General features: G+C 61.3%; 24 protein-coding genes (1 of these 24 running past the window's edge). 15 read left to right on the top strand and 9 right to left on the bottom strand.

Going from position 1 to position 57671, the window contains the following annotated elements; all coding sequences use genetic code 11:
- The 3 genes from pvdO to AK821_RS11855 form a co-directional block, all read left to right on the top strand.
- Nucleotides 1-550: the 3' portion of a dihydropyoverdine dehydrogenase gene (pvdO, locus tag AK821_RS11865; protein WP_064389809.1), read on the top strand. 362 nt of this gene lie to the left of the window's left edge; 550 of the gene's 912 nt are visible here — the last part of the coding sequence; its start codon lies off the left edge, out of view; its stop codon occupies nt 548-550.
- A gap of 162 nt (nt 551-712) precedes the next feature.
- Nucleotides 713-2374 carry a cyclic peptide export ABC transporter gene (locus AK821_RS11860; protein ID WP_064389808.1) on the top strand — a complete coding sequence of 554 codons (1662 nt, stop codon included), beginning with the start codon at nt 713-715 and terminating at the stop codon, nt 2372-2374.
- Between the two features lie 54 nt (nt 2375-2428).
- The gene (locus tag AK821_RS11855; RefSeq protein WP_442965588.1) at nt 2429-6673 is read left to right on the top strand and encodes an amino acid adenylation domain-containing protein; all 4245 of its coding nucleotides are present in this window, start codon (nt 2429-2431) and stop codon (nt 6671-6673) included.
- Nucleotides 6674-6838: 165 nt separating this feature from the next.
- Here the strand turns inward: AK821_RS11855 and AK821_RS11850 are convergent, their stop codons facing one another.
- From AK821_RS11850 to AK821_RS11830, 5 genes are all read right to left on the bottom strand, one after another.
- Nucleotides 6839-9319 carry a TonB-dependent siderophore receptor gene (locus tag AK821_RS11850; protein WP_064389807.1) on the bottom strand — a complete coding sequence of 827 codons (2481 nt, stop codon included), beginning with the start codon at nt 9317-9319 and terminating at the stop codon, nt 6839-6841.
- Between the two features lie 337 nt (nt 9320-9656).
- On the bottom strand, nt 9657-12887 hold the full coding sequence (locus tag AK821_RS11845; protein ID WP_064389806.1) for a non-ribosomal peptide synthetase: 3231 nt from the start codon (nt 12885-12887) through the stop codon (nt 9657-9659).
- Nucleotides 12884-26410, bottom strand: coding sequence for a non-ribosomal peptide synthetase (locus AK821_RS11840; protein WP_064389805.1), 13527 nt, complete (start codon nt 26408-26410; stop codon nt 12884-12886). Before AK821_RS11840 ends, AK821_RS11845 begins: the two co-directional genes overlap by 4 nt.
- Nucleotides 26410-38730, bottom strand: a complete 12321-nt coding sequence (locus AK821_RS11835; protein ID WP_064389804.1) for a non-ribosomal peptide synthetase — start codon at nt 38728-38730, stop codon at nt 26410-26412. The genes AK821_RS11840 and AK821_RS11835 overlap by 1 nt, the downstream gene beginning before the upstream one ends.
- 244 nt (nt 38731-38974) lie before the next feature.
- Complete coding sequence (locus AK821_RS11830) at nt 38975-39712, bottom strand: thioesterase II family protein (protein ID WP_064389803.1); 738 nt, start codon at nt 39710-39712, stop codon at nt 38975-38977.
- A gap of 129 nt (nt 39713-39841) precedes the next feature.
- On the opposite strand from AK821_RS11830, the gene AK821_RS11825 reads away from it, so the two are divergent.
- Nucleotides 39842-40975 carry a cupin-like domain-containing protein gene (locus AK821_RS11825; protein ID WP_064389802.1) on the top strand — a complete coding sequence of 378 codons (1134 nt, stop codon included), beginning with the start codon at nt 39842-39844 and terminating at the stop codon, nt 40973-40975.
- 101 nt (nt 40976-41076) lie between these two features.
- Here AK821_RS11825 and AK821_RS11820 read toward each other — a convergent pair whose 3' ends face one another.
- Nucleotides 41077-42249 (bottom strand): MFS transporter, encoded by a 1173-nt coding sequence (locus AK821_RS11820; protein WP_064389801.1) that lies wholly within the window; start codon nt 42247-42249, stop codon nt 41077-41079.
- Nucleotides 42250-42579: 330 nt separating this feature from the next.
- Between AK821_RS11820 and AK821_RS11815 the strand changes: the two genes are divergently transcribed.
- The 6 genes from AK821_RS11815 to AK821_RS11790 all read left to right on the top strand — a co-directional run bounded on the left by AK821_RS11815 (nt 42580) and on the right by AK821_RS11790 (nt 49143).
- Nucleotides 42580-44127 carry a family 2 encapsulin nanocompartment cargo protein terpene cyclase gene (locus tag AK821_RS11815; protein ID WP_064389800.1) on the top strand — a complete coding sequence of 516 codons (1548 nt, stop codon included), beginning with the start codon at nt 42580-42582 and terminating at the stop codon, nt 44125-44127.
- A gap of 89 nt (nt 44128-44216) precedes the next feature.
- Nucleotides 44217-45017, top strand: coding sequence for a glucose 1-dehydrogenase (locus AK821_RS11810; RefSeq protein ID WP_064389799.1), 801 nt, complete (start codon nt 44217-44219; stop codon nt 45015-45017).
- Complete coding sequence (locus tag AK821_RS11805) at nt 45010-46836, top strand: glycoside hydrolase family 15 protein (protein ID WP_064389798.1); 1827 nt, start codon at nt 45010-45012, stop codon at nt 46834-46836. Before AK821_RS11810 ends, AK821_RS11805 begins: the two co-directional genes overlap by 8 nt.
- Before the next feature lie 360 nt (nt 46837-47196).
- A complete protein-coding gene (locus AK821_RS11800; protein ID WP_064389797.1) occupies nt 47197-47586 on the top strand; it encodes a hypothetical protein in 390 nt (129 codons plus the stop codon).
- A 12-nt stretch (nt 47587-47598) separates the two neighbouring features.
- Nucleotides 47599-48231 (top strand): BRCT domain-containing protein, encoded by a 633-nt coding sequence (locus AK821_RS11795; RefSeq protein WP_064389796.1) that lies wholly within the window; start codon nt 47599-47601, stop codon nt 48229-48231.
- 12 nt (nt 48232-48243) lie between these two features.
- Nucleotides 48244-49143 carry an alpha/beta fold hydrolase gene (locus tag AK821_RS11790; protein ID WP_064389795.1) on the top strand — a complete coding sequence of 300 codons (900 nt, stop codon included), beginning with the start codon at nt 48244-48246 and terminating at the stop codon, nt 49141-49143.
- Here AK821_RS11790 and AK821_RS11785 read toward each other — a convergent pair.
- On the bottom strand, nt 49112-50095 hold the full coding sequence (locus AK821_RS11785; protein ID WP_064389794.1) for a GlxA family transcriptional regulator: 984 nt from the start codon (nt 50093-50095) through the stop codon (nt 49112-49114). The two genes, AK821_RS11790 and AK821_RS11785, sit on opposite strands and share 32 nt — an antisense overlap.
- Nucleotides 50096-50184: 89 nt before the next feature.
- Between AK821_RS11785 and inhA the strand changes: the two genes are divergently transcribed.
- From inhA to AK821_RS11770, 3 genes are all read left to right on the top strand, one after another.
- Nucleotides 50185-50871: an isonitrile hydratase gene (gene inhA / locus AK821_RS11780; protein WP_064389793.1), complete on the top strand. Its 687-nt coding sequence runs from the start codon at nt 50185-50187 to the stop codon at nt 50869-50871.
- A 230-nt stretch (nt 50872-51101) separates the two neighbouring features.
- Nucleotides 51102-51893, top strand: a complete 792-nt coding sequence (locus AK821_RS11775) for a CPBP family intramembrane glutamic endopeptidase (protein ID WP_064389792.1) — start codon at nt 51102-51104, stop codon at nt 51891-51893.
- Nucleotides 51894-51995: 102 nt separating this feature from the next.
- The gene (locus AK821_RS11770) at nt 51996-53561 is read left to right on the top strand and encodes a methyl-accepting chemotaxis protein (protein WP_064389791.1); all 1566 of its coding nucleotides are present in this window, start codon (nt 51996-51998) and stop codon (nt 53559-53561) included.
- Here the strand turns inward: AK821_RS11770 and AK821_RS31395 are convergent.
- Nucleotides 53551-53928: a hypothetical protein gene (locus AK821_RS31395; RefSeq protein ID WP_442965587.1), complete on the bottom strand. Its 378-nt coding sequence runs from the start codon at nt 53926-53928 to the stop codon at nt 53551-53553. The two genes, AK821_RS11770 and AK821_RS31395, sit on opposite strands and share 11 nt — an antisense overlap.
- A gap of 115 nt (nt 53929-54043) precedes the next feature.
- Between AK821_RS31395 and AK821_RS11765 the strand changes: the two genes are divergently transcribed.
- Together AK821_RS11765 and AK821_RS11760 are read left to right on the top strand one after the other, a co-directional pair.
- Nucleotides 54044-54742, top strand: coding sequence for a hypothetical protein (locus AK821_RS11765; RefSeq protein ID WP_064389790.1), 699 nt, complete (start codon nt 54044-54046; stop codon nt 54740-54742).
- Nucleotides 54743-54821: 79 nt separating this feature from the next.
- The gene (locus AK821_RS11760) at nt 54822-56213 is read left to right on the top strand and encodes a surface-adhesin E family protein (RefSeq protein ID WP_064389789.1); all 1392 of its coding nucleotides are present in this window, start codon (nt 54822-54824) and stop codon (nt 56211-56213) included.
- Nucleotides 56214-56345: 132 nt separating this feature from the next.
- Here the strand turns inward: AK821_RS11760 and AK821_RS11755 are convergent, their stop codons facing one another.
- Nucleotides 56346-56711 (bottom strand): DUF6124 family protein, encoded by a 366-nt coding sequence (locus AK821_RS11755; RefSeq protein WP_064389788.1) that lies wholly within the window; start codon nt 56709-56711, stop codon nt 56346-56348.
- Nucleotides 56712-57671 lie beyond the last annotated feature (960 nt).

The following is a 57671-nucleotide window of genomic DNA, read 5'->3' as shown; positions in this document are numbered from 1 at the left end:
CAAGGCCGGTATTCCCGACTACGCGGGCAGCGATCCGAAAAAGCAGTACACCGACAAGCATCCGGCGGTGTGCATGGACTTTCCCGAGGCCGAGGCCTATGTAGCCTGGCTGTCGAAGAAAACCGGTAAATCGTATCGACTGGTCAGCGAATCGCTGCGTGAATACGCCGCCCGTGCCGGCAGCGCCGGACCTTTCCCGTTCCCCTTCGATGAAGGCAAGGAATACAGCATCGCCAAACACGCCAATACCTATGGCGCCGCCGACGGCTACAACTTCACCGCGCCGGCGGGCAAGTTTCCGGCGAACGCCTTCGGCGTCTACGACATGCACGGCAACATCTATGAATGGACCGCCGACTGCTACAACGAAAACTATGTCGGCGCGCCGAGTGACGGCAGTGCCTGGCTGACCGGTGACTGCAAGATCCGCCGCATCCGCGGCAACGACTGGGGTGAAGCACCGGTGTTCTCGCGCTCGGGTAATCGCAACGCCACCTACAGCGATACGCGCGGCGACTGGATCGGTTTTCGCGTCGCGCGCGATCTCTAAGGACAGCGGTAACGACAGCCGCCATGGCGGCGCGGGCCGCTCGCTCGTCGCTTCAGCCTCGATAAACCCGTGGTCGGCTAAATCGCCGCCCACGGGTTTCGTCTTTTAACCAGCCCAATCCTTGAAACGATGCCGTTAGCGGCACTAGAAGCGGAAACCTCCATGACCACAAAATCGCGCGGAGCCATCAGTGAAGTCCTCGGCCTGCTCAAGCCTTACCGGGTCGTCGTGGCGCTGTCGATCCTGCTCGGCATGCTTGGTGGCGTCAGCGTCACCGCACTGCTGGCGACCATCAACAAAGCCCTGAACGGCAGCGGCGTTCCGTCAGCGACAGTGCTGCTGACGTTTGCCGGCCTCTGCGCGTTTGCCTTGTTGACTTCGATTCTGTCGGACATCGGCACCAACCATGTTGGCCAGCACATCATCGCCGGCCTGCGCAAATCACTCGGCGAAAAAGTCCTGCTGGCACCTATCGAGCAGATCGAACGGTTTCGCAGTCATCGCCTGATTCCGGTGCTGACCCATGACGTCGACACCGTGAGTGATTTCGCGTTTTCCTTTGCGCCGCTGGCGATCGCTTTCACCGTCACCCTCGGTTGCCTGAGTTACCTAGCCTACCTGTCCCTGCCGATGTTTGCCCTGCTGTTGATCGCGATCGTGATCGGCACCGTCGTGCAATACATTGCCCGGGCCAAAGGCATCAAAGGTTTCGAAGCGGCGCGAGAAGCCGAGGACGAACTGCAAAAGCACTACAGCGCGATCGCCGCGGGTGCCAAGGAATTGCGTATTCATCGCCCGCGCCGCCAACGCATGTTCAGCCAGCGCATCGAGGGCACGGCGGATTACATCTGTAACACACACATCCGTTCGATCAACACGTTCGTGGTGGCGAAAACCTTTGGCTCGATGCTGTTTTTCGTGGTGATCGGTCTGGCCCTCGCGCTGCAATCGTTCTGGCTCGGTACCGACAAAGCCGTGCTCAGCGGTTTCGTGCTGGTGCTGCTGTACATGAAAGGCCCACTGGAATATCTGGTCACCACGTTGCCGGTGGTCAGTCGCGCGAACATTGCCTTCAAACGCATTGCCGAACTGGCCGAGCAGTTTTCCTCGCCGGAACCGCACTTGCTCCTGCGCGAGTCGACGCCCGCGAGCAAGACCGCAGTGCAACAGTTGCAAATGCACAACGTGCACTACGCCTTCCCGCCGGTTCAGGGCAGCGCAGCGTTTGAGCTGGGTCCGGTCAATCTGAACATCGCGCAGGGTGACATCGTGTTCATCGTCGGCGAGAACGGCGGCGGCAAAACCACCCTGATCAAATTGTTGCTGGGCCTGTATGCGCCGCAACGCGGGGAAGTCCTGCTCAATGGCCAGGTGGTCGATGCCCAGGCGCGCGATGACTATCGCCAACTGTTCACCACGATCTTCGCCGACTACTACCTGTTCGATGAACTGGTACAGGGCGACAAACAAGTGCCGGCCGACACCAGCCGCTATCTGGAACGCCTGGAGATTGCGCACAAGGTGAGCATCAATGACGGTGTTTTCAGTACCACCGATCTGTCCACCGGCCAGCGCAAACGCCTGGCGCTGATCAACGCCTGGCTGGAAGAGCGTCCGGTGCTGGTGTTCGACGAATGGGCTGCCGATCAGGACCCGGCCTTCCGGCGCATCTTCTACACCGAGCTGCTGCCGGAGCTGAAACAGATGGGCAAGACCATCATCGTGATCTCCCACGACGACCGCTACTTCGACGTCGCCGATCAACTGGTGAGGATGGAGGGAGGCCGAGTGGTCACCCACAAAAAGCCCCTCGAGACTGCTTGATCGATTGCACCTTTGCAGCCGGCCGGACGCCCGTCCTGCCGGCCTTCAATCCGAATGTCTATCGCCGTGGACCCGACTGTCGGCAACGCCGTCAGCGCTCACGGTGCTGCCAACCACGAGAGCCCGATGAACGACTTACTCGATGATGAGGTACTGGCGCTGCTGATGGCAGATGCCGGCGAGCAATCCCAAGGCATCATTGCCCGTCCCCACCCGGCCCCGGCCCCCCTCTCCTTCGCGCAACAGCGACTGTGGTTCGTACAACAGCTGACACCTGACAGTGCCGCCTACAACTTGCCACGCGCCGTGCGCCTCAGCGGTGCCTTGCAAGCACAGCATCTGGAAATGGCGCTGAATAAAGTCATCGAACGCCACGATGTCCTGCGCAGTGCGATCGTCGAGATCGACGGGGTAGCCATGCAGGTGGTCGATGCACACGCAACGCTGCAGTTGGGCTTCGATGATCTGCGTGGGCTGAGCGCTGAAGCGCGCGAACAGCAGATTGACCTGCGCACTGCCGAAGAGGCCGCCAAGCCCTTCGACCTGAAGCAGGCGCCGCTGATGCGCGCCACATTGCTGCAGGTGGCCGACACGGAACACTTGCTGCTGCTCAACATGCACCATATCGCCTCGGACGCCTGGTCCAACGCGATTCTGATGCAGGACCTGACCCGCGCCTACGCGCAAGCGGCAATGGGCATGAGCGCGCCACTGCCGCGCCCGGCCATCCAGTACGCCGACTATGCCGACTGGCAGCGTGGCGACTATCTGCACAGCCCGGCCTGCAAGACCAGCGCCGAATACTGGCAGAATTATCTGGGCCGGACGTTGCCGCCGCTGGATCTGCCGGTGGACTTTGCGCGCAACGACCAGCACAGCCATGCGGCCGGCAAACACGACTTCAGCCTGCCCGCCACCTTGGCGCAAGCACTCAATCGCTTCTGCCAGCAGCACGGTTTGACTCCCTTTGTGGTCGCGTTGGGTGCCTGGCAATTGCTCCTTAGCCGCTACAGTGGCCAGGACGATTTCACCGTCGGCGTGCCCAATGCCACACGCAACCGCAGTGAAATTCAGGATCTGGTCGGATTCTTTGTCAGCACCCAGGTCTATCGCGTGCGGATTGACCCGCAGTTGGCTTGCAAGGACTTTCTGCTACGTCTGCGCCGCGAATCGCTGGCCGCGCTCGACCATGCCGACTATCCGCTGGAGTTGAGCTTCGACGACCTGCAACTGCAAAGCAGTCAGCAGATCAATCCGTTGTTCCAGGTGCTGTTCAACTGGCGCACGGACGGCGGCGCCTCGGTGCCGCTGAATCTGGGCGAATTGACCCTGGACTTTGTCGATGCCGGCAGCGGCCAGGCGAAATTCGACCTGTCGCTGGACGTCAGTTATTCCCTGAACCGCATCGATGCCAACATCGAATTCAGCCGCGACCTGTACCGCCCCGCCACCATCGAGCGGTTGGCCGGGCATTGGCAGAATCTGTTGCGCGCCATCACCGCAAATCCCGATATTGCCCTGAGCGAACTGCCGCTGCTGAGCGACACCGAGTGCCGTCAGCAACGCGAACAATGGAACCCAGCCGTTGCGCCATTGCCGAGCGCAGGCGTGCATCAGCTCTTTGAACGCCAGGCACTGGCCACGCCGCATGCCCTCGCGCTGATTTGCGATGACGTGCGCCTGAGCTATGCCCAACTCAACTCGGCAGCCAATGGCCTGGCGCAGACCCTGCTCGGCTACGGCGTGGGCCCGGAAGTGCGGGTGGGCATCGCGGTCGAGCGTTCGGCGCGGATGATCGTCAGCCTGCTGGCGGTGCTCAAGGCCGGCGGCGTGTACGTGCCTCTCGACCCCGAATACCCGCAGGAACGCCTGACCTGGATGATCGAAGACAGCGGCTTGAGCGTGCTGCTCAGCCAGCGCTCTTTGCTCCAGCGCCTGCCTTCGGTCGACGCGGTGAGCGTACTGTGCGTCGATGAACTCGACCTCGCCGACAGCGCGCACTGTGACAATCCGCCCTGCCGTACCCATGGCCATAACCTGGCGTATGTGATGTTCACCTCAGGTTCCACCGGCCGACCAAAAGGTGTGGGGATTACCCAGGCGGCTTTGACCCGACACGCGCAAGTCGCCCTGCAATTCCTCGGCCTGACACCCGCCGATCGTTCGCTGCAATTTGCCACGTTCAACTTCGATGCCTTCGTCGAACAGCTCTACCCGGCGCTGATCTGCGGCGCGTCGGTGGTACTGCGCGGGCCGGACATCTGGGACAGCGAAACCTGGTACCGGCAGTTGCTCGACAAGCAATTCACGGTCAGCGACCTGACCACCACGTACTGGAACATGCTGGCGAGGGATTTTGCCGCTGCCGGTGTCCGTGACTACGGCCCGCTGCGCCAGGTGATCGTGGGCGGCGAAGCCATGCCACCGGAAGGCGTGGCGGCGTGGGGCAAGGCGGGACTTGGCCATGTGCGCCTGCTCAACACCTATGGCCCTACGGAAACCACGGTCAGTGCCACGGTGCTCGATTGCACGGATTACGTCACCGGGCAAATGCCACTGCCGAAAACCATGCCGATCGGCCGTCCCTTGGCTGGACGCGCCATTTATCTGCTGGACAGCGGTGGTCAACCAGTCCCGGTGGGCGTCGTCGGCGAGCTGGTGATTGCTGGCGATCTATTGGCCCGTGGCTATTTCCAGCGCCCGGAACTGACCGCCGAACGCTTCATGCCTGATCCGTTCAGCACGCAGGGCGGGCGCCTGTACCGCACAGGTGATCTGGCACGTTATCGCGCCGATGGCGTCATCGAATATGTCGGCCGACTCGATCATCAAGTGAAGATTCGCGGCTTCCGTATCGAACTCGGTGAAATCGAATCCTGCCTGCTGCAAATCCCGGCTGTTCGCGAAGCCCTGGTCCTTGCTCGCGAAGGATTGGCCGGGATGCAGTTGATCGGTTATGTCGTGCCGAGCGCCAGTGATTTGTCGAGTGAGCAGCACGATCAACTGCGCGCAGCCCTCAAGGCTGAACTGAAAAGCCGTCTGCCCGGCTACATGGTGCCGAGCCATCTGCTGGTGCTGGAAGCCATGCCCGTCAGCCCGACAGGCAAACTTGATCGCAAGGCGTTGCCGCTGCCTGACATCAGTCAATCGGAGACCCGCTTCAAGGCCCCGGAAACTGCATTGGAGCAAGCGCTGGCCGAACTCTGGCAGGAAACCCTGCACGTTGACCGGGTCGGCCTCGACGACAACTTCTTCGAACTGGGCGGGCATTCGATTCTGGCCATCCAGTTTATTGCCGCACTCAATGCGCGCCTGGGGATCAAACTCGCTTTGCAGCAAATGCTCGCCCACGCCACCGTCGAAACCCTTGCGCAATTCATTGCCACGCAACATCAGCAGCAAGCCCAGTGCGTGGTGGAGCTCTCGGCCTCGGCCACCAGCGCCCCGCCGCTGTTCTGCCTGCATCCCAGCGGCGGCATCGTGTTCTGCTACCAACCGTTGGCCAAACGCCTGAGCAAACACGCGCGCACTTTCGGCGTGATGCACACAGGCTTCGCCGATAAACACGCCCACGCCCAGACCTGGGCGCAGATGATCGCCGACTACACCCGGCAGATTATCGACAAGCAGGCGGACGGCCCGTATCGCTTGATGGGCTGGTCGCTCGGCGGCTCCATCGCCATGGACATTGCTGCGGAACTGGAGCGTCAGGGACGTAACGTAAGCTTCCTCGGTCTGGTCGATACCACCTTGCCGGACAGCCTGTTGCCGGCCGATCTGCCGCGCAAACCACTGGAAGAAGAAAATCCCGAGTACTTCAGCGCACAGAATGAGCTGGCGACGGCTGTGGAAATGTTCAGTCTGATGTTCGCTCATCTGCACGAAGCGGCGGCACGCTTCCTCGCCGAGAATCCGCAGACCGATCTGAAGGCTTTCTACCAGTGGGCCAGCCAACAGGCTGCCACCAGCGAACAGGAAATGGTGGCGACACTGGACGCCATCAAACAGGAAATCATGAATGCCCAGGCGTTCGAGATCCATGATCGGCTGGTGAAATCCTACGACGCCTTCACGCTGCCAACGCTAAAGGTCGAGGCCAGTTGCTGGTGGTCGCTGTCGCACAAGACTTTGGAACAGGTGTTGCACTCGGAACAGGTGCTGCGTGAACACACCGTCAGCGGACGACTGCAAGGCTCGGTGCATTCAACCCTGCCCCACCGCAGCATGATTTACGGTGAGTCGTTGCTGGAGTCCTTCGAATCGGTGTTCCTGACGTGCGAGGCGGCACTGAAAAACTGATTTTCATCCTGACAAACAAAAACGCAGAAGCGCTGGCTTCTGCGTTTTTTTTGCGTGACTTGACGCATAACCTGCGGGATTCAGCTGCAGACGGTATGCAAAAAAAAACGGCCCACGCCCTCTGTAGAGGAGCGTGGGCCGCTTCGGTGGAGGGCCTTCAGTGCATCAGAACTGAGGGGTCCACTTCACGGAGAACATCACGTTACGCGGATCACCGAAGTTGTTGTTGCCGTCGAGCTGGTTGTAACCGGCCGCAATGTACTTCTTGTCGAACAGGTTGTTGGCGTTCATCGCCAGGCCGACCTCAGGTGTCAGCTGGTAGCCGACGCGGGCGTTCCATACGGTGTAACCCGCAACATCGTAGGTGCCTTCGTAACCCAGCGTATGGCTCTGGGTCACGAAGCCCAGGCCGGTGCTGACGCGATTCCACTCACCCGGCAACTGGTAGTTGGCCCACATGCGCAGCATGTGTTTTGGCGTCCAGGTGCTGAACACGCGACCTTCGTTGCTAGGATCTTTGATGTACTTGGTGGTGTTGTAGGTGTAGCCGGCAAACAGTTGCAGGTCTTGCACCACTTCGCCGCTGATCTCGGCGTCGATACCCTGGCTGCGCACTTTGCCCGAAGCGGTCGAGCAGTACGAACCATCGCACTCGAAACCACCGGCAATGTCGTTGATCGCACGGTTTTCCTGGTCGTAGCGGAAGAGTGCCAACGAGGTGTTGACCCGGCCGTCCATCAACTCGCCCTTGAGACCGATTTCGTAGTTGCTGCCGATAACCGGTTTGAGCACGGTGCCGTTGACATCGCGGTTGGTCTGCGGCTGGAACACGTCGGTGTAGCTGGCATAAACCGCCCACTCGCGGCTCAGGTCATAGACGATACCAGCGTAAGGCGTGACTTCCCCGGTTTCAGTCGCGGTACTTGGGTCGTTCTTGGTGATGCCGCCGAAGGAAGATTGCGCCTTGGATTTGTAGCTGAAGTCATACCAGCTGACACGGGAGCCCAGCACCAGGGTCAGATCGTCGACCGGTTTGACACGCCAGGTGCCGTACACACCTTTCTGACGAACGTCATACTTGCTCAGCGTGCCACGACCGTTGGCAGCGATCAGGCTGTCATAGCTGATGTCGGTACGGTCCTTGTTCAGGTTGAAGATCGTGTCGCTGCTGTTGCTGAAAGTACGGGCGAGCTGGTCGTCCGTTTCGAGCTGGGAAAAGTTACCGCCCAACATCACTTCCTGCTGCATCGACAGGGCTTCGAACTTGCCATTCAGGTTCATGTCGATGCCGACCTTGGTGGAGTCGAAATCGGTCAGGAAGTTAGCGTACTGCACGCCGCTGCCATCCGCTTCCAGACCATCGCCGGCACTTTGCACGCGCTGGTTCTTCGCCTTGTTGCTCTCGGTCATGCGCACGGCACCGACCTTGAATGCCCAGTCTTCGTTGAAGCGATGTTCAAGATCGGCGTACAGCGTGGTGACGTCGATGTCCGAACTGTTCCAGCGCGCGCCGGTGTAGGTGGAGCGTGAGACGTCCGGCATCTTGCCGTCAGCATATCGCGGCAGACCACGGATCATCGGACGCGAATCACCGTCGGAACGGCTGACGGCCAGGCCCAGGGTGGTGTCTTCGCTCAGGTCGAAGTCCAGCGAGCCGTACAGCGACAGGGTGCGACTCCATTCAGAGTCGATGAAAGAATTGCTCTGGTCCTGATCGGCTACCAGACGACCACGGATGGTGCCGGCCTGGTTCAGCGGGCCGCCTGCGTCGACTTGCAGACCGTAGTGATCCCACGAGCCAGCCTTGCCGGTCACGCTTACAGTCGGTGCCGCCTGACCGCGCTTGCGCACCAGGTTGATTGCGCCACCCGGGCTGCCAGTGCCTTGCAGCAACCCGGAGGCACCGCGCAGGATTTCCAGGCGGTCGAAAAAGACCAGATCCTGGGTCGCCCAGTTACCCAGCGAATAGGTGTTACGCGGGATCGGCACGCCGTCGTACTGCCAGTCGTCGATCTGGAAACCGCGCGAGGAAATGATCAAACCCTTGCCGACCCCCTGCAGACCCACGACACCAGTGGTCTGGTTGAGCGCGTCCTTGAGGTCAACCAGGTCCTGGTCGTCCATTTGCTTGCGGGTCATCACCGTGACCGACTGCGGAATTTCCTTGAGGGTGTGGGTGCCCTTGCCGATGGTGACGGCGTTGGAGGTGTACGAGTTGCTACCTTCGGTGGTCGCACCGACCTGTTGCGCGCTGATGTTGGTCGCGCCCAGTTCCAGGCCCTGGGTGTTGCTGCCACGTACCAGCATCAGCGTGTTGCCTTCGATGCTGTAGCGCACCCCAGTGCCTCTGAGCAATTCGGCGATGGCCGCCTGCGGGCTCATCTTGCCACTGACCGCGTGGCTTCTGAGCCCGGTCATGTCGTCAGCGTTATAGATCACTTGCTGGTTGGTCTGTTGGCCGAAGGCTTGCAGCGCTTGCGGCAACGATTGCGCCGCAATGTTGATGCTGACGTCTTCCGCCATCACCTGGGCGCTGATTGGCAACACACAGACCAGCCCCAGACCGGTCAGCACCCGACGCGAACGAAGGCCGCGGGACATGACGAGTGCCTTGAACAGAGGTTTCAACTCATGAATTGCTGACATCGTGCTCTCTATTATTGGTAAAAGTGAAAGTCCATTGGGCCGACGGGCCCGCCGCTGCCTGCACTCGAGAACCGCACACTGTCGATGGCCCCTTGGGCAACATGACAGTGCGTGGCCGACCGGCCCCTCCCCGGGCACGATCATCTGGCGAAACAACGGCGAAATTTTTTCTGCTGAACAGATCCGGTGCGAGGCTGCCCTGCCAACCGACTTTGTCCACATACCTTAGTAAGACGCAGCACCTCCAGAAAACCGGAATGAGTTTATTTATCATTAGCGCAAAAATTTAAAAAAAAGGCCGACGCTGTTGGGCGACGGCCTTGTGTTTCTTGCTATTTCAGCTTGTCTGCGCAGCCTTGGCGGCTTGCAGCTGCCGCGCTTGTTCAGCCAGTCGAGCCTTTTCCTCGGGGCTCATTGCATCCATGCGCAGACGCACCTGAGCCATTTTTTCCAACTGCCCCGGCGTGCTTTCGACCGCCCGCAACGCCAGCGCCAACGACGCCACGGTCGGATGATCGAAGACCAGCCCGGGATGCACTTCGCATTGCAGCAACTTGCGAATACCGGCCACCAGTTTGATCACCAGCAACGAATGGCCACCGGCGGCAAAGAAGTCACGGTCTATGCCCAGACGCTCCAGCCCCAGCAGTTGCGCCATGCGCCCAGCGAGCAATTGCTCCAACGCATCGCGCGGCGCCTCACCTTCGTCATTGGCGGCAGTGCCGGCCAACTGTTGCAGCGCTTTACGATCAATCTTGCCATTGGCCAAACGCGGAAACCGTTCGATCAGTTGCAAATGCTGCGGCACCATCACGGCGGGCAAGCGCGTGCTCAACTCGGCACGAGCGCTGTCAAGCAGCCCCGCCGGAGCGCCTTGCTGCGCCACGATAAATGCCAACAGGCCTTGCTCGGCCGACGCCGCAGGCAGCACCAGCGCTTCGGCAACCGCTGGCAAGCGCAGCAGCTCGGCTTCGATTTCCGCCAGCTCGATACGGAACCCGCGCACCTTGACCTGCTGATCACGTCGACCCTGCAGCTGGATTGCACCATCGGCGCGGTAACAGGCCAGGTCGCCGCTGCGATACAAACGCTGCGCAGGATCGAACGGGCTCTGAATGAACGTCTGCGCATCGGCCTCGGCGTTCAAATAGCCACGGCATATTTGCGCCCCGCCCAGATACAACTCACCCAGCACACCCACCGGCGCCAGCCGCAGGTCAGCGTCCAGCACAAACACCTGGTTGTTGCCGAGCACCTGGCTCAACGCCGAACAATCGCCGCCCGAGCCGTCAAGGGTCAGCGGATGAATCATCACGCCGACCGTGGCTTCAGTCGGGCCGTAATGGTTGAACACCCGGCAATCACTGCGCAGCCGCACAATGCGCTCGATCAGCGTCGGCGCAATCGGCTCGCCGCCCAGCACCAGCGTGTGCGGCAAGGTTGCCTGCTCATTGTCGAGCAGCGCGGCAAGGTGCGAGGGGACGATTTTCAGGCCGTCGATCTGACGCTGCTGCAGGTACTCGGCGAACAACGCGCCGTCCTGCATTTGCGCATCGCTGGCGACATGCAGCGTTGCACCATTGAACAACGCACCGAACAACGTGGTGTTGCCCAGATCTGCCGCGACGGTGGAACTGAAGCCGATGTTTTTGCACTGCTCCAGGCCCAGCGCCTGACTGGCCTGCGCGACATAATTGAGCAAGTGCCGATGCTCGATCACCACGCCTTTTGGCACACCGGTAGAGCCGGAGGTAAACAGCACATAAGCGATATCGCTACCCTCGGTCGACAGCCGCGGCAATACCGCGTGCGACGTGCCGAGGTCGGCCAGGGTCAGCGCGGTGTGCGGCTGATCCTGCCAGGCCGTCACGTGCGCTGCATCGGTCAACAACAGCGCTGCGTTGGCCTGTTCCAGCATCAACGCCTGACGCGCCTGTGGCCATTGCACATCCAGCGGCAGATACGCCGCGCCGATGCGCCAGCTCGCCAACATCGCGATGACCAGGTCCGCCGAGCGAGGCAGCGCCAGCGCGACGATCGAGCCTTTGCCCACGCCTTTGTTGCTCAGGCCCTGAGCCACGGTTTCTGCACGATCCAGCAACTGGCCATAGCTCAATTGCTGCTCAGCATCGGTCAAGGCGATTGCGTCTGGCGTATACGTCGCCAAGTCAGCCATACGCTGTGGCAGGTAACGGGTGTCGACCAGCGCCCGCGGCGGCGGGTTGATCGCCAGCAGGCGCTGTTCGGCGGCGTGACTGAGCAGATTGAGTTGGCCAAGCGCTGTGTGCGGCGCCTCGACAATCGCGCTCAACAGTGCGCCGAACTGATCCCGTACGGCCTCGGCTGCCGCTGGCGAATAGCGCGAAGCGGCGTACTGCAGACCAGCGCCGGCAAGACGCTGGTTTTCGTCCAGCTGCACCTGCAACAACAACTCGAAAGTATCCGGTTGCACCTGTACGGCTTCAGCCCGGGTCCAGCGCAAACCGCTGCTGTTGGTGGCAACGCCGATCTGGCCAAGGCTGAAGCCGTAAGCCGGGCGCGCGGCGTCGGGCGCCAGTTCCGGCGTCCAGTATTCCTGCCAGGTACGATGTTCTTCGACACGCGCGGCCAACTGTCCCAGCCAGTCACTGAAGCGCGCGCTGCCAGGCAATTCCAGCGACAGCGGCAAGGTTTTCTCGAACACCCCAACGGCGTTGGCGAAATACTCGTAGTCGCCACGGCTGTCATGGCGCAGACCGACCAGCGCTTGATCGAGACCGCTCAAACGCCCGAGCAACAGCCACCACGCGCCTTGCAGCAACGTCGCCACAGGCTGACCGAGCTGCTCGGCCAGCGCTTGCAGAGCATCACGCTGCGCCGACTGCAGATTCAGCGCTACGCACGTATCGGCAGCACTCGCTTCGAGGCTGGCGCTGCGAGCGGCCAGCCAAGGCGTTGCGATGTCCGTCTGCACACCTTGCAGGTGTTGCTGCCAGTACGCTCGAGCGGTGGCGGCATCTTCATCGAGCACCACTTCGCTGCGCCATTCCAGATACTGGGCGAATTCCCCCGACTCCTCGTCTTCGGTTGGCTGAACCCCGGCGTACGCCTGTTGCACTTGTTGCAGCACAAGGTTCAACGATGGCGCGTCGGCGCTGTAGCGAGCAATGCCCAGCACCAGTTGCCATTGCTGTGACGCCAGTCGATAAAGCACCGCCTGGACACTGGCAGATTCGCCGACGACAAAGGCGCGTTCCAGCGATTCGCTGATTTGCGCCTGAACGTCCCCGGCGCGTTGCTCGGCAGCATGGATCGTCAGCGGGAAGCGTTCGATGCCGGTCGCCGCCTGACGCAAACCGTGGAAACCGGCAGCCTTGCCCAGCCGCGCCAACAGCATCGGCTGCTGTGTCAGCACGCTATCGAACGCGGCCTGCAAACGTTGCGGGTCGAGATCACCGTCAATGACAACGCTGAGCCAGCGCATGGCCTCGCCACAGGTGGCGGTGTTCGACAGGCGCTCAAGCAGCGCCTGTTGCTCAGGTGTCAGGGCGAAACCCGGATCCTGTACGTCCATCATGACTTCGCTCATGCTCCGCTTTCCTCAGTATTCATTGCCACCTGAGCGGCGGCTGTCGGGCGCTCCAGGCTGCCGTGGTCATACATGTCACCCATCGCCACGACAATCTTGCGCGGACCTTCGAACGGATCACGGGCATGCGCCACCAGCATGTTATCGAGCAGGATCGCGTCGCCCTTCTGCCAGTCGAACCGCACGGCGCACTCTTCATACAGCTCACCGATGCGTTGCATCACGTCGTCTTCGATCGGCGAACCGTCGCCGTAGTACACGTGACGCGGCATGCGTTCGGCGCCGAACATCGACAACAGGTCTTCACGCACATCCGGTTCCAGCCAGTAGATGTGGTGCAGTTGCACCTGATTGAAGAACGACTTGGCCCCGGTGATCGGGTGACGAATGATCGCCGGTCCCGGTGTGCGGGTTTGCAGTTCGTTGTTGTCGAGCCAGCGCCACTCGATACCGCCGGCGCGGCAGCGGGCTTCGACTTCGGCACGGTCTTCGGTCTTGAAGAAGTGCTGCCACGACACGTCGAGGTTGTCGGTGAAGGTGCGCACATACAGCAAGCCTTTGGACTCGAACTTGTCACGCAGGTCCGCCGGCAGTTTTTCGTACATCAAGCGGCAATCCACCACCGGCGTCGCACCACCGACCGGCGCCGCTTGCTCGCAATAGAACATCTGCTTGCGCGGCCAGCGATCCTGGTGCGAGCTCTCGTTGTGGAACAGGATCATCTTGCGTTCCGGGTACGGCGTGGAGCGATAAGTGTTCTTGCCGCCCTCCTTCTTCGGCAGATCGCCGTATTGACCGTACAGGCCTGGCTGGATCGCTTCGGCGAACGCCTCAAAGCCCTGAATGCCGTCGAGCTCGAAACCACGGAAGAGAATGCCGGCGTGGGTCGCCAGTTTTTCTTCGATCAGCGGGCGGTTGTGCTTGATCCACTCGATCAAATCCAGCTGCGGCTCGTTCGGTTCCATCAACAGCGGGAACGGCTGCGGCGCGGCGATCAGCGATTCGCGGATCGGCGCCGGGCGAACCTTGGCCACCGGCGCGGCGCCACGCTTGAGGAACTTGCCCAGTTTGTCGGCCTTGGGTCCGGGGGCAGCGGGTTTGGCGGCCACTGCTAAATTGTCGACTGGCATGCTGATAGCTCCCAATTGAATGTCCTGATCAGCGACGATCTGTTCCAACAGGGCTATCCAGGCCTGCACCAGGTACTGAATGCGCTCGTGTCCGAACAAGGTTGTGGCGAATTGCCAATTACCCAGCAATTGCCCTTCTTCTTCGTCAACGAACAATGCCATGTCGAATTTAGAATGGCTCTGCAGCGCCGCCAGCGGCTCGACGCTCAAACCGCCCATGGATTGGGTACGGCCCGGCAGGTTGTTCATCACGAACAACACCTGCACCAACGGGTTCATGCCCTTGTGGCGCGGCACGCCACAGGATTCGACGATCATGTCCAGCGGCAGGTCCTGATGCTCCAGCGCGCCGAGCAGGGTGTCCTGCGTGCGGGCGAGGAATGCCGAGAACGCCTTGTCGGCCGAGAAGCGTGAACGCAGCGGCAAGACGTTGACGAAGAAGCCGATCAGTTGTTCCAGCTGCGCCTGCTCGCGTCCAGCGACGTCGGCGCCGACCAACACGTCGTCGCCGCCGCTGAATTGATGCAACAACACCTGGAACGACGCCAGCAGCGTACTGTACAGCGTCACCCCGGCGTCATTGGCAACCTTGCGCAAGGCCTGACTCAAATCCTTCGGCAGATGGAACTGCACGGCATCACCGTCGTACGACGCCACCGGCCCTCGCGGGGTGTCCAGCGGCAGGTTGAGCTGCCCGCTGTAACCACTGAGCATCTCTCTCCAGTAATCCGCCTGCTGGCCAAGAATCCCTTGGCGTTCCAGCTCCTGTTGCCACAGGGCAAAGTCCGAGTACTGCACCTCCAGCGCCGGCAACGACGCGGCAGCACCGGCCTTGCTCAGCTCATAGAGCTGCACCAGTTCGTTGATCAATACGCCCATCGACCAACCGTCAGAAATGATGTGATGCATGGAGAACAGCAGCACATGCTCGGTCGGTGACAGATGCAGAATGCGCCCGCGCCACAATGGCGCCTGCTCCAGATCGATCGGCGTTCGCGCGTTATCCAGCGCAGCCTGCGCGACCTGTTCTTCCTGGGCACTGCGCGACAGACCGGACAAATCGAGCAACGGGAAGTCGACATCGACCGTCTCGGCAATCAGCGCAATCGGATCACCTTCGTCATCCTGCGAGTACGCGGTGCGCAGCACTTCATGACGGCGCACCACTTCGGCAAAACTGCTCATGAAGCGCTCGACCGACAGCTCACCGCGCAAGCGCAGGGCCAGCGGCATGCCGTAGGCCGAACTGCCGCCGGACAATTGCTCGGCGACCCACAAACGCCGTTGCACCAGCGACAGCGGTGCCGTCGATTTGCTGCCCCAGGCCTTCAGTGGAACGGCCTGACTGGCCGCCCCGCCAAGGGCCGGTGTCTGTTCTTCGGCCATCCAGGTGGCCAGATCCTTGAGGCGCGGATAGTTGAACAGGTCCCGCAGGCTCAACGTGCCGCCGGTCAAATGGCGCAAACGCGAAACTGCCTGAGTGGCCAGCAGCGAGTGCCCGCCCAGTTCGAAGAAATGATCCTCGCGGCTGACCTGATCGAGTTCCAGGACGTTTTGCCAGATGGCTGCGATCTGCTGTTCCAGTTCACCGACGGGGGCAACGAAGTCACCCGCCGCGACAAACGCGTCGATGCTCGGCAAGGCTTTGCGGTCGACCTTGCCATTCGGCGTCAGCGGCAGGCTGGCGAGGAACAGCACGTGCGCCGGAATCATGTAGTCCGGCAAGTGCACCTTGAGTCGCGTCTTCAGCGCTTCGCGCAGCACCGCTTGCGCGGCTGCATCGGCGCTGGCCACGGTCGCGTCATCGACCACCACATACGCCACCAGTTGATGGCTGGAGGCGATCGGTTGCGCCACCACCAGCGCCTGGCTGACGTTGTCGATCTGCAACAGACGCGCTTCGATTTCGCCCAGCTCGATACGGAAACCGCGCACCTTCACCTGATGATCGATACGCCCGACGTATTGCAACGTGCCGTCGCCCAGATAACGGGTCAGGTCGCCGGTGCGGTACATACGCTCGCCATTGCCGGCGAAAGGGTTAGGCACGAATTTCTCTGCGGTCATCGCCGCCCGGCCCAGATAGCCACGGCTGAGACCGGCACCGGCCAGGTACAACTCCGCCGACACACCCTGTGGTGCCGGTTGCAGATCGCCGCCCAGCACATAACTGGCGGTGCGGATCATCGGTCGACCGATGTTCGCCGTGCCGCCAGCCTCTCGACGGGTCCAGGTGGAGTAAACGGTATCTTCCGACGGGCCGTACAAGTCGAAGATATCGGCGATGGTCGCCTGTTGATACAGGGTGTCCACCAGGTTCTGCTTCAGCGCTTCGCCGCACAGGTTGATGATGCGTACGCTGGCCGGAATATCGCCGGCGTCCTGCAAGGCATTGATTGCCGACGGCACGGTATTGATCAGGCGCACCTGATCGCGCGCCGGCAAGTTCGGCAACTCCAGCGCGTTGCGCGCGATGATCAACGAACCGCCATTGGCCAGGGTGACAAACAGCTCCCACACCGACAGGTCGAAACACACCGACGTCGAAGCGAGCACACCTTGAATGTCCTCGCGGCTGTAGAGGCGCTTCGACCAGTCGCTCAGCGCCATGATGTTGGCATGGCTGATCGATACGCCTTTGGGCTTGCCGGTGGAACCAGAGGTGTAAATCACGTAGGCAAGATTGTTCACACTCACGTCGGTGACAGGCGCGACCGTGCTGTAGGCCGAGAGATCCAGTTGATCCAACAGCAACACTTGCATGTCGCTGGCGAGCGACAGGGTGGCCGCCACATCGGTCTCGGTCAGCAGCACGCGGGCGCGGCTGTCTTCAAGCATGTAGGCGACCCGATCCGCCGGGTAATCCGGGTCCAGCGGCACGTAGGTACCACCAGCCTTGAGGACCGCGAGCAATGCCACCAGCAGGTTGTCAGAGCGCTGCATCGCCACACCGACGCGCACTTCGGCGGCGACGCCAGTGCTGATCAAACGGCGCGCCAGGCGATTGGCCCGGGCATCGATATCGCCATAGGTGAAGGATTGCTGGCCGAACGTCACGGCGCGCGCGTTCGGCTGGGCAGCGACCTGACGCTCGATGGCCTGGTGAATGCAAATCGGCTCAAGGTCAGCGGTTGCCTGCGGATTCCAGTCACGCAGGATGCGCTGCTCATCGTCTGCTTCAAGCAGGTTCCATTCGCCCAGACAGCCATCGACACTGGCGCGCATGCCGCTCAACAGTTGCTGCAACTGCGTTGCCAGTTTGACCACGGTGCCGGCGGCAAAACTTGTCTGTTGATAGCTGAAGTGCACGGTCAATTGCTGATCGAGGTTGACCATCAACGTCAGCGGATAGTTGGTCTGCTCATAACGGTCGACTTCGCCAAAGCGCAGATCCGCTGATTCGGCTTGTTGCAAGGCTTCGGCAATCGGGTAGTTCTCGAACACCAGAATGTTGTCGAACAACGCCTCACCGCTCTGCCCCGCCCAACGCTGAATGTCGAACAGCGGCGTGTGCTCTTGTTCGCGCAGCAACAGGTTCTGTGCTTGCACTTGCTGCAGCCATTGCGGCAACGACTGTTCGGCACGTGGGCTGGCGATGATCGGCAAGGTGTTGATGAACAGACCGATCTGGCCTTCGACGCCGTTCAACTGCGCCGGTCGCCCCGATACCGTGGCGCCGAACGTGACCGTGTCCTGCCCGGTGTAGCGCTGCAACAGCAACAACCACGCGGCTTGCACCAACGTGTTGACCGTGACTTTTTGTGCCCGGGCAAAACTGTTGAGTTCAGCGGTCGCGTGAGTGTCGAGGGTCAGCAGGTATTCACCCTGACCGCTGACGCTTGCATCAACGAGGTGCGGCACGGCATCGGCCAGATACGTCGGTGTCTCGAAGTCGGCCAGTTGGCCCTTCCAGAAGTTTTCCGTGACCTGCGCATCCTGCTGCGCCAACCACTGGATGTAATCGCGATAACGTCCCGCCCCCATCGCCGGCGCGTGGCCGTGATAGCGCTGCAATACATCGCCGAGCAACTGCGAGTTGCTCCAGCCGTCCATCAGAATGTGGTGCGAGGTGTAAATCAGATGGAAGCGCTCAGCCGCCACCTGCACCACGACCAGACGCAGTAACGGTGCCGCGTGCAGATCAAACCCTTGCTGGCGTTGTTCAAGTTCCAAGGCTTTCAGCGCTTGCGCCTGGTCGCTGCGATCACGCCAGTCGAGCACGCTGAACGGCACTTGCAAGCCTTTGTGCACCACTTGCAGGGCATTGGGCAGGTCACCTTCCCAGACAAAACCGCTGCGCAGCACTTCGTGGCTGTCCATCGCCGCTTGCCAGGCATCGCGGAAACGCTCGACCTGCAAGCCATCGACGGCCACACACATCTGGTTGATGTAGTCGCCGGACTGTTGCGCGTAGAGGGTGTGGAACAACATGCCCTGCTGCATCGGCGACAACGGATAGATGTCGTCAATCTGCTGTGGGCGGGTTGGCAAGCCGTCGAGCTGTGCCTGGGTCAGCCCGGCCAGCGGGAAGTCCGAAGGCGTCAGCCCAGCGACGCCCGGGGTCAGGCAATGGCCGATCAAAGTGGCCAGCTCCTCGGCGTAATCCGCCGCCAGTGCTTCGATCACAGCACTGTCGAAACGCTCGCTGCTGAAGGTCCAGCCTACGCGCAATTCGCCGCCGTACACCTGACCGTTGAGGGTCAGCCAATTGCCCATTGGCGCGTCCGGGCTCTGGTCGAGACCGGCATTGTCCGGCGCCGGTGCAAACAGCGCGCCGTCATCGCCCTCGAAACTGCCGTCGAACTGACCGAGGTAGTTGAAGGTGATGCGCGGGGTCGGCAATTCACGCAGGCTCTGTTGTGCCTGAGCATCGCCAAGATGACGCAGTGCACCGAAACCGATGCCTTTATTGGGGATCGAGCGCAGTTGTTCCTTGATCTGCTTGATCGAATCGCCCGCGCCTTCGGCCGGGGTCAGGCGCACCGGGAACAGGCTGGTGAACCAGCCCACGGTGCGGGTCAGGTCAACACCGTCGAACAGCTCTTCACGCCCATGACCTTCGAGCTGAATCAGCGTTGAAGGCTGCCCGCTCCAGCGGCCAATGACCCGCGCCAACGCCGTCAGCAGCAAGTCGTTGACCTGGGTGCGATACGCCGCCGGGGCTTCTTGCAGCAACTGTCGGGTCAGCTCGCTGCCGAGACGGGTCTGCACAGTGTGCGCCAGACGATTGTGCTGACCGGCATCGGCACGCTTGCACGGCAGATCGGTGCTGACATCGCTCAGGCAGGCCTGCCAGTAAGCCAGTTCCTGTTGCAACGCCGCGCTGTTGGCGTAGCGCTGCAAGTGCTCGCTCCAGTCCTTGAAGGCGCTGGTTTTCGCCGGCAGCTTCAGTGGCTGACCGTCGAGCAATTGCTGATAGGCGTTTTGCAGGTCTTCCAGCAGAATCCGCCACGACACGCCGTCCACCACCAAGTGATGAATGACCAACTGCAAACGCTGGGTGCCATCGGCCAGATTCGCCAGCACCGCACGCAACAGCGGCCCGTTCTGCAAATCGAGGCTGCGCTGCGCGCGGTTGCCCAAGGCCTCCAGTGCGTCGGCATCGGCGACGGCTTCCTGCCACAGCAGGTTTTGCGGTTGATCTTCAACCGCGCGGTGCTCGGCCTGCCACACGCCGTTGTGCTGGGTGAAACTCAGGCGCAAGGCATCGTGATGGGCAACCAGCGCACGCAACACTTGCTCGACTTTTTCCGCGTCCAGCGGCTGGCGCGGCTTGAGCAGCACCGATTGGTTCCAGTGATGACGCTCAGGGATTTCATCGTCGAAGAACTGCTGCTGGATCGGCAACAGCAACGCTGCGCCGGTGACCGCTTGTTGGTCGATGCTCGTATCGTCATCGCCCAACTGCGCGACCAGCGCCAGACGTTGAATGGTCTGGTGCTGGAACAGGTCTTTCGGGTTCAAGCGAATACCGGCCTGTCGCGCGCGGCTGACCACCTGAATCGAGATGATCGAATCGCCGCCCAGTTCGAAGAAGTTGTCGTTGAGGCCCACTTGCGGCAGCTTCAGCACGTCTTGCCAGATCTCGGCCAGACGCTGCTCCATGACGCTTTGTGGCGCCTGATACGCCTGCTGCGCCTGCCTGGCGTCCGGGGACGGCAAGGCACTGCGGTTGAGTTTGCCGTTGGCGGTCAGCGGCAATTGCTCAAGCAATAGCAGGTGCGCCGGGATCATGTGATCCGGCAGGTTTTCCTTGAGTTCGGCACGCACGCGGTCGCGCCACTGCGCCTGTTCAGCAGAGCTTGCGTCGAGCAACGTGGCATCGCTCGGCACCAGCCAAGCAACCAGTTGCTGACCGCTGAGGCCCGGCTGCGCCAGCACCACCGCCTGACGCACGGCAGCCTGTTCGAGCAGTTGCGCTTCGATCTCACCGAGTTCGATACGGAAACCGCGAATCTTCACCTGATGGTCGATCCGCCCGATGTATTCGATCACGCCGTCAGCGCGATAACGCGCCAGGTCGCCGGTGCGATACAGACGACCACCGTCAGCGGCAAACGGATCGGGAATAAACCGCAACGACGTCAGATCGGCACGGTTCAGATAACCGCGCGCCAGACCGGCGCGACCGACGTACAGCTCACCGATACAACCCTTGGCCACCGGGTTCAGATCGCCGTCGAGCAAGTACCACGACAGGTCGGCAATCGGCTCGCCGATCGGGCTGCTGGCGTCACGCTGCAAATCGGCCATCGACAACGGCCGGTACGTCACGTGCACGGTGGTTTCGGTGATGCCGTACATGTTGATCAGTTGCGGCGTTTGATCGCCGAAACGCTCGAACCATGGACGCAGGCTTTTCACTTCCAGCGCCTCACCGCCGAACACCACGTAACGCAGCGCCAGTTGTTGCGCGGCGTGTTCCGGGGCGCAGGCGACCTGCATCAGTTGCTTGAACGCCGAGGGTGTCTGGTTGAGCACGGTGATGCCTTCGCGACACAGCAAAGCGAAGAAATCTTCCGGCGCACGGCTGACCTCGTAAGGCACCACCACCAGTTTGCCGCCGTACAGCAGCGCGCCGAAAATCTCCCACACGGAGAAGTCGAACGCGTAGGAATGGAACAGGCTCCAGACATCCCGCGCGCCGAAATCGAACCACGCCGCAGTGGCTTCGAACAGGCGCAGCACGTTGCGGTGCGCGAGCAAGGTGCCCTTTGGCTGACCGGTCGAACCGGAGGTGTAGATCACATACGCGAGGTTGTCCGCGCTCATCTGCACCTGCGGGTTGCAGTCGCTGTAGCCTTCGAGATCTTCACGATCCTGGTCGAGCATCAGACTGCGCACCGAGTCCGGTACGGGCAGTCGGCCGAGCAGATGGCTTTGGCTCAACAGCAGGCCGATGCCGCTGTCGCCGATCATGTAGCTCAGACGCTCTTCCGGGTAGCTTGGGTCGAGCGGCACATACGCACCGCCAGCCTTGAGAATCGCCAGCAAGCCGACCAGCATGTCGAGGCTGCGCTCCACCGCCAGACCCACGCGCACGTCCGGGCCGACGCCGCTGGCGATCAGCTTGTGCGCTAACTGGTTGGCCCGGCTGTTGAGTTCACCGTAGCTCAAGGACTGTTCTGCATACGTCACGGCCACCGCTTGCGGTGCGCGGGCGGCCTGGGCTTCGATCAAGTGATGCAGGCACTGCTCGTTAGGGAAATCGGCCACGGCCGGGTTCCATTGCAGCAGGGTTGCTGCGCGTTCGGCGGCGTCGTGCAGCGGCAGCTCAGCGATACGCTGGCCGCTGTCGGTGACGATGCCTTGCAGCAGATTCGTCCAGTGTTGCGACAGGCGCTCGATGGTCTCGACGTCGAACAGGTCGGTGGCGTAAGTCAGCTCGGCCCAGACGTTGTCGGTCGATTCAAAGGTGTTCAGGGTCAAATCGAACTGCGCGGTGTTCGACGCCCACGGCAAGCCTTCGATCTGCAGTTGCGGCAGGCGTGTCGCGCCCTGCGCCTGACGCGCCTGGCTCTGGTGGTTGTGCATCACCTGGAACAGCGGGCTGTGGCTGAGGCTGCGTTCCGGTTGCAGTGCGTCGACCAGTTGCTCGAACGGCAGATCCTGATGGGCCTGAGCGCCGAGCACGGTGTTCTTCACTTGTTGCAACAGGCTGCGGAAAGTCTGCTGACTGTCGAACTCGGCCTTCAGCACCTGGGTGTTGACGAAGAAGCCGATCAGCCCTTCCGTCTCGACCCGGTTGCGGTTGGCCACCGGCACGCCGACGCGGATGTCGGCCTGACCGCTGTAGCGGTGCAGCAAGGTCTGGAACGAGGCCAGCAACAACGCGAACAGGGTGACGTTCTCACGTTGCGCGACTTGCTTGAGGGCAGTGGCCAGTTCGAGGCTCAGGGGGATGTCGCGACGCGCGCCGCGATAGCTTTGCTCGGCAGGGCGCGGACGGTCAGTCGGCAGCTCCAGCAACGGCTGATCGCCATCGCCGAGTTGCGCGGTCCAGTAATTCAACTGACGCTCGCGCTCACCGGCGTCCATCCACTGTTTCTGCCACACGGCGTAGTCGGCGTATTGCACCGGCAACGCCGGCAATGGCGCGGTCTGGCCCTGGCTGTACGCGGCGTACAACGCCACCAGTTCATCGACCATGATGTTCATCGACCAACCGTCGGAGACGATATGGTGCAAGGTGATCACCAGCGCGTGATCATCGGCGGCCAGACGCAGCAGTTTCACCCGCAGCAGCGGGCCTTGCTGCAGGTTGAACAGGTGCAGGGTTTCTGCGGCGACCAGCGCTTGCAGCGCCGCGTCGTCGAGCCCCGCCACGTCCTGCACTTGCAGATCCAGCGTGCCATGCGCCTGAATCACTTGCAGGGTCTGGCCCTGCTGTTCGACGAAGCAGGTGCGCAAGGATTCGTGGCGCTCGATCAATGCATTGAAGCTTTGCTGCAATGCCGGCAGATTCAGCTCACCGCGCAGACGCAGCGCAGCCGGGACGTGATAGGCCGTGCTGGTCGGCTCCAGTTGCCAAAGGAACCACTGACGTTCCTGCGCATAGGAAAGTGCCATCGGTTGCGTACGCGGCAGCGCGACAATCGCCGGTTCCTGCGTCGCCTGATCGACACCCAGGGCGGCGACGAAGTCTTCCAGAACGCTGTGTTCGAACAGCGTACGCAGCGGCACCTGAACGTTCAGCGTCTGACGCACTCGCGAGACCACTTGCGTTACCAGCAAGGAATGGCCGCCGAGTTCGAAGAAGTTGTCGCTGAGACCGACACGCTCAAGCTTGAGCACCGCTTGCCAGATCTCGGCGACGCTGTGTTGAGTCGCGGTTTGCGGCGCGATATAGGTCGATTGCAACTGGCTGGCATCGGGTGCCGGCAAGGCTTTGCGGTCGACTTTGCCGTTGGGGGTCAGCGGCAGTTGCGCGAGGAACAGCAGGTGCGCCGGCACCATGTATTCCGGCAGTTCGGCCTTGAGGCTGGCTTTCAATTCAGCGCGCAGTTCGACTTCGTCAACAGTGCTGGCGGACGGCACCACATAGCCGACCAGTTGCGGTCCGGTCGGGCCGTCCTGAGCGACCACCACGGTCTCGCGCACGCTGTCGAGCGCGAGCAAACGCGCTTCGATCTCGCCAAGCTCGATTCGGAAACCACGGATTTTGACTTGATGATCGATGCGCCCGATGTACTCGATCACGCCTTCTGCGCGATAACGGGTCAGGTCGCCGGTGCGGTACAGACGCGCACCGTTTGCCGAAAACGGATCCGGCACAAAACGTTCGGCGGTCAGGCTCGGGCGCTGAAAGTAACCACGGGCCAGACCGTCACCGCCGATCAGCAATTCCCCCGGCGCACCGAGCGGATTGAGCTCAAGGTCACTGCCGAGAATGTACAGTGCGGTGTTGTCGATCGGGGTGCCGAGGAATGGACGGCTGTGGTCCGCGCTCAGTGCGTGTTGCGCCGACCAGATCGTGGTTTCGGTCGGGCCATACAGGTTCCACACGCTCGGCGTCAGCACCAGCATGCGCTGGGCCAGTTCTTGCGGCAGCGCTTCACCGCCACAGAGGAACGTGCGGCCCTTGAGAATCAATGCGTGTTCGTTGTCGAGCAGCATGCGCCAGGTCGATGGCGTTGCTTGCAGGACGCTCACGGCATGACGCTCGATCAGTTCGAGCACCGCTTGCGGGTCTTGATGCACGTCCTTGCCAGTCAGCACCACACAGGCGCCGGCGAGCAGCGGGCCATAGATTTCCAAGCCGAAAATATCGAAGGAGAACGTGGTCAGCGACAGCATGCGATCCGCAGCGACAATCCCCGGCTGCTTGATCATGCTCGCGACAAAGTTGCTCAACGCCGCGTGGCGTACCATCACGCCTTTCGGTTTGCCGGTGGAGCCGGAGGTGTAGATCGTGTACGCCAGATGCTCGCCGTTGACGGCCACGTCCGGCGCGGTCTGTGGATAAGCCGCAAGCCAGTCACCTGGCTGATCGAGCAACAGGGTTTGCACACCCGCCGGGATCGGCAGCTGCGCCTGCAAATGCGCCTGTGTCAGCAGCAAATGCAGGCCGCTGTCCTCGATCATGTAAGCCAGACGATCCTCGGGATACGCCGGGTCCAGCGGCACATAAGCGCCGCCGGCCTTGAGGATCGCCAACAGGCCGACGATCATCTCAACGCTGCGCTCGACCGCGATGCCGACCAGTTGATCCGGGCCGACGCCGGCCTCGATCAGGTGATGCGCCAGTTGGTTGGCCCGGGCATCCAGTTCGCCATACGTCAGTACGTCGTCGCCGATGATCAGTGCCGTGGCCTGCGGGTTTTGCTGCGCCTGCAAGGCAAAGTCCTGCTGCACGCATTCGCCCTGCGCGCTGTGATCCGCCACGCGGAACCAGTCCTGCAACAGAACGCCGTGCTCGGCACTTTCCAGCAAGGGCAACTCGCCAACCCGTTGAGTCGGTGCGGCCACAATTCCTTGCAACAGGTTTTGCCAATGACGCGCCAGACGCTCGACCGTTTCCGGCTTGAACAGATCGGTGGCGTAGGTCAGCTCGGCGGCGAAACCGTCATTCGATTCGTAAGTATTGAGGGTCAGGTCGAATTGCGCGGTGCGTCCTTCCCACTGCACATCTTCGACGCTCAGTTGCGGCAATTGCACCGCGCCACGCCCCTGATCACGGCTGGTCTGGTGGTTGAACATCACCTGGAACACCGGGCTGTGGCTCAGGCTGCGCTCCGGTTGCAGCGCTTCGATCAACTGCTCGAACGGCAGATCCTGATGTGCCTGGGCGGCCATCGCCGCCTGCTTGACCTGGGCCAGCAATTGGTTGAACGGCAGTTGCCCATGCACTTCGGCATTCAAGACTTGAGTGTTGACGAAGAAGCCGATCAGGCCCTCGGTCTCGACCCGGTTACGGTTGGCCGTGGGCACGCCGACACGAATCTGCGCCTGGCCGCTGTAGCGATGCAGCAACGCCTGAAACGACGCCAGCAACAGCATGAACAGGCTCGCGCCTTCGCGCTGGGCCAGTTGCTTGAGCGCATCGCCGAGGGCCGCCGGCAGGTCCAGTTGCAGGCGTGCACCGCGCAAACTTTGCACTGCCGGACGCGGGAAATCGATCGGCAGTTCCAGCACCGGCTGCTCGCCGTCCAGTGTCTTGATCCAGTAAGCCAGTTGTCGCTCACGCTCGCCCGCTTCCAGCCAATGGCGCTGCCAGATCGCATAGTCGGCGTATTGCACCTCCAGTTCCGGCAGGCTCAACGGCTGCCCGGCGCTGTCGGCGGCGTAATGCTGGATCAGCTCGTTGACCAGCACTTTGATCGACCAGCCATCGGCGATGATGTGGTGCTGGATCAACACCAGCACATGATCGTCATCAGCGACCTTGAGCAATGCCACGCGCAGCAGCGGACCCTGTTGCAGATTGAACGGGCGCGCGGTTTCGCTTTCGACAAACGCCTTGATCGCCGCCTCTTCGCCAGCGCTGTCGAGGCCTGCCGGCAGCGGTGTCAGGGTGATGCTCAGTGGCAATTGCGGGTGAATCACTTGGCAGAAGGTTTCGCCGTGCTCGGCAAACGTGGTGCGCAAACTTTCGTGGCGCGCGGCCACGGCATTGAAGCTGCGTTCCAGCGCCGCCACGTCCAGCTGGCCCTTGAGGCGCAAGGCGCTGGGGATGTGATACGCGGTGCTGTGCGGATCCATTTGCCAGAGGAACAGTTGGCGTTCCTGAGCGTACGACAGAGGAATCGCTGCAAACCCGGAGCGTGTTTCCGGGATCGGCAGGTTGGCCGGAGAGACGCCCTCTTCGAGCATCTTTTCCAGGTACAGCTTACGTTTGTCCAGCGGCAGAGTGATAAAGCGCTTGGCTATCCTCAAAGCAACACTCTTGTCCATCAGACTTCCTCCATATCGTCAAGCAGGGCTTCCAGCTTGCTCAGTTTCTGTTCGTTGATTGCCCCGCCTCCTGTATCGAGTCGAGCGACAAAGTCGCTCAGGACGGGGTGCTGGAATAACAGTTGCGGGGTCAGCGTCAGGCCCAGTTCGAGGGCGATGCGCGACACCACGTTGACCGCCAGCAGCGAGTGCCCGCCCAGTTCGAAGAAGTGATCGTTCAGACCAATGCGTTCAACCTCGAGCACTTGCTGCCAGATCGCCGCGACCTGCTGCTCAAGCTCACTCTGCGGCGCGACGTACGCGGCCTGCATCTGGCTGGCATCCACCGCAGGCAGGGCCTTGCGGTCGAGTTTGCCGTTGGGGGTCAGTGGCAACTGCTCAAGGAACAGCAGGTGCGCGGGAATCATGTAGTCAGGTAACGAAGACTTGAGGCCAGTCTTTAGTCCGTCGCGCAGTTGCCGCTGCGCTTCGCCGTCATGCATGTCCAGCTGCGGGGCGACCACATAGGCCACCAGTTGCGCACCGGTTTCGCTTTCGATGGCCAGCACCGCTGCTTCGCTGACGTCCGGTTGCGCGAGCAATCGCGCCTCGATTTCCCCCAGTTCGATGCGGAATCCACGAATTTTCACCTGATGGTCGATCCGGCCCATGTACTCCAGTTCGCCCTCTTCGCGTTCACGAATCAGGTCGCCGGTGCGGTACATGCGCTCGCCATTGCCGACGAACGGGTTCGGTACAAAGCGCTCGGCGGTCATCGCCGCACGCCCCAGATAACCGCGGGTGATGCCGGCGCCGGACAGGTACAGCTCGGCCGAAATCCCTTGCGGCACCGCTTGCAGATCGGCGTCGAGCAAATGGCTGGCGCTGTGATCGAGCGCACGACCGATGCGCGGCTGACCGCCGGCGATACGGCGGGTCCAGGTCGAATAGGTGGTGTCTTCCGACGGGCCGTAAAGGTCGTAGACGTGCTCGACTGTCAGCTGCTGATACAACGCGTCGACCAGCCCTTGTTTGAGCGGCTCACCCGCGAGGTTGATGATGCGCACGCTCGCGGGAATCTGCCCGGCGCGTTGCAGCGCAGCGATCGCCGACGGCACGGTGTTGATCAAGCGAACCTGATCGCGAGCTGGCAGGGTCGGTAGTTCCAGTGCATTGCGCGCGATGATCAGCGATCCGCCATTGGCCAGCGTGACGAACAGCTCCCACACCGACAGGTCGAAGCACACCGAAGTCGAGGCCAGCACGCCTTGAATATCGTCACGGCTGTAGACCTTGGCCGACCAGTCGATCAGCGCCATGACGTTGCGATGGGCGATGGCCACGCCTTTCGGTTTGCCGGTGGAACCGGAGGTGTAGATCACGTAGGCGAGGTTGTCCGGCTGCACCGACGTTTGCGGGGCGACACCTGAATAACCGGTCAGCGAAACCTGATCCATCAGCAGCACTTGGGTATCGCCCGGCACGCTCAGCGTCGCAGCGACCGCTTGCTCGGTGAGCAACACCCGCGCACGGCTGTCCTCGAGCATGTAGGCAACGCGATCAGCCGGGTAATCCGGATCCAGCGGCACATACGCGCCGCCGGATTTGAGCACTGCCAGCAAGGCAATCAGCAGCTGCTCGGAACGCGGCATCGCCACACCCACGCGCACTTCCGGGCCGACACCCAACTCGATCAGCTTGTGCGCCAGACGGTTGGCTTGCGCATCGAGTTCGGCGTAGGTCAGTCGCGTATCGGCGAAGGTCACCGCCAGCGCATCCGGCGTGGCCGCCACTTGGCGGGCAATGCCTTGATGAATGCACAGTTCGGTGACGAAGTCGGGCTCGACGTTCGTGACGCTGTCGATCAGGCTCAAGTCGCTCAACGAGCCTTCACCCGCTTCGACCATCTGCCCGAGCAGACGCTGCAGGCTTTCACCCAACTGCGTGACACTCGCCGCCGCAAAACTGTCGCGCTGATAGCTGAAATGCACCGACAGTTGCGCACCCATGCTCACCAGCAGCGTCAGCGGATAGTTGGTCTGTTCCTGATTGACCACCGCACCGAAACGCAATCCCTGCGGCGCGCCCCGTTCAAGCGCTTCGCCAATCGGATAGTTCTCGAACACCATCAGGCTGTCGAACAGTGCGTCACCGCCCTGCCCGGCCCAGCGCTGAATGTCCGCCAGCGGCGTGTGTTCGAACTCGCGCGAAGCGAGGTTCTGCGCCTGCACGGCTTGCAGCCAACTGGCCAGACTCTGCTGCGTTTGCGGCGCGGCCACCACAGGCAAGGTGTTGATGAACAGACCGATCTGTTCTTCGGCTCCCGGCAGATCCGCCGGACGCCCGGCCACGGTCGCACCGAACGCCACACAGTCTTTGCCGGTGTAACGCTGCAACAGCAACAGCCACGCGGCTTGCACCAACGTGTTGACGGTGACTTTCGAGGCCCGGGCAAATTCACCCAGACGCACGCTCAGGTCAGCGTCCAGCACTTGGTAATGGTCGCCATAACCGACACTTGGCAAAGCGTCGACTGGCCGCGCGATGGCGTTGGCCAGACGCGTCGGCTCTTGCAGGTGTTCCAGCGTTGCCAGCCAGTAATTCTCGGCAGCCGCCGCATCCTGACGCTGCAACCAGCCGATGTAATCGCGATAGCGACCCGCCGGACGCGGCACCGCTTCGCCGCGATAATGCTGCAGCACTTCGCCAAGCAACTGCGCGCTGCTCCAGCCATCCATCAGGATGTGATGGTTGGTGTAGATCAGGTGATGACGATCAGTCGCCGTGCGCACCAGCACCAGACGCAGCAGCGGCGCACAGGTCAGGTCCAGGCCCAGTGCGCGCTCCTCGTCAGCGAGGGTTTGCAGCGCCGTGTCGAGATCGGTCTTGCCGTGCCAGTCGAGCATACTGAACGGCACCTCGACCTGGCGTTGCACCACTTGCACCGGCTGCGGCAGGTCACCCTGCCAGAAGAACCCGGTACGCAGAATGTCGTGGGCATCCACCACCGCTTGCCACGCAGCGTGGAAGCGCTGCGGGTCGACGCCATCGACGTCCAGACGCATCTGGTTGATGTAGTCGCCATTGCCATGTTCGAGCAAGGTGTGGAACAGCATGCCCTGCTGCATGGGCGACAGCGGGTAGATGTCATCGATGCCTTGCGGCTCCAGCACCAGCGCATCCAGTTGCGCTTGCGACAGGTGCGCCAGCGGGAAGTCCGACGGCGTCACGCCACGGTTGCCGCTGTCGCAGCAATGGCCGATCAGCGCGGTCAGTTCCTGCATGTAGTCATCGGCCAGGCGCTGGATGGTCGCGGCGTTGAACATGGCGCCGCTGTAGGTCCAGCTCAGGTCCAGCTCGCCGCCGAAGACTTTGCCGTTCAGCGCCAGCGGATTGCCCAGCGGCCCTTGCATATTGACTTCGGCACCGCCGGCTTCGCTGGTCGGTACAAACAAGGCCTCGTCGGCCCCGTCGAAGCTGCCGTCGAACTGGCCCAGATAGTTGAAAGTCAGGCGCGGTGTCGGCAAGGCCTGCAGGGTTTCGCGCGCCTGTTCATCACCCAGATGCGCCAGCGCACCGAAGCCGATGCCTTTGTGCGGAATGGCCCGCAGTTGCTCCTTGACTTGCTTGAGCGATGCGCCCAACTCGGCGACCGGCGACAGACGCGCCGGGAACACACTGGTGAACCAACCGACCGTGCGGGTCAGGTCGATGTTGTCGAAGAGATCTTCACGACCGTGGCCCTCGAGCAAGACCAGCGCGTTATCAGCACCGGTCCAGCGCACCATCACTCGCGCCAGTGCGGTCAGGAGCAGATCGTTGACCTGTGTGCGATAGGCCTGTGGCGCATCCTGCAAGAGTTGACGGGTCAGGGCTTTGTCCAGTTTGCTGCGGATCGTCAGCGCCTGATCGTGTTGCTGCCCGCCGTGCGGATGATCATAAGGCAAGGCAGCCGAGGCGCCCTGCAACTGCTGCTGCCAGAAGCCCAGTTCGGTTTGCAGCGCCGGACTTGCCGCATAGTCCTGCAACGCTGCTGCCCAAGCTTTGACTGCGCTGGTCTTGGCCGGCAATTGCACGGGGTTACCCGCGAGAATCTGCCGATAAGCGTTTTGCAGGTCTTCGAACAGGATCCGCCACGACACGCCATCGACCACCAGGTGATGAACGATCAGCAACAGGCGTTGCGTACCGTCAGCCAGATTCGCCAACACCGCGCGAATCAGCGAGCCACCGCTCAGTTGCAGGCTGCGTTGCGCCTTGTCGCCCAGCGCTTCCAGAGCTGCAAGGTCAGCGACCTCGACTTGCCACAGAATGGTCTCACCCGCTTGCGTTACCACATCACGGTATTGCGCGGCCCAACCATCAGCCTGCTCGACAAAGTCCAGACGCAAGCTGTCGTGATGCAGCACCAAGGCATCGAGTGCTTGCTCCAGCAATTGCGCATCCAGCGCCCGTGTCGGCTTGAGCATCACCGACTGGTTCCAGTGATGACGATCGGGAATCGCCTGCGCGAAGAACTCCTGATGGATCGGCAACAGCGCTGTGCTACCGGCGACCGGTTGCTGATCGATCAATTGCAACGCTTCACCGGTCTGCGCGACCACGGCCAGCGCTGCGATAGTCTGGTGCTGGAACAGGTCTTTCGGTGTAAAGCGAATCCCGGCCTGCCGCGCACGGCTGACCACTTGAATCGAGATGATCGAATCGCCGCCCAGCTCGAAGAAGTTGTCGCTGATACCGACCTGCTCAAGCTTGAGCACGTCTTGCCAGATCGCCGCCAGTTGCTGTTCCAGCGGCGTGTGCGGTGCAAGGTAAGCCTGCTGCAGCTGGCTGACGTCCGGTTTCGGCAGGTTCTTGCGATCGAGTTTGCCGTTCGGCGTCAGCGGCATGCGCTCCAGACGCAAGACATACGCCGGCACCATGTGCCCCGGCAACGTCGCCTTGAGTTGCGCACGCAGATCGTCGGTGAAGTCGGCATGGCTGGAATCGCCCACCACATACGCCACCAGACGCTTGCCACTGCCGGCGCTGCCTTCCTGCGCGACGACCACCGCTTCACGCACGCCGTCGAGGGCTTGCAGAGCCGCTTCGACTTCGCCCAACTCGATACGGAAACCGCGAATTTTCACCTGATTGTCAATGCGATCCAGATAGTCGAACGTGCCATCGAGACGCTGACGCACCAGGTCGCCTGTGCGATAAAGCAAGCCGCCGGTGGTGCTGAACGGGTCCGCGACGAAGCGCTCGGCAGTCAGCCCCGGACGGTTCAGATAACCCCGCGCCAGCCCCGTGCCACCGAGGTACAACTCACCGGCCATGCCTTGCGGCAGCAGGTTCAGATCGGCGTCGAGCACGTAGGCGCTGCGGTCACCGATACGGCTGCCGATTGGTGCGTACGCGGCGCCACACGGCACTTCGCGACCGGCCTTCCAGATCAGTGGAGTGACCACGGTTTCGGTCGGACCGTAGCCGTTGATGATGTAGTCCGGATCGAGCGCGCGTTTGACCCGCTCAAAACTCGCGTTCGGCACTGCGTCACCGCCGAAGCAATAGATACGCACCTTCGGCGGATTGCCGACGCGCTCGGCGTGTTCGGCCAGTTGTTGCAGGTACACCGGCGGGAATGCGACGACGGTCACGCCGTGTTCGATCATCGCGTTGTAGGTCTGCTCCGGCGTCCACAGCGTGTCGTCGCGAATCAGCAGCGACGCACCGTGAGTCAGGCTGGTCAGCCAGCGTTCGTGGGCACCATCGAAGGCGAACGACATGAAGTGGAATTCGCAGTCACTGTCGCGCATTTCATAGCGCTGACCGATGGCCTGGCAATGCATGGCCAACGGACCGTGGGCGACGCTGACGCCTTTCGGGTTGCCGGTGGAACCGGAGGTATAAATCACGTAGGCGAGGTTGTGCGGATCGAGTTGCACCTGCGGTGCCTTGATCGGCAACTCGCGCAAATCGAGACGATCCAGTTCCAGCAGCGGCACCGACTCATCGACCGGCAATTGCGCCGACACCGACGAGTCGCTGATCAGCAGCGCCAGCCCGGAATCTTCGATCAGATAGGCCAGGCGTTCGCGCGGATAGCTGGTGTCCAGCGGCACATAAGCACCGCCAGCCTTGAGCACCGCCAGCAGCGCGACGATCACCGACTCACTGCGCGGCAGCGCTACACCGACGCGGGTTTCTGCGCCGACGCCGCGGGCGATCAGTGCGTGCGCCAGTTGATTGGCACGCTGGTCGATCTCGCCGTAGCTGAAATGCTCACCGTTGAAGATCACCGCCGTGCGCTGCGGATTTTGCGCAGCCAACGCGGCAATACGCTGATGTACGCCGATGTCCACCGGGTACGGCTGCGGATGGTTTTCGGCTTGCTGGCGGGCCTGCTCTTGAGCATCGGCCAAGGCGATTTCACCGAGGTTGCGTTCGGCGGACACGGCGAACTGCTCAAGCAATTGCAACAGGTGCGCACTGATACCGGCGATGACATCGCTGGCGAACTGGCCGCGATCAAAGCTGTAGTGCAACGCCAACTGCTGACCGAGGGTGACCGCCACGCTCAGCGCGTAATGGGTTTGTTCGAGATTGCCGACATCACCGAATGTCAGCCCTTGCCCGGCCTGACTCAGCGCCTGGGCAATCGGGTAGTTTTCGAACACCAGAATATTGTCGAACAGTGCTTCACCGCCCTGCCCGGCCCAACGCTGGATGTCCGCCAGCGGCGTGTGTTCGAAGTCGCGCAAGCTGAGGTTTTGCGCCTGTACCGCTTGCAGCCAGCTGCCAACGCTTTGATCCGGACGCGGCGCGCCGATCACCGGCAAGGTGTTGATGAACAGACCGACCTGCTGCTCGATGCCCGGCAGATCCGCCGGACGCCCGGCCACCGTCGCACCGAACGCCACGGCTTCGTGACCGGTGTAGCGTTGCAGCAACAGCAACCATGCCGCTTGCACCAAGGTGTTGACGGTGACTTTTTGCTGGCGGGCAAAGGTTTCCAGCGCCTGGGTGCGCTGTACGTCCAGTGTCAGGTAGTGATCGCCGTGGCCGCTCTGCTTCTCGCCAGCGGTGGCTGCCCGGGCCAGTCGCGTCGGCTCTTGCAGCGCGGCCAATTGACCGCTCCAGAAATCCTCACTCAATTGGCCGTCCTGACGTTGCAGCCAGGCGATGTAGTCGCGATAACGCCCGCCGCCAGTCACCGGCGTGCGACCGCTGTAGCGCTGCAAGACTTCACCGAGCAACTGCGAGTTGCTCCAGCCGTCCATGAGGATGTGGTGATGGGTGTAAATCAAATGCCATTGTTCGGCGCCGGTCTGCACCAGCTGCAGTTGCAGCAGTGGCGCGCAGCTCAGATCAAAACCTTGCTGACGTTCGGCGTCGGCCAACGCCGCGAGCGCTGCGGGCTGATCGTCGCGGTCGCGCCAGTCAAGAATGCTGAACGGCAGTTGCACCCGCTTGTGGACGATCTGCAGCGGCTGCGCCAGCTCACCCTGCCAGACGAACCCGCTGCGCAGAATGTCCTGCGCATCGACGGTGGCCTGCCACGCAGCGCGGAACCGCTCGGGATCGAGACCCTGGACGTCGACGCGCAACTGGTTGATGTACTCACCCGCCGCTTGCTCGTAAAGGGTGTGGAACAGCAAGCCCTGTTGCATCGGCGACAGCGGATAAACATCATCGAGTTGACCTGCCGGCACCGGCAGCGCATCCAGTTGTGCCTGGGTCACGCGCGCCAGCGGGAAGTCCGATGGCGTCGCTTGTGCGGCTTGCAACGTGCAGCAATGCTCGATCAGCGCGTGCAGTTCAATGGCGTACTGATCCACCAGTTTCTGCACGGTCGCACCGTCGAACATCTCGCGGCTGAAACCCCAGCTCATCGACAGTTCACCGCCATAGACCTGACCTTCCACGGTCAGCCAATTGGCCAGAGGCGCGGCCGGATCCTGCGCGACACCGCTGGTTTCGGCGGACGGCACGAACAACGCGGCTTCGTCGAACTGGCGGTCGAACTGACCGAGGTAGTTAAAGGTAATCCGTGGCGGAGCCAACTGCGCCAATTCGGCGCGCACCGATGGCGCCGCCAGATAACGCAGCACGCCGTAGCCCAGGCCCTTGTCCGGCACGGCGCGCAGTTGCTCTTTGATCGACTTGATCGAACCGTCGAGATCGTCGGCAGCGGTCAGCTTGACCGCGAACAGACTGGTGAACCAACCCACGGTGCGGGTCAGGTCAATGTCATCGAAGAGGTCTTCGCGACCATGCCCCTCTAGCTCGATCAGTGTGCCGGGCTGGCGGGTCCAGCGACTGATGGTGCGCGCCAGTACGGTCAACAACAGATCATTGACTTGCGTGCGATACGCCGCCGGCGCCTGTTGCAGCAACTGACGGGTACGCTCGGCGTCGAGGCGCCATTCGATTTTCTCGCCATGCAGGTTTTGCAGGCTGCCGTCCGGTCGCTCGCACGGTAGATCCTGTGCGCCCTGATGCTGGTTTTTCCAGTAATCCAGTTGTTCATCGAAGCGTGCAGCGGCGCTTTCCAGACGCGCGGTCCAGCTCTGGAAGGCATTGGTCTTGGCCGGCAACTGAATGCCTCCGCCCGCCGAGCGCTGCTCGTAAGCCTGTTGCAAATCTTCCAGCAGCACGCGCCAGGAAACGCCGTCCACTGCCAAGTGGTGAATGATCAACGCCAGGCGCTGAGAGCCATCAGCCATCGTCACCAGCAGTGCGCGCAGCAGAGGCCCCTTCTGCAGGTCGAGGCTGCGTTGGGCTGCGTTGCACAACGCCTGCAACTGTTCCGCCGACTCGGCATCACGCAACCACAGGTCAGCGCTGCCCACCAGCGGGCCATGGCTCTGCTGCCAGCCGTCTGCGCTTTCGACAAAGCGCAGGCGCAAGGCGTCGTGATGATTGATCACCTGCGTCAGCGCGGCCTCAAGCCACTGCGCATTCAAGCTGTCGCGTGGGGTCAGCAGCAGCGACTGGTTCCAGTGATCACGCAGCGGCATCGCGCGACTGAAGAAATGCTGCTGGATCGGCCCGAGCACGGCGTCACCGGTCACCGGGCCTTGATCCACCGAGGTCTGATTATCCAGCGTGGCGACCAGCGCAAGGCTGCGCACGGTTTGGTACTGAAACAGGTCGCGCGGGCTGAGACGAATCCCGGCCTGTCGCGCACGGCTGACCACTTGAATCGAAATGATCGAATCGCCGCCCAGTTCGAAAAAGTTGTCTTCCAGACCGACGCGCTCAAGGCCGAGCACGTCTTCCCAGATCGCCGCCAGCGCTTTTTGCAGCGCATCCTGCGGCGCGACGAACGCTTGCTGCGGCGCGGCATCCGGTTGCGGCAAGGCTTTGCGATCGAGCTTGCCGTTGGCGGTGACCGGCAGTTTGGTCAGCGTCATCAGGTAGGTCGGCACCATGAATTCCGGCAGGCTGCCGAGCAGCCACGCCTTGACGTCCTGCTGCCACTGCTCGTCCGGCTGAGCCTGTTCCAGCACCAGATACGCGACCAGATGTTTGCCACCCTGCACCAGCACCACCGCTTCGCGCACCAGCGGATGCTGCATCAGGCGGGTTTCGATTTCGCCCAATTCGATGCGCAGACCGCGCAGTTTCACTTGATGGTCGAGACGACCGAGGTATTCGATCACCCCGTCGGCGCGCTGACGCACCCGGTCACCGGTGCGGTACAGGCGCGCGCCGTCGTGGAACGGGCATGGCACAAAACGCTCGGCGGTCAGCGCCGGGCGCTGGTGATAACTGCGCGCCAGACCGGCGCCGCCCAAGTACAGTTCGCCGGCCACGCCACTCGGCACCGGCAACAGTTCGGCATCGAGGACGTGGGTGCGCAGGTTGGCGATCGGCCGGCCGATGGGCACGCTGTCGGCGCCTTCGTCAACGCAGGTCCAGTGGGTCACATCGATCGCCGCTTCGGTCGGGCCGTAGAGGTTGTAGAGGCCGGCGTTCGGCAGTTTGGCGAAGACTTGCAGTTGCGCGTCCAGCGGCAATGCTTCACCGCTGCAGACGATGCGCTTGAGGCCCACGCAGCTTTCGACACCGGCCTCATGAATGAACGCCTGCAACATCGACGGCACAAAGTGCAACGTACTGATGCCGTGGCGGTTGATGATGTCGATCAGTTGCAGCGGATCGCGGTGCGCACCTGGCGCGGCAACCACCAGACGCGCACCGGTCAGCAGCGGCCAGAAAAACTCCCAGACCGACACGTCGAAACTGAACGGGGTCTTCTGCAACACCGAATCGCTGGCGTCGATCGCGTACGCTTCCTGCATCCAGCACAAGCGGTTGACCAGCGCCGCGTGGCTGTTGCCGGCGCCTTTCGGTTTGCCGGTGGAACCCGAGGTGTAAATCACATAGGCCAGGTTCAGCGGATCGATGCTGACGTTCGGACGGCTGTCGCTGTAGCGGTCGAGCAGGCCCGGCTGATCCAGCGTGATGACCTGCACGCCGTCAGTCGGCAGCGACGCCAGTAGCGCCTCCTGCGTCAGCAACAAGGTAATGCCGCTGTCCTCGATCATGTACGCCAGACGCTCCTGCGGGTACTCCGGATCCAGTGGCACATAAGCGCCGCCAGCCTTGAGAGTCGCCAGCAGCGCGACAACCATTTCCACCGAACGCAGAGCACAAACGCCGACCAGACTGTCGGCCCGCACGCCTTGTTCAGCCAGCAAATGCGCGAGGCGGTTGGCCCGCGCATCCAGTTCGGCGTAGCTCAGCGTCTGCTCACCGAACAGCAGCGCAGGCGCATTCGGCGTGCGCGCAACCTGCGCTTCGATCAGTTGGTGTATCGGGGTTTGCGTCGGATAAACCGCGTGAACGTTGTTCCAGTCATGCACCAGCGTGTGCTGCTCATCGGCCTCCAGCAGCGGCAGTTCGCCGATGCGTTGCGACGGATCGGCGACCATGGCCTTGAGCAAGCGCAACCAATGGCGCGCCATGCGCTCGATGGTGGCCGGCTCGAACAAGTCGCTGGCGTACGTCAGCGCCGCATGCAGCTTGCCGCCCTTCTCGTAGGTATCGAGGGTCAGGTCGAACTGGGTGGTACGGCTCTGCCAGTCAAGACTATTCAGCAGTAGACCGGAGGCAGTGCTGATGCTGGCGATGTCCGCCACTTGCGGCTGGTGGTTGTACATCACCTGGAACAGCGGCGTGTGGCTGAGGCTGCGTTCCAGCTTCAGCGCTTCGACCAGTTGCTCGAACGGCAGATCCTGATGCGCCTGAGCACCGAGCGCGGTGTCCTTGACGGACCGCAGCAGATCGTCAATGCGGGTCTGCCCGTCCAGTTGGGTACGCAGCACTTGAGTGTTGACGAAGAAGCCGATCAGCCCTTCGATTTCGCCACGGTTGCGGTTGGCAATCGGCACGCCGACACGGATGTCGGTCTGGCCGGTGTAGCGATGCAGCAGCGCGTTGAAAGCACCGAGCAAGAGCATGAACAACGTGACTTGATGCTGCTGCGCGGTGTTGCGCAGTTGCTCGGCCAGTTGTTCATCGACAGCGAATTCATAGCGAGTGCCGCGATAGCTCGGCATCGCCGGACGCGAATGATCCAGCGGCAGCTCCAGCACCGGGTGTTCGTCACCCAGTTGCGCCTGCCAGTAATCGAGTTGGCGCGCCTGTTCGCCCGCTTCGAGCCAGCGGCGTTGCCACAAGGCGTAGTCGCTGTACTGGATCGGCAGCGCGGCCAGTTGCGGTGGCTGACCGGCATCGAACGCGTCGTAGCAACGGATGAATTCGTCGATCAGCACGTTCATCGACCAGCCATCGGAAACGATGTGGTGCAGGGTCAACAGCAGCACATGCTCCTGATCGGCGAGCTTGAGCAACGTCACCCGCAGCAGCGGACCCGCGGCCAGGTCGAATGGCAACACCGACTGTTGTTCGGCGGCCTGCACCACAGCCTGCTCACGCTCGCTGGCCGGCAGTGCGCTGAAGTCTTCATGACGGATCACCAACGGCGCGCTGGCCGGCACTTGCGACAGACTGTCCTCGGCCTGGCGCTGGAACACCGTACGCAGGGTTTCGTGGCGCTCGACCAGGCTGGCGAAGGCTTGCTCCAGCGCCGCCACGTTCAAACGGCCATTGAGCCGTACCGCGCCTGGCAGGTTATAGGCGCCACCTTGGGGATCCAGCTGCCAGAGAAACCACATGCGTTGCTGTGCGTAAGACAGCGCCTGCCGATCCTCGGCCTCGACGCCGGTCGGAATCGGAAACCGGGAAAAATCCACCCCTTCCCTCTGCAGGGCAGCGAGGAACATCTGGCGCTTTTCCAGGGGCAACCCGATAAACCGGCGAGCGAGTTTCAAGGAGTCTTCAGCATTCATTTCTTAGCATCCGGATCAGTAGGCAGGAAGCACAAAGGCACGTCGTCCCTATAAAACGAATGCAGACCGGAAAAATTAGCGAATGAGAAGAACTGGCAGGCGGGAGGCAGAGCGGGGATTTCTCGGGCACGACAAATCAAAGGTGGGAGCGAGCCTGCTCGCGAAAGCGGTATGTCAGGCAATGAAAATGCTGACTGTTGCGACGCTTTCGCGAGCAGGCTCGCTCCCACAGGTTATAAGGTGTTCAGGCAGTCGCGGCCATGGCGTGGCGGCGATGATGCACATCGAGCTGATCCTTGATCACCTTCAATACCTTCGCTTCATGCTCATGAATAAAGAAGTGCCCGCCGGCGAGCATGTCCACCGAAAAACTGCCGCGGGTTTCCTTGCTCCAGCCGATCAATTGCTCGGTGGTGGCGCGATCTGCCTTGCCGCCGAGCACATGCACCGGGCAGTTGAGCAGCGGTCGCGCCAGCGGCTCGAACTTGCCGCACAACAGGAAATCCGCGCGCAGGATCGGCAAGGTCAAGCTCATCAGCTCTGCGTTGGCCAGCACTTCCTCGCTGGTGCCATTGAGCGTGCGCAGTTGTTCGATCAACTCGGCGTCGGTCTTGGGGTCGGCAAAGCCGCGATCGTAATCGGCACGCATCGTCGGCGCCGCGGTTCCCGAAGCGAACATCGCTACCGGCTCGGGACAGCCCAGTGCGCGCAGGGCGTGCGCCATTTCGCAGGCCAGCAACGCGCCAAGGCTGTGGCCGAACAGTGCATAAGGGACTTTGAGTGTCGGGCGCAGCTCCTTGGCCAGTTGCATCGCCAATGCACGCATGTCGGTATGCAGTGGCTCGCCGAAACGTGCGCCACGTCCCGGCAGCTCAACCGGTTGCAACTGCAACCACTGCGGCAGTTTCGGCCGCCAGCGGCTGTAGACCATGGCACTGGCGCCGGAATACGGCAGGCACAGCAGGGTCAGCTTGGTCACCACGCTTTCCTCGAAAAATTCACTTGTAGAGAGAAACGGATCCCGTGGCGGCTAAATTAGTCTTCGACCGGTAAATTCCCCCCGCAGGCGCTCGTTAACTGTTCAGGCCAAAACCAATAACGAGGATTCACCGTGGACCTGCAGAGCATCCTGGGCAAGCTGTTCGCCAATGCCGGTGCCGTCGGCATCGAAGGCGTTTTTCAATTCGTGTTTGGTCCGCAGCAGGCCTACTGGTCCGAGGTCAAGGCCAGCAGCCGCACCGAGCCCGGACACCACGCCAGCCCGGACGTGACCATTGAAGTCGCCGAGCGCGATTTCCTCGGGATCATGAGCGGCATGGCCAACGTCGAAGAGCTGTTCGCCAGCGGGCGCCTGAAAATCGGCGGCAACATGGGCCTGGCAACGATGCTGCCGCAGATTATCGAACATGCGATGCACGGTGGCGCCGTGGCGGAAAAAGTCGACATGAACAAGCGCTACCCGACTCCGCCGCGCTTCAGCGAAAAACTCACTGCCAGCCTGCCGACCCAAAGCAGCGTCGAACGCCTTGCCCGCAGTGATCTGTCGGTCGCCGAATTCAACAGCCGCTACTTGCCCAATGGCATTCCGGTGGTGATCAGCAATGCGCTGCACGACTGGCCACTGTTCAACCTCAGCCGCGAAGAATCGCTGGTGCATTTCGCCGAGCTGCAAGGCATCACCCGCCATGGCGATTACGTGAAGAAAACCTTCTCCACCGAACGTGATTTTCGCTCCACGTCGATGGCCGACTTCATCGCCTCGCTGGACCAACCGGCGGTCAAGGGTGCAGATGGCGAACCACCCGCCTACATGGGCAACAACATCCTGCCGGCGCAGTTGATGCAGCAGATCAAGTACCCGCCCTACTTCGACACCTCGCTGTTTATTCCGCCGCGAATCTGGATCGGGCCGAAAGGCACGTTGACGCCGTTGCATCGTGACGACACCGACAACCTCTTCGCGCAGGTTTGGGGGCAGAAGACCTTCACCCTCGCCGCGCCGCATCACCGTGAAGCGCTGGGCACCTGGTCGACGGCGCCCAAGGGTGGGCTGGATGGCTGTGATTTCAACCCAGACGCCCCGGACTACGAGCGTTTTCCAGCCGCCCGCGACGTGACATTTCTGCGGGTAACGCTGGAGGCTGGGGATTTGCTGTTTTTGCCGGAGGGCTGGTTCCATCAGGTGGAATCGGTGTCGACATCACTGTCGGTGAATTTCTGGGTGAATTCGGGACGGGGCTGGTAAACAGTTGCCACCTCTACTTTGTAGGAGCTGTCGAGTGAAACGAGGCTGCGATCTTTTGACTTTAACGATCAAGATCAAAAGATCGCAGCGTGCCGCGACCCCTACTTGAGATGGCGGTAACTCTGGATTGCCGAGCCAAGCACCACGGCCCCCGCCACAATCGCCAGCCAGAAACCGCTGCGCGCACCGAAGGCGTCCACCAGCCAACCGGAGCCGGCGGCCCCGACAGCCACGCCGATACTCAAACCGGTCACCAACCAGGTCAACCCTTCGGTGAGCTTGGCTGCTGGCACGATGCGTTCAATCAACGCCATCGCCACAATCAGCGTCGGCGAGAAGAACAGCCCGGCAACGAACACGGCCAGCGACAAGCCAAAAATATTGCTCGCCAGCAACAGCGGCAATGTCGTCACCGCCGTCGCCACGCCGCCGTACAGGAACAACTGCGGCAATGGCAATTTCGAGCGCATCGCACCGAAGGCGATGCCGGCCAGGCACGAACCGATCGCGTACACCGACAGCACGATGCTCGCGGCCGCCGGCTGCCCTTGCTGTTGGGCAAACGCAACGCTGACTACATCAATCACGCCGACAATAACGCCCATGGCGACCATCAGCGCCAGCAGTAATTGAACGTCGGTCGAACCAATGATCGAGCCCTGATCTTCGGACGAGTGCGGATGCACCGCCGGCTCGGTGCTGCGCTGGGCGACAAACGCCGTCACGCCGATCGCCAGCGCCAGCAGCGCCGCCAGCGGTCCCGCCTCGGGAAACACCGCCACGCACAACCCCACCGACAATGGCGGGCCGACGATAAAGCACACTTCATCCAGCACCGACTCCAGCGCATAGGCCGTCTGCAATTGCGGCTGACCGCGATAGATCTCGGTCCAGCGCGCACGCACCATTGCCGACATGCTCGGCATGCACCCGGCCAGCGCGGCGAAGATGAACAGCGTCCAGTTTGGCGCTTGCAACCGCGTGCACAGCAGCAACATCAGCAGTGCGCCGCCGCCGATCAATGCCGACACCGGGAGAATTTTCCCCTGCCCGAAGCGGTCCACCAGTCGCGACACCTGCGGCGCGCAAAACGCCGTGGCCAGAGCAAACGTCGCCGCCACACCACCGGCCAACGCATAGCCGCCCTTCAACTGCGAGAGCATGGTGATCACGCCGATACCGGTCATGGAGATCGGCATGCGCGCGATCATCCCGGCCAGGACAAAATTGCGTGCGCCGGGGGCGGTGAATAATTCGCGGTAGGGGTTTGCCATGGGTGCTGCCTCATCAGGGGCCGCCAAGTTGCCATAAGGCTTGCAGGTCGCAAAGCGCACAATTGTTGGTGGAATGTGAAGGTGCTCGACTACGGCCTGCGGTTCGACTCATGCGCTGACGACCGATGCCTGATACAGCCGAAATGGCCGTCAACCTCTCGAATCACAACGACCATTTGTCGAAAACCTGGCAGACCTGTCAGATCTGACAGGTGCCTTGTTCCGCCACACAAGTTTTCATTAATCCGTCGCTCAACTGCGCAGCGCTCCTGATGAACAGGCAACGTGCATGGGAACTATCTGGCAGCAAACATACTCGGGAGCCATGCCATGGATGAACAGCTCATTCTCGTCTCACCCAAGGATCGCCAGACCGGCGTGGCCGCAAAAATGCAAGTGCATCACCAGGGCCTGCGCCATCGGGCGTTTTCCATTCTGCTGTTCGATCCGCAGGGCCGGCTGCTGATGCAGCAACGCGCGCTGGGCAAATATCATTCCGGCGGGTTATGGACCAACACCTGCTGCGGGCATCCTCGCGCGGGCGAACGGACGGCAGTCGCTGTCAACCGTCGACTGCAGGAAGAAATGGGCATGACCTGCAAGCTGCACAAAGTCGCCTCGATGCTCTACCACGAGCAAGTGTCCGATCAACTGATCGAGCATGAGTTCGATCATGTGTTTGCCGGTATCAGTCAGACCGATCCGGTGGCCAATCCTGATGAAGCCGTAAGCTGGGAGTGGCTGGCGCTACCGCAAATCGCGGAGCGCATCGAGCAGACGCCCAACGTCTTCACGGTCTGGTTTCGGCGGATGTTCGAGCAGTTCGGGATAGAGGGGGTGCGAGGCTGGTTCGAGGCAGTGCGCGCGCGCACCGCTTCACCATCATCGCCGCCGCGAAACGTTGTTCGTATGGATTCGCCCTGGGCCATCCCACCGTTGTACTGCCCTGCTCCCTTTCGGGTCGATGCTGCGCTGGCCGAGGCAGTGGATGAACAGCTCATGCCATGGATCGAGCAGGTCGGGATCTTTCCGGGCCAACTCGAAAAAGTCCGCGCGATGGGCTTTGGGCGCTTCGCCATGCTGTGTCATACCGACACGGAGGATCCGGACCGTGTGTTGCTGGCAGCGCAATGTGTTGCCGCGCTGTTCGCCGTCGATGATTACTACTGTGATGATGAAAGAACCGGGGCTGAACCCAAACTGGTCGGCCCGCGCCTGTCCGTCGCGCTGGCCGCGCTGGAACCGGTTTATTTGAGCGAACGGTTTCGCCCTGGTCTGGCACAGGCTTTGTGTGGCGATCCGGTATTGGTCGCACTGCAGGCCTATCTGGCGCGGGTGGAGGCCTTCGCGAGACCTGCACAGGTCGCACGCGTACGCCATGAAATCATCGCCATGTTCGTAACCATGACAGCCGAAGCCGCCTGGCGCATCGAAGGCCTCACGCCGGCGCTCTGGGAGTACCTCGCCCACCGCCAGGTCAACAGTTTCCTCCCATGCCTGTCGCTCGTCGACATTGTCGGTGACTATGAATTGCCCGCCAATGTCTACAGCGCACCGCAAGTGCGGCGGGTGACGACACTGGCTGCCAGCGCCACGATCATTGCCAACGACCTGTTTTCGGCGTTGAAGGAACAGCAGGCCGGCATTGGTGATTTCAATTTACCGTTGCTGCTGATGCGTGAGCAGCAATGCTCGCCGCAACAGGCCATGGCGCAAAGCGCCGCTATCCATGACGAGATCATGCATCTGTATGAAGCCGCAGAGCTGGCCGTCTTGCCGGGCGCATCGCCGCTGCTCAAACGCTATTTGCGAGGAATCAAGAGCTGGCTGGCGGGCAATGTCGAATGGCATCGCACCAGTGGCCGTTATCAGGTGTGAAGGTGTCGAACTTTTCATGATTACGGATGAACTCTCGTCGCCGCCTGTCAGTCAGCTAGATAAGTCCTCGACTCAAGGCGCGACCCTGCATGCAAATCTCCCTCACCGGACAAGTAGCCCTGATCACCGGCGCCAGCTCCGGCATCGGCCACGCTGCCGCCAAAGCCCTCGCCGCTGCCGGCGCCGCAGTGGTCATCAACTACAACCGTCAGGCCGAACCGGCCGAAGCACTGGCCCGGCAGATCATTGCCGAGGGCGGTCAGGCGCTGGCCATCGGTGCCGACGTGTCAAAAGAAAACGAGGTTGAACGGTTATTTGCCGAAACCGTCGAGGCCTTCGGCTCGCTGGACATTCTGGTGGCCAACTCGGGCATGCAAAAAGACGCTGCCGCCGTGGACATGACCCTCGACGACTGGAACGCAGTGATCAGCGTCAACCTCACCGGGCAGTTCCTCTGCGCTCGCGCCGCCCTGCGCATCTTCAATCGCCAGGGCATTCGCGAAGGCGTGTCGCGCGCGGCCGGCAAGCTCATCCACATGAGTTCGGTGCACCAGCGCATTCCTTGGGCCGGGCACGTCAATTACGCGGCGTCCAAGGGCGGCGTCGATCAGTTGATGCAAACCCTCGCCCAGGAAGTCAGCCATCAACGCATTCGCGTCAACGGCATCGCGCCGGGGGCGATTCGCACGGCAATCAACAAAGACGCGACCGAAGGCGCTGCCGGCGACAAGCTGCTGGAGCTGATCCCCTACGGACGCATCGGCGACGCGGAAGACATCGCCAACGCCGTGGTCTTTCTCGCCTCGGATGCCTCCGATTACATCGTCGGCACCACCCTGTTCATCGACGGCGGCATGAGCCTCTATCCGGAGTTTCGCGGCAATGGCTGAGCATCACCTGGAACGACAAAGTCCGATCGATGCCCACGGCATCATCGGTGACATGCGCAGTGCAGCGCTGATCAATGATCGCGGTAGCGTGGATTTCTTCTGCTGGCCGGAGTTCGACAGCCCGTCGATTTTCTGTTCGTTGCTGGACAGCCCCGACGCGGGGATTTTTCAGTTGGCGCCGGACTTGCCCGATGCGCGCCGCGAGCAGATTTACCTGCCCGACACCAATGTGCTGCAAACCCGCTGGCTGAGTGAGCGTGCGGTGGTCGAAGTCACCGATCTGTTGCCAGTGGCGGACAACGAGGACGATTTGCCGCTGCTGATGCGCCGGGTTCGCGTAGTCAGCGGTGAGGCGACCTTCCACGTGCGTTGCGCGGTGCGCCATGACTACGCGCGCTCCGACACCCGTGCGCGGATGGACCAGCAAGCGGTGATTTTCAGTGCCGATGGGCAGCCATCGATGCGTCTGACTTCGGATCAGCCGTTGCACATCGAAACCGACGCAGCGGTTGCCTCATTTACCCTGAAACAGGATCAGACTGCTGCGTTCATGCTGGGTGGCGAAGACGATCCGCGTTTCGCGGCAGGTGCCGCGCAACTGTGCATGGAACGCACATTGAAGTTCTGGCGCGACTGGCTCGGTCAGTCAATCTATCGCGGACGCTGGCGCGAAATGGTCAACCGTTCGGCCCTTGCGTTGAAACTGCTCACATCGCGCAAACACGGCGCCATTCTCGCCGCCGCCACCTTCGGCCTGCCGGAAACGCCGGGGGGCGAACGCAACTGGGATTATCGCTACACATGGATCCGCGATGCCTCGTTCACGGTGTACGCGTTCATGCGCCTGGGTTTTGTCGGCGAAGCCAACGCTTATATGGGCTGGTTGCGCGGGCGGGTCAGCGACTGCTGTGGCCAACCGATGAAGCTGAACATTCTCTACGCCATCGATGGCCGTCAGGAATTACCGGAAACCGAACTTGATCACCTCTCGGGGCACGGCGGAGCAAAACCGGTGCGCATCGGCAACGGCGCTTACGATCAGATCCAACTCGATATCTTTGGCGAGCTGATGGACGCGGTGTATCTGGTCAACAAATACGGCGACGCAATTTCCCACGAAGGCTGGAAACACGTGCGCGAAGTGGTCGATCAAGTCTGTGAGACGTGGCAGACCAAAGATGTAGGCATCTGGGAAATGCGCGGTGAACAGCACCACTTTCTGCACTCGCGGCTGATGTGCTGGGTAGCGCTGGATCGGGCCATCCGACTGGCCTCGAAACGCTCGCTGCCGGCACCGTTTGCGCAGTGGGACCAGACCCGACAGGCGATCTACGCCGACATCTGGGACAACTTCTGGAATGAAGAGCGCGGGCATTTCGTGCAGTACAAGGGTGGCACGGCGCTGGATGGCTCGATGTTGCTGATGCCGCTGGTGCGCTTCGTCAGCGCCAAGGATCCGCGCTGGCTGTCGACGCTTGAGGCGATTGAAAAACATCTGGTGCGCGACGGCATGGTGTATCGCTATCGCAACGACGACAGCAATATCGATGGCCTGGCCGGCACCGAAGGCGCCTTCGCTGCGTGCTCATTCTGGTACGTCGAATGCCTCGCCCGCGCCGGCCAAGTGGAAAAAGCGCATCTGGAGTTTGAGCAACTGCTGCGTTACGCCAACCCGCTGGGCTTGTACGCCGAGGAATTCGACAGCCATGGCCGGCATTTGGGCAATACACCGCAAGCGCTGACGCATCTGGCGTTGATCAGCGCGGCGAGTTTTCTGGATCGTCGGTTGAGTGGGGAAAAGAGTGAGTGGCAGCCGTAATGTTCGCCAGTGGTTGTAGGAAATAGTCCACAAAACGAAGACCTTGTAGGACCCCTGTGGCGAGGGGATTTATCCCCGATGGGCTGCAAAGCAGCCCCAAAACCCTCCAACCCATTCCCCCAGAAGTACCGGGTTTTCTCACTTCGGGGCTGCTGCGCAGCCTATCGGGGATAAATCCCCTCGCCACAAATTCGCATGGCAATGGACTACAGGTGATCAACATCCTCCGCGTCCACCCTCCCCCGAACCTCGCAGTCACACCCGGAAATACCCTGTTGCCAGCTGTTACATCCCCCCCTACCATCCACCGCAACGGGCACAGCGGAGCTGTCCAATAAAACCCGAATTCAAGGAACCAGAATGTCCCAGCACGTCCAGCGCACAATCGACACGCCCCTTCGCAGCGGCCTGACCCGCAGCCAACTCTGGGAAGCCGCGGACAAAGGCCTGATCAAATGCTGGGAAATCGGCCGCCAACGCGCCACCCGCTTCCCCGACCTCGCCCAACGCTGCCTCGCCGACGAACTGCCAGTGCTCGGCTGGAAAGGTGGCGTGAGCCGCAGCCTGAAGAAAACCGAAAAATATGGCTCGTTGAAGTATCTGGCGCAGTGGCAAGGCTTGCGCGGCGAGGATCTGGATATTGATATGAGCGAAGAACGTTCGTTGACCTGTTCGCGGACGAAGATGCGGGTGACGTTTACTCCGGATCGGACGAAGTATTTCAATCAGGTGGCGGAAGCCGAGGCTTAAGGAGAAGCAGCGATGGTCGATTTGCATCAGGAATTTCATAACAGCCGTTTCTTTCACGAAGCGCGGATTGACAGGCGTTCGGCCGACGCACTGGCAGGGGTCGCTGCCGGGCTAGCCGCTGATGGCAAGATCAATCAGCAGGAAGCCGAGTTTCTCAAGACCTGGATCGAAACCCACTTGGTTCACTTGGGGGATCCGGTGGTAAATATTCTCTACAAGCGTCTTGGGGGCATGCTTAGCGACGGTGTACTGGATGCCGATGAATCGGTGGAATTGCTGGAGATTCTTCATCAGTTCGCCGGCCTGCCAGTGGGCGCAGCACAAACCTTCAGCGTGCCCAACAGCCTGCCGCTCGATAGTCCAGCCCCATCCCTGGACTGTGCCAATCGTGTTTTTCTGTTTACCGGTGTTATGGCTTACGGGCCGCGCAAAGCGTGTGAATCGCTGATCGTAGAACGCGGCGGAATGATTGGTGCAGGTGTCAGCAAGAAAATCCACTATCTAGTGATCGGCAGCATCGGCAATGAACAGTGGCTGCACAGCAGCTATGGTACGAAGATCAAAAAAGCCGTTGAGCTGAGAGACAGCGGCGTGCCGATCGCCATCATCAGTGAAGATCATTGGCAGAAGGTGTTGTTCGGATAACAGGAGCCCGGTATGAGTGGAAAAGCGATTCTGTTCTGCAAAACCGCTAGCCTGACCATTGCCTATGAGGCGCATGGCCCGGAAACCGGTGCGCCGGTGATCCTCCTTCACGGCTTCCCCTATTCCCCTCGCGCTTACGACAAAATCGCGCCGCTCCTCGCCGCTCAGGGTTACCGAGTCGTCGTTCCGTACCTGCGCGGTTACGGGCAGACTCGCTTCAACGATGCACAAACACTGCGCTCAGGCCAGCAAGCCGCACTCGCCCAGGATTTGCTGAATTTGATGGATGCACTCTCCATCGAACAAGCCACGCTCTGCGGGTATGACTGGGGTGGTCGCGCGGCATGTATCGTCGCGGCGTTATTTGCGGAACGAGTGCGCGGCTTGGTGACCGGTGATGGCTACAACCTGCAGGACATCCCCAACTCGATTCGACCGCTGGATCCCGAGACCGAACATCGGCTCTGGTATCAGTATTACTTCCACACGCCACGTGGCGTTGAGGGCCTGAAGCACAATCGTCGGGAGTTTTGTGAGCTGCTCTGGAGGCTTTGGTCTCCGACCTGGTCGCACACCGCCAAGCGTTTCCCCCTGACTGCGCCTGTCTTCGACAACCCCGATTTCGTTGACGTGGTGATCCACTCCTATCGCCACCGCTTCATGTACGTCGCGGGAGATCCGGCGTTTGAGTTGATGGAAGATTTGCTGACTCGGCAACCGACCATTAGCGTGCCGACCATTTCTTTGTGCGGTGCCGACGACGGTGTCGGCCCTGCACCACAAGAGGATGAAGACGCAGAGCATTTCACCGGCTTCTATGAGCGGCGTGTGTTGCCCGATGTCGGCCATAACATTCCCGAGGAAGCCCCTGAACAAACCCTCAAGGCATTACTGGATCTGTTGCAGCACTGACCGAAAACCGCTCGCGATAAGCCTGCGGCGTTACGCCAATTGCCCGCAGAAAACTACGACGCAACGTCTCTTCACTGCCAAACCCGCAATTGGCCGCGATGCGTTTGACCGGCAGACCAGTGTCACTGAGCAATCGCCGGGCGGTTTCGACGCGGATCATTTCGATGGCCCGCGCCGGGGTCTGGCCGGTGTCGGCGCGGTAATGGCGGACGAAACTGCGTTCACTCATGCCGGCCTGCTCGGCAAGGGTCGGGACGCCGAGGTCGCAGGTGAGGTTCTCGGCGATCCACGCGTGCAACTCATCAAAACGATTGCCCTGATTCTGCAACGACAAGGTCACGCTGAACTGCGATTGCCCGCCGGGGCGCTTGAGGAACACCACCAGATGGCGGGCGACATCCAATGCGATGTCGCTGCCCAGATCTTCTTCGACCATTGCCAAAGCCAAGTCGATGCCAGCGGTGACACCCGCCGAGGTCCACACCGGGCCGTCGTTGATGAAAATCGGATTCGCCTCAACGTGCAGATTGGGGTGTTGCTGCGCCAGTTGTTCGCAGCGGGTCCAGTGGGTGACCACGCGACGACCGTCGAGCCAGCCACTGGCGGCCAGCAAAAAAGCGCCTGTGCACACCGAGGCCACGCGTCGGCATTTCGCGGCATGTGCGCGCACCCAATCCACCAGCGGCACATCTTCAGCGGCGGGATAAATGCCCCAGCCGCCGGCGATGATCAGCGTGTCACTGGCCGCGTCCGGTAAAGGCTCAGCCAACACCGCCAGACCCGCCGATGACATCACCGCCCCGCCGCCGCTGGCAATCACGCTCGGCGAATAGGGTATCGGCAAACCGCGTTGACGAGCGATGTCGTTGGCCGAGGCGAACACCTGCAACGGCCCGGTGACGTCGAGGATCTGCATGTTGGCAAACGCGAGTACGTGGATGGCTTTGGGCATTTGGCGTAATTCGTGGGGTGATTGGCGTATGCGCCAGAACCTACGCGCCTACAGTGAAGCCGTCCACCCCTTTTCATGGAGCAAGAACGATGACGTTGCAGATCGGTTTTCTGTTGTTTCCGCAGGTTCAGCAACTCGACCTGACCGGCCCTTATGACGTGCTTGCCTCGTTGCCGGACGTACAGGTGCATCTGATCTGGAAGGATCTGATGCCGGTCACCGCCAGCACCGGTCTGCTGTTGAAACCGACCATCACGTTCGAGGATTGCCCGTGTCTGGATGTGATCTGCATTCCCGGTGGCGGCGGTGTCGGGCCGTTGATGGAAGACGCGCAGACGCTGGACTTCATCAAACGCCAGGCCCTTCAGGCGAAATATGTGACCTCAGTGTGCACCGGCTCGTTGGTCCTCGGCGCGGCGGGCCTGCTGCAAGGCAAACGCGCGACCACGCATTGGGCGTATCACGATCTGCTGCCGACGCTGGGTGCGATTGCGGTGAAAGATCGGGTGGTGCGTGACGGCAATCTGTTTACCGGTGGCGGGATTACCGCGGGGATCGATTTTGCCTTGGTATTGGCTGAAGAGTTGGTGGGTGCCGACGCGGCGCAACTGATCCAGTTGCAATTGGAATATGCCCCGGCACCGCCGTTCAATTCCGGCAGCCCGGAGACTGCGCCGGGTGCGGTTGTCGATGAGGCCCGTTTGCGTGCAGCGCCATCGCTGAAGCTACGTACGGAAATTACCGAGCGCGCTGCCGCCAAACTCAACTTGCACTGATTCCCAGGCAAACACAAAACCCTGTGGGAGCTGGCTTGCCAGCGATAGCGGTGGACCAGTCGATGAAGATGTCGGCTGAACAGGCCTCATCGCTGGCAAGCCAGCTCCCACAGGTAAAGGGGTTGACCATAGGTTTGTGTGCTGCCCCGGTTTCCCCCTTCACCTTCACTTGTCCCCGCGCCCCCACCCGTGTAGAAAGCCCCTCCAAACATTCTGCACAGGGACTTTCGATGAAGGCTTTGCCATGGCTCTATCTGGCGCTTCTCAGCTTCGGTTATGGATGGGCGCTGAGCTACGGCCACCTCGGCTGGCTCGCTTTGATTTCCGTGGGGCTGCTGGTGTTCGCCGGTTTTGCCGTGCGCCAGCAACAGGTGCCGGTCGCGCGTTTTCTTGGTCATGGGCTGTTCATCGTGTTGGCCGTGGCGTTGGCGCTGCACTGGTTACCGGGTTTCGCCAACGGTCGGGCTATCGATCCGCAGCGCTTCACCGACAACGCCGTGCCGTTCTCGATGTACCTGAATCTGGATAAACCGCTGATTGGTTTCTGGTTGCTGCTGGTGTGCCCGTGGATTGTCGGGCGCCGTTCGTTGCGCCTGAGCGTCTACGCCACCGCCCTCGCCCTGACGCTGAGCGCGGTTCTGGCCCTCGGCGGCGCGCTGTTGCTGGGTGTGATTGCCTGGGCGCCGAAGTGGCCGGATCAGGCGTGGCTGTGGGTGCTCAATAATCTGCTGCTGGTGACCTTGGTCGAAGAAGCGCTGTTTCGCGGCTATATACAGGGCGGCCTCAGCCAGCGCTTCAAACACCTGCCGTACGGCGACAACCTCGCCCTGCTGCTGGCCTCGCTGCTGTTTGGTCTGGTGCATGCCGGCGCGGGCTGGAGCTGGGTGTTGCTGGCAGGGCTGGCGGGGGTCGGCTATGGTCTGGCCTATCGTTTTGGCGGACTCGGCGCGGCGATCGTCACGCATTTCGGCCTGAACCTGCTGCATTTCGGCCTGTTCACCTATCCGATGCTCGCCGGCTGAAGCAAGCGCCGTTTTGCGACGCTGTGCTGATTATTGAAAAAAATTTTCAATAATCAGCTGTCACCGCCGACAACCTTTCAAAGCCTTGCGGATTGAAAAACCATGCGTAATAACCAGCCCATTACACAACGCGAACGGACTTTTCCGGCTCAGCAGCGGTTGATTTCCACAACCGACGCCAAGGGCGTGATCACCTACTGCAACGACGCTTTCGTCGAAATCAGCGGGTTTTCGCGTGAGGAACTGATCCGTGCGCCGCATAACCTGGTCCGTCACCCTGACGTGCCGGCGGCGGTGTTTTCGCACATGTGGGGCACACTGAAACAAGGCTTGCCATGGATGGGCATTGTCAAGAATCGCTGCAAGACCGGTGACCATTACTGGGTTAACGCCTATGTCACACCGGTGTTCGACGGCAATCAGGTGGTCGGTTACGAGTCGGTGCGGATCAAACCCACCGCCGAACAGATCCGCCGTGCCGAAGCGCTCTACCAACGCATCAACCAAGGCAAGTCGGCGATCCCTTCCAGCGATAAATGGCTACCGGTGCTGCAAGACTGGCTGCCGTTCATTCTGGTCAGCCAGTTGAGCTTCGTGATCGGCGCGACCCTGAACTCGCAGTGGGGCTTCGCTCTCGCCGCCGGTCTGTCGGTGCCGCTGGGCCTGATGGGCCTGCAATGGCAGCAACGCGGGCTCAAGCGCCTGCTGCGTCTGGCCGAGCAGACCACCTCTGACCCGCTGATCGCGCAGATGTACACCGACAGCCGTGGCGCCCAGGCGCGTCTGGAAATGTCGATCCTCAGCCAGGAAGCCCGCCTGAAAACCTGCCTGACTCGTCTGCAGGACACCGCCGAACACCTGACCGATCAGGCCAAGCAGTCCGACGCCCTGGCGCACAACAGCTCCACTGGTCTGGAACGTCAGCGCGTGGAAACCGAACAGGTCGCCACCGCCGTCAACCAGATGGCCGCGACCACGCAAGAAGTGGCGAGCCACGTCCAGCGCACTGCTGACGCCACTCAGGAAGCCAATCGCCTGACCGGTCGCGGCCGTGACATCGCCGGGGAAACCCGCGAAGCCATTCAGCGTCTGTCCGTGGTCGTGGGGGAAACCGGCCTGACCGTGACCCAACTGGCCAAGGACAGCGACGAAATCGGCGGCGTGGTTGATGTGATCAAAGGCATCGCCGACCAGACCAACCTGCTCGCGCTCAACGCCGCCATCGAAGCTGCACGTGCTGGCGAGATGGGCCGTGGCTTCGCGGTAGTAGCTGACGAAGTGCGTCAACTGGCGCAACGCACCAGCGAATCGACCGGGCAGATTCATGCCCTGATCGCCAAGTTGCAGCAGACCGCGTCCAGCGCCGTGCAAACCATGGAAGCCGGCCATCGCCAAGCGGAAGAAGGTGTGGCGCGGGTGCTGGAAGCGGATCAGGCACTGGTCGGCATCAGCGAAGCGGTGGCCAACATCACCGACATGACCACGCAGATTGCGGCGGCGACGGAAGAGCAAAGTGCGGTGGCTGAAGAGATCAGCCGCAACATCAGCAATATTTCGGAGTTGGCGGATCAGACGTCGGAGCAGGCGCATAACTCGGCGTTGCTGAGTGAAGAGCTGACGAAGACGGCTAACACGCAATATTCGTTGGTGGAGCGGTTTAACCGCTAACAGCAAAAAATCGCAGCCTGCGGCAGCTCCTACAGATAATCGGTGTAGGAGCTGCCGCAGGCTGCGATCTTTTTGAATTCTCCTGCAAGGTTTTCGGTATCAGATTGCCGTTCGGGCGCAGGATCACCGAAGACACAATCCCCCCCGGGTAATCATTTAGCCGTTGCTTGAACGCGGGGGTGGTCAGGTCGGGTGTGGACGGATTGCTCTTTTTCGCCAACGGCCCCGTGCCTTTGATATCCGGCCCGTGGCACAGCGCGCATCGCTGGGAATCTCTCGCAATAGAGCGCGAGACGTCAGCGTGTGGGGCTGTGTGTGTCCAGCGAATTTTCCGATGCGCGCTTCCACGTGCTGGCGGCAGCGGCATTCAGGCGCCGGAACTCGATCGCCGCGATAGTGGCACATTAATAGCCATCACCCCTTCAGAATTCCTGCATGCGGACGACAACCTCCGCAAGTCCGTTTCTTGTTGTGAGTCCTTCATGAAGAAGATCGCTGTCCTGATGTTCGCCGTTCTGTTCCTGGCCGGATGCGCCAACCAGAAATTCAAGCCCGAATACCGTACCCAAATCCACACCGTGAAAATCCTTGCGGTGTCATGGAAACCCCGGGAAATGAGCTATATGGGCCGCGAACAAGCATGGGGCGCCGCCATTGGCGCGGGCGTCGGCACCGGCGTAGGTCTGGCGGCGGGCGCTGGCAAAATCGGTACGGCGGCACTCGGCGGTGCCGGTTTTGCTGCTGGTTTGAAGGCCGGCGACTTGGCCTCCATGTCGACCGTCGATGCGATCCTGTACAACATGGAAACCGCCAACATCAACCTCGGCGACTTGGTGAAAACGAGCTTCGAAGAAAAACTCGCCGCCAGCGGCCGCTTCAAAATCGTCGGCGACAACGAACCGGCGGACGCGCAGATTGAACTGACCGTATTCAACTGGGGCTTCGCCCTGACCCAGGGCTTCAGCAGCGTGGTTTACCCGACCATCGCGGTCAACGGCGTGATGAAGCGCGGCGACGAGTTGATCTGGCAGCGCAACGAGCCGATCACCGCGTTTAACGGCGCCAACACCTACGGTTATGAGCCGCTGCGCTATCGCACTGAACCGGAACTGGTACGCACCGCGTTGACCGGTGTTTCGCAGATTGTCGGCGACTATCTGGTCAAGGATTTGAACGAGTAAGGGTGATGGCGCTGCGCTGAGCCCAAGCAGAGCTATATGAATCGTAATGCCTCTTTCAATCGATCCCCCGGAGAGTTCCGTGCAGCGCATCATTCTTTGCATCAGCACATTGCTGCTGGCCGCTTGCGTCACCCAGCCCAAAAATACCGACCGCCAGGCAGTGTTGCTGGCCCAGCCGTTGACGCCCAACAGCCTGATGCGTGAAGGCGACGTCATCAACTTTCAGGTGATCGAGCCGCGCGATCCGCAATCCGTGGTGGTACAGCGCTTCCAGTACTCTGCGGCCTGCAGCACGGCGCAGATCAACGAAGTGTATTCATTCCTGTTGATGCGCCACATTTATCCGGGCAATCCGCGTCACTATGCGCCGGCGAGGGCGTTGCCCGAGCGTTACCACGCCACACTGCTGAACAACCGCGATTTCCTCCAGGCATGCAAAAACCTGCCTGTAGCCGATTGGCGCAAAGTGGCGGAAGACGACACAGGTCGCTGGTTGCTGGTCGATAAAAACAACCTGCAAAACAAGGCCGGGCACGTCGATGTATGGATGGCCTACGACGAGCCGAAAACCCGCCTCAACCTGGTCAATAGCGCACCGTTCACCCAAACTCGCGAGCACTACACGTTCGATTGCGCCACACGCAATTCCAAGCTGCTGGCCCGCTATTTCCTCAACGCCGACAACCAGGTCACCGACGGCAAAATCGACATGTTCCCCGAGACCAAAGTAATCACGGCGTCCGAGGCGGACAAGTCAAAGATGTTTGAACTGGTGTGCAACGCACCAACGTCCATCGCCAGCCTGCCGGCGCTGACCCGACGCAGCAAAGCGGCGGTAGATGCCAACGCTATCCCCGACATCAGCCCGAACGTGCTGAAAAGCATCGAACAGCTGCACCTGCCGAAACCACTCAAGACCCTGACTTACCTGGACCTCGCCGGGACCGCCAGCAATAGCAAAAAGAGCTGGCCGGAACGCACCGAATACTTCATTTCCACCGACCCGGTCAGCCAACAACTGAGCATTGACCATAAGAGCGAAAACCTCGTCGGCCATCAAATCAGCTGGCGCGGCCTGCTCACCCTGTCCGGTCGGGAACAGGCCAAACTGTCCCGCAACACCCTTGTGATCGACAATTTGAGTTTCCGAGGTGATTGGCAGCAAATGCGCGTCGGCAGCCAACTGGGCTACACCCGCCAAGGCAGCATCAACAGCAACCTGATCGGCTCGCTGGGGGAAGAACCGGTTACCGTGGATTGCACCGTCGACAGCGAGTCACCCGCCAAACTGCTGAACCCGGCGTTGAGTGGTAACGCCAAAGCGATCAGTTGCCGTGATCAGCGCAAGAGCTTGAAGCCCGTGCCGATGGATCATTATTACTATCTGGTGGATTACGGTTTTTTCTATCACGCCAGTACGGATAAAGGCGACGGGATTGCGGTGGATATGCACGTGCAAAGCGTGAAGTAGGCGGCGACTGGTGCCTCATCGCGAGCAGGCTCACTCCTACAGGGGATCGTTGTCGGGCTCACAATCTGTGATCACCACAGATCCAATGTAGGAGCGAGCCTGCTCGCGATGAGGCCATAACAGCCGGCGAAATTACTGAGGCAACTTCAGCTTATCCAACAGTCGATTGACCAACAGTTCGTTGAGCATGATCACCTGTTGCAGCGCCAGCAGCGGCTTGCGTTCCGGGCCGCCGATTGAGTTGGCGATGTTACCGGCCATGGCGTGGGCGTATGAAAGCGACTCGCTAGCCTCGACCAGGAGGGTTTCGTCATCCAGCGTGGGGTCGACGAGATAGACCGGGCGAAACTTGGGCGAGTTTGGCGGGGCCGCCAGGGCTTCTGGTCTGAGGTAGTGGTCGAGGGCGCGATCGATTGCTTCTTTTGTCTTTTGAGACTCAAGCGCTGGGTCGTGAGGGATTGGGTCGGTGCCCGGAGGGTTTGGCGTGGCTTTGAACATAAATATCTAATTCCTGAACAAGGGCCGCGACCGTTCTCTACTAAAAGAAGGGTGGCGGCTGTGCGCAGGTTAGTAGACCGGAGGAATTAGCAAGACCGGCGCGCTCGAAAGCGCCCTGAGCACAGCCACCATTGAGTGCAGGCAAATGCGCCTGACTTAATGGGACCTATGCACTTACTAAAACCATACGGGCTACTAAACCCGACCACTGATGGGCAGTGGCAGGCAAACGATATAGCCCGCGCTATGGTCGTGTAAGCCGGCGGATTCTGGCGTACGCGTAGGTAACGGCGCAAGGTGTTGTAGGCCCGATGGCGTAACGGCTCGTGTACTTTAAACGCGCTCGCGGAATCATGTTTACGCACAGGAACTGCTGGGTAGTGAGGGCTTCCAGTTTTTTATCGTGTCAGCGAAATAGCCCCTCACCCTAGCCCTCTCCCAGAGGGAGAGGGGACTGACCGAGGTGTTTGGGCAAGGTACGCCGACGTGCGATACCGCGTTGAACTCCAGCGCTGAAAAGCACACAAATCGGCTCTTCTCCTTCCCAGAGAGAGGTGACTGACCGAGGTGTTTGGGCAAGGTACGCCGACGTGCGATACCGAGTCGAACTCAGATTCTGAAAGGCCCACAAATCGGCGCCCTCTCCCTCGGGAGCGGGCTGGGCGGGCGGCGTTCCGATGAGGGGCAAGAGCACCACAAAACAAAAGCCGAACACCCGCTCTTCACCACTCAATAGGCCGAGTGTCAGCTCGCCTGCTCTTGATCTTGATCCACGGGCGACGTCGGAAGGCTGAGTGGAGGGATTGATCCGGGCGTGGGAGCGCAGCGACCGTTTGGCGCAGCCAAACACAGCGAGAGGAGGTGCAGCGAAGCAAACCGTAGGCGCTGCGCCCGGATCGATCCCGGAGCGAAGGGACCCCGAGCCCCAGCGAGCGGGCCGTACGTAGGAGCAAGCCTTTT

It is taken from the genome of Pseudomonas sp. RIT-PI-r, assembly GCF_001297015.1.
Lineage (GTDB): Bacteria > Pseudomonadota > Gammaproteobacteria > Pseudomonadales > Pseudomonadaceae > Aquipseudomonas.
The sequence above is the reverse complement of the archived record's forward strand: the minus strand, read 5'-3'. Positions and strand labels throughout refer to the sequence as shown.

What these genes read in the sequence shown, in the direction of transcription:
- AK821_RS11765 (WP_064389790.1), top strand. Translation starts at nt 54,044, where the DNA reads ATGAAGAAGATCGCTGTCCTGATGTTCGCCGTTCTGTTCCTGGCCGGA.
- AK821_RS11855 (WP_442965588.1), top strand. Translation starts at nt 2,429, where the DNA reads ATGTCTATCGCCGTGGACCCGACTGTCGGCAACGCCGTCAGCGCTCAC.
- AK821_RS11840 (WP_064389805.1), bottom strand. Translation starts at nt 26,410, where the DNA reads ATGGACAAGAGTGTTGCTTTGAGGATAGCCAAGCGCTTTATCACTCTG.
- AK821_RS11785 (WP_064389794.1), bottom strand. Translation starts at nt 50,095, where the DNA reads ATGCCCAAAGCCATCCACGTACTCGCGTTTGCCAACATGCAGATCCTC.
- AK821_RS11755 (WP_064389788.1), bottom strand. Translation starts at nt 56,711, where the DNA reads ATGTTCAAAGCCACGCCAAACCCTCCGGGCACCGACCCAATCCCTCAC.
- AK821_RS11850 (WP_064389807.1), bottom strand. Translation starts at nt 9,319, where the DNA reads ATGTCAGCAATTCATGAGTTGAAACCTCTGTTCAAGGCACTCGTCATG.
- AK821_RS11795 (WP_064389796.1), top strand. Translation starts at nt 47,599, where the DNA reads ATGGTCGATTTGCATCAGGAATTTCATAACAGCCGTTTCTTTCACGAA.
- AK821_RS11860 (WP_064389808.1), top strand. Translation starts at nt 713, where the DNA reads ATGACCACAAAATCGCGCGGAGCCATCAGTGAAGTCCTCGGCCTGCTC.
- AK821_RS11800 (WP_064389797.1), top strand. Translation starts at nt 47,197, where the DNA reads ATGTCCCAGCACGTCCAGCGCACAATCGACACGCCCCTTCGCAGCGGC.
- AK821_RS11770 (WP_064389791.1), top strand. Translation starts at nt 51,996, where the DNA reads ATGCGTAATAACCAGCCCATTACACAACGCGAACGGACTTTTCCGGCT.
- AK821_RS11790 (WP_064389795.1), top strand. Translation starts at nt 48,244, where the DNA reads ATGAGTGGAAAAGCGATTCTGTTCTGCAAAACCGCTAGCCTGACCATT.
- AK821_RS11845 (WP_064389806.1), bottom strand. Translation starts at nt 12,887, where the DNA reads ATGAGCGAAGTCATGATGGACGTACAGGATCCGGGTTTCGCCCTGACA.
- AK821_RS11810 (WP_064389799.1), top strand. Translation starts at nt 44,217, where the DNA reads ATGCAAATCTCCCTCACCGGACAAGTAGCCCTGATCACCGGCGCCAGC.
- AK821_RS11805 (WP_064389798.1), top strand. Translation starts at nt 45,010, where the DNA reads ATGGCTGAGCATCACCTGGAACGACAAAGTCCGATCGATGCCCACGGC.
- AK821_RS11775 (WP_064389792.1), top strand. Translation starts at nt 51,102, where the DNA reads ATGAAGGCTTTGCCATGGCTCTATCTGGCGCTTCTCAGCTTCGGTTAT.
- AK821_RS31395 (WP_442965587.1), bottom strand. Translation starts at nt 53,928, where the DNA reads ATGCCGCTGCCGCCAGCACGTGGAAGCGCGCATCGGAAAATTCGCTGG.
- AK821_RS11820 (WP_064389801.1), bottom strand. Translation starts at nt 42,249, where the DNA reads ATGGCAAACCCCTACCGCGAATTATTCACCGCCCCCGGCGCACGCAAT.
- inhA (WP_064389793.1), top strand. Translation starts at nt 50,185, where the DNA reads ATGACGTTGCAGATCGGTTTTCTGTTGTTTCCGCAGGTTCAGCAACTC.
- AK821_RS11835 (WP_064389804.1), bottom strand. Translation starts at nt 38,730, where the DNA reads ATGAATGCTGAAGACTCCTTGAAACTCGCTCGCCGGTTTATCGGGTTG.
- AK821_RS11815 (WP_064389800.1), top strand. Translation starts at nt 42,580, where the DNA reads ATGGATGAACAGCTCATTCTCGTCTCACCCAAGGATCGCCAGACCGGC.